Source organism: Staphylococcus sp. NAM3COL9, from assembly GCF_001431205.1.
Lineage (GTDB): Bacteria > Bacillota > Bacilli > Staphylococcales > Staphylococcaceae > Staphylococcus.
In genome coordinates this window covers 34767-92437 of sequence record NZ_LGPC01000015.1, presented here as the reverse complement: position 1 = coordinate 92437, position 57671 = coordinate 34767, and the positions used below count along the sequence as shown (strand labels likewise).

The 57671-nt window shown below is 32.5% G+C and carries 61 protein-coding genes (1 of these 61 only partly in view); 16 read left to right on the top strand and 45 right to left on the bottom strand.

The genetic code is table 11. The annotated features are described in order from the left end of the window. Positions 1 to 270, bottom strand: the 5' end (the start) of a protein-coding gene (locus ACA31_RS09535; RefSeq protein ID WP_057513101.1) for an aminopeptidase. Its footprint begins 969 nt before the window's first position; the window shows 270 of its 1239 coding nt (coding positions 1–270); the start codon lies at positions 268 to 270; its stop codon lies beyond the left edge, outside the window. Positions 271 to 285: 15 nt separating this feature from the next. Continuing rightward, positions 286 to 489, bottom strand: a complete 204-nt coding sequence (locus ACA31_RS09530; RefSeq protein ID WP_057513100.1) for a DUF1128 family protein — start codon at positions 487 to 489, stop codon at positions 286 to 288. 134 nt (positions 490 to 623) lie between these two features. Between ACA31_RS09530 and ACA31_RS09525 the strand changes: the two genes are divergently transcribed. From ACA31_RS09525 to ACA31_RS09515, 3 genes are all read left to right on the top strand, one after another. After that, a complete protein-coding gene (locus tag ACA31_RS09525) occupies positions 624 to 1088 on the top strand; it encodes a low molecular weight protein-tyrosine-phosphatase (RefSeq protein ID WP_057513099.1) in 465 nt (154 codons plus the stop codon). A gap of 6 nt (positions 1089 to 1094) precedes the next feature. Continuing rightward, positions 1095 to 1379, top strand: a complete 285-nt coding sequence (locus ACA31_RS09520; protein WP_057513098.1) for a hypothetical protein — start codon at positions 1095 to 1097, stop codon at positions 1377 to 1379. 230 nt (positions 1380 to 1609) lie between these two features. Next, positions 1610 to 2737: a YihY/virulence factor BrkB family protein gene (locus ACA31_RS09515; protein WP_057513097.1), complete on the top strand. Its 1128-nt coding sequence runs from the start codon at positions 1610 to 1612 to the stop codon at positions 2735 to 2737. 217 nt (positions 2738 to 2954) lie between these two features. Here ACA31_RS09515 and vraR read toward each other — a convergent pair whose 3' ends face one another. From vraR to map, 5 genes are all read right to left on the bottom strand, one after another. Then, positions 2955 to 3584, bottom strand: a complete 630-nt coding sequence (gene vraR, locus ACA31_RS09510; protein ID WP_057513096.1) for a response regulator transcription factor VraR — start codon at positions 3582 to 3584, stop codon at positions 2955 to 2957. Beyond that, a complete protein-coding gene (vraS, locus tag ACA31_RS09505) occupies positions 3574 to 4617 on the bottom strand; it encodes a sensor histidine kinase VraS (RefSeq protein WP_057513095.1) in 1044 nt (347 codons plus the stop codon). Before vraS ends, vraR begins: the two co-directional genes overlap by 11 nt. Continuing rightward, on the bottom strand, positions 4614 to 5315 hold the full coding sequence (gene vraT, locus ACA31_RS09500) for a cell wall-active antibiotics response protein VraT (RefSeq protein WP_057513094.1): 702 nt from the start codon (positions 5313 to 5315) through the stop codon (positions 4614 to 4616). The genes vraS and vraT overlap by 4 nt, the downstream gene beginning before the upstream one ends. 16 nt (positions 5316 to 5331) lie before the next feature. Beyond that, positions 5332 to 5718, bottom strand: a complete 387-nt coding sequence (locus ACA31_RS09495) for a hypothetical protein (RefSeq protein ID WP_057513093.1) — start codon at positions 5716 to 5718, stop codon at positions 5332 to 5334. A 104-nt stretch (positions 5719 to 5822) separates the two neighbouring features. Continuing rightward, positions 5823 to 6575: a type I methionyl aminopeptidase gene (gene map / locus ACA31_RS09490; protein WP_057513092.1), complete on the bottom strand. Its 753-nt coding sequence runs from the start codon at positions 6573 to 6575 to the stop codon at positions 5823 to 5825. A gap of 179 nt (positions 6576 to 6754) precedes the next feature. Here map and ACA31_RS09485 point away from each other — a divergent pair, with 179 nt between their 5' ends. Next, positions 6755 to 7741, top strand: a complete 987-nt coding sequence (locus tag ACA31_RS09485; protein ID WP_057513091.1) for an FUSC family protein — start codon at positions 6755 to 6757, stop codon at positions 7739 to 7741. 117 nt (positions 7742 to 7858) lie between these two features. Here ACA31_RS09485 and ACA31_RS09480 read toward each other — a convergent pair whose 3' ends face one another. Beyond that, positions 7859 to 8578, bottom strand: a complete 720-nt coding sequence (locus ACA31_RS09480) for a type 1 glutamine amidotransferase (protein ID WP_057513090.1) — start codon at positions 8576 to 8578, stop codon at positions 7859 to 7861. Then, the gene (locus ACA31_RS09475) at positions 8575 to 9894 is read right to left on the bottom strand and encodes a Mur ligase family protein (RefSeq protein ID WP_057513089.1); all 1320 of its coding nucleotides are present in this window, start codon (positions 9892 to 9894) and stop codon (positions 8575 to 8577) included. Before ACA31_RS09475 ends, ACA31_RS09480 begins: the two co-directional genes overlap by 4 nt. Before the next feature lie 168 nt (positions 9895 to 10062). Between ACA31_RS09475 and ftnA the strand changes: the two genes are divergently transcribed. Together ftnA and ACA31_RS09465 are read left to right on the top strand one after the other, a co-directional pair. Then, positions 10063 to 10563, top strand: coding sequence for an H-type ferritin FtnA (ftnA, locus tag ACA31_RS09470; RefSeq protein ID WP_057513088.1), 501 nt, complete (start codon positions 10063 to 10065; stop codon positions 10561 to 10563). 182 nt (positions 10564 to 10745) lie between these two features. Further along, positions 10746 to 11300 (top strand): 3'-5' exonuclease, encoded by a 555-nt coding sequence (locus tag ACA31_RS09465; protein WP_057513087.1) that lies wholly within the window; start codon positions 10746 to 10748, stop codon positions 11298 to 11300. Positions 11301 to 11330: 30 nt separating this feature from the next. Here ACA31_RS09465 and dinB read toward each other — a convergent pair whose 3' ends face one another. From dinB to ACA31_RS09375, 18 genes are all read right to left on the bottom strand, one after another. Beyond that, positions 11331 to 12401 carry a DNA polymerase IV gene (dinB, locus tag ACA31_RS09460; protein ID WP_057513086.1) on the bottom strand — a complete coding sequence of 357 codons (1071 nt, stop codon included), beginning with the start codon at positions 12399 to 12401 and terminating at the stop codon, positions 11331 to 11333. Between the two features lie 218 nt (positions 12402 to 12619). After that, positions 12620 to 13177, bottom strand: coding sequence for a DUF3267 domain-containing protein (locus ACA31_RS09455; protein WP_057513085.1), 558 nt, complete (start codon positions 13175 to 13177; stop codon positions 12620 to 12622). Positions 13178 to 13396: 219 nt separating this feature from the next. Further along, positions 13397 to 14758: a 23S rRNA (uracil(1939)-C(5))-methyltransferase RlmD gene (gene rlmD / locus ACA31_RS09450; protein ID WP_057513084.1), complete on the bottom strand. Its 1362-nt coding sequence runs from the start codon at positions 14756 to 14758 to the stop codon at positions 13397 to 13399. Between the two features lie 153 nt (positions 14759 to 14911). Next, the gene (locus tag ACA31_RS09445) at positions 14912 to 15829 is read right to left on the bottom strand and encodes a diacylglycerol kinase (RefSeq protein ID WP_057513083.1); all 918 of its coding nucleotides are present in this window, start codon (positions 15827 to 15829) and stop codon (positions 14912 to 14914) included. A 212-nt stretch (positions 15830 to 16041) separates the two neighbouring features. Continuing rightward, positions 16042 to 17469 (bottom strand): Asp-tRNA(Asn)/Glu-tRNA(Gln) amidotransferase subunit GatB, encoded by a 1428-nt coding sequence (gene gatB / locus ACA31_RS09440; protein ID WP_057513082.1) that lies wholly within the window; start codon positions 17467 to 17469, stop codon positions 16042 to 16044. A 12-nt stretch (positions 17470 to 17481) separates the two neighbouring features. Continuing rightward, positions 17482 to 18939, bottom strand: a complete 1458-nt coding sequence (gene gatA, locus ACA31_RS09435; RefSeq protein ID WP_057513081.1) for an Asp-tRNA(Asn)/Glu-tRNA(Gln) amidotransferase subunit GatA — start codon at positions 18937 to 18939, stop codon at positions 17482 to 17484. A 1-nt stretch (position 18940) separates the two neighbouring features. Beyond that, positions 18941 to 19243: an Asp-tRNA(Asn)/Glu-tRNA(Gln) amidotransferase subunit GatC gene (gene gatC, locus ACA31_RS09430; protein ID WP_057513080.1), complete on the bottom strand. Its 303-nt coding sequence runs from the start codon at positions 19241 to 19243 to the stop codon at positions 18941 to 18943. Positions 19244 to 19699: 456 nt separating this feature from the next. After that, a complete protein-coding gene (locus ACA31_RS09425) occupies positions 19700 to 20914 on the bottom strand; it encodes a CamS family sex pheromone protein (protein ID WP_057513079.1) in 1215 nt (404 codons plus the stop codon). A 12-nt stretch (positions 20915 to 20926) separates the two neighbouring features. Continuing rightward, on the bottom strand, positions 20927 to 22930 hold the full coding sequence (ligA, locus tag ACA31_RS09420; RefSeq protein ID WP_057513078.1) for an NAD-dependent DNA ligase LigA: 2004 nt from the start codon (positions 22928 to 22930) through the stop codon (positions 20927 to 20929). A gap of 3 nt (positions 22931 to 22933) precedes the next feature. Continuing rightward, positions 22934 to 25132: a DNA helicase PcrA gene (gene pcrA / locus ACA31_RS09415; protein WP_057513077.1), complete on the bottom strand. Its 2199-nt coding sequence runs from the start codon at positions 25130 to 25132 to the stop codon at positions 22934 to 22936. After that, positions 25129 to 25821 carry a heptaprenylglyceryl phosphate synthase gene (locus tag ACA31_RS09410; protein WP_057513076.1) on the bottom strand — a complete coding sequence of 231 codons (693 nt, stop codon included), beginning with the start codon at positions 25819 to 25821 and terminating at the stop codon, positions 25129 to 25131. Before ACA31_RS09410 ends, pcrA begins: the two co-directional genes overlap by 4 nt. 136 nt (positions 25822 to 25957) lie before the next feature. After that, positions 25958 to 26629, bottom strand: coding sequence for a M15 family metallopeptidase (locus ACA31_RS09405; RefSeq protein ID WP_057513075.1), 672 nt, complete (start codon positions 26627 to 26629; stop codon positions 25958 to 25960). A gap of 193 nt (positions 26630 to 26822) precedes the next feature. Continuing rightward, a complete protein-coding gene (locus tag ACA31_RS09400; RefSeq protein WP_057513074.1) occupies positions 26823 to 27125 on the bottom strand; it encodes a YerC/YecD family TrpR-related protein in 303 nt (100 codons plus the stop codon). 96 nt (positions 27126 to 27221) lie between these two features. Further along, positions 27222 to 28517, bottom strand: coding sequence for an adenylosuccinate lyase (gene purB / locus ACA31_RS09395; RefSeq protein WP_057513073.1), 1296 nt, complete (start codon positions 28515 to 28517; stop codon positions 27222 to 27224). Positions 28518 to 28741: 224 nt separating this feature from the next. After that, positions 28742 to 28927 carry an NETI motif-containing protein gene (locus ACA31_RS09390; RefSeq protein ID WP_057513072.1) on the bottom strand — a complete coding sequence of 62 codons (186 nt, stop codon included), beginning with the start codon at positions 28925 to 28927 and terminating at the stop codon, positions 28742 to 28744. Further along, complete coding sequence (locus tag ACA31_RS09385) at positions 28924 to 29502, bottom strand: DUF2179 domain-containing protein (protein WP_057513071.1); 579 nt, start codon at positions 29500 to 29502, stop codon at positions 28924 to 28926. Before ACA31_RS09385 ends, ACA31_RS09390 begins: the two co-directional genes overlap by 4 nt. 77 nt (positions 29503 to 29579) lie before the next feature. Next, positions 29580 to 30410, bottom strand: coding sequence for an ammonia-dependent NAD(+) synthetase (nadE, locus tag ACA31_RS09380; RefSeq protein WP_057513070.1), 831 nt, complete (start codon positions 30408 to 30410; stop codon positions 29580 to 29582). After that, positions 30403 to 31869, bottom strand: a complete 1467-nt coding sequence (locus tag ACA31_RS09375) for a nicotinate phosphoribosyltransferase (protein WP_057513069.1) — start codon at positions 31867 to 31869, stop codon at positions 30403 to 30405. The genes nadE and ACA31_RS09375 overlap by 8 nt, the downstream gene beginning before the upstream one ends. A gap of 229 nt (positions 31870 to 32098) precedes the next feature. Here ACA31_RS09375 and ACA31_RS09370 point away from each other — a divergent pair, with 229 nt between their 5' ends. Both ACA31_RS09370 and ACA31_RS09365 read left to right on the top strand, forming a co-directional pair. Further along, positions 32099 to 33163: a nitric oxide synthase oxygenase gene (locus ACA31_RS09370; RefSeq protein ID WP_057513068.1), complete on the top strand. Its 1065-nt coding sequence runs from the start codon at positions 32099 to 32101 to the stop codon at positions 33161 to 33163. Positions 33164 to 33204: 41 nt separating this feature from the next. After that, the gene (locus ACA31_RS09365) at positions 33205 to 34017 is read left to right on the top strand and encodes a prephenate dehydratase (RefSeq protein WP_057513067.1); all 813 of its coding nucleotides are present in this window, start codon (positions 33205 to 33207) and stop codon (positions 34015 to 34017) included. A gap of 79 nt (positions 34018 to 34096) precedes the next feature. Here ACA31_RS09365 and ACA31_RS09360 read toward each other — a convergent pair whose 3' ends face one another. Continuing rightward, complete coding sequence (locus tag ACA31_RS09360; RefSeq protein WP_057513066.1) at positions 34097 to 35656, bottom strand: SLC13 family permease; 1560 nt, start codon at positions 35654 to 35656, stop codon at positions 34097 to 34099. 162 nt (positions 35657 to 35818) lie between these two features. Then, entirely contained in the window at positions 35819 to 36877 is a 1059-nt protein-coding gene (locus ACA31_RS09355) for a glycosyl hydrolase family 28-related protein (protein ID WP_057513065.1), read from the bottom strand. Positions 36878 to 37012: 135 nt separating this feature from the next. Between ACA31_RS09355 and ACA31_RS09350 the strand changes: the two genes are divergently transcribed. From ACA31_RS09350 to ACA31_RS09340, 3 genes are all read left to right on the top strand, one after another. Beyond that, positions 37013 to 37564 carry a cysteine hydrolase family protein gene (locus ACA31_RS09350; RefSeq protein ID WP_057513064.1) on the top strand — a complete coding sequence of 184 codons (552 nt, stop codon included), beginning with the start codon at positions 37013 to 37015 and terminating at the stop codon, positions 37562 to 37564. A 55-nt stretch (positions 37565 to 37619) separates the two neighbouring features. Next, on the top strand, positions 37620 to 38555 hold the full coding sequence (locus ACA31_RS09345) for a manganese-dependent inorganic pyrophosphatase (protein WP_057513063.1): 936 nt from the start codon (positions 37620 to 37622) through the stop codon (positions 38553 to 38555). Positions 38556 to 38691: 136 nt separating this feature from the next. Beyond that, the gene (locus tag ACA31_RS09340; RefSeq protein WP_057513062.1) at positions 38692 to 40071 is read left to right on the top strand and encodes an aldehyde dehydrogenase; all 1380 of its coding nucleotides are present in this window, start codon (positions 38692 to 38694) and stop codon (positions 40069 to 40071) included. Positions 40072 to 40136: 65 nt separating this feature from the next. Here the strand turns inward: ACA31_RS09340 and pglS are convergent, their stop codons facing one another. Beyond that, entirely contained in the window at positions 40137 to 41174 is a 1038-nt protein-coding gene (gene pglS, locus ACA31_RS09335; protein WP_057513061.1) for a 6-phosphogluconolactonase, read from the bottom strand. A 178-nt stretch (positions 41175 to 41352) separates the two neighbouring features. Between pglS and ACA31_RS09330 the strand changes: the two genes are divergently transcribed. Next, on the top strand, positions 41353 to 41763 hold the full coding sequence (locus tag ACA31_RS09330; protein WP_057513060.1) for a YolD-like family protein: 411 nt from the start codon (positions 41353 to 41355) through the stop codon (positions 41761 to 41763). A gap of 164 nt (positions 41764 to 41927) precedes the next feature. Here ACA31_RS09330 and ACA31_RS13300 read toward each other — a convergent pair whose 3' ends face one another. Next, positions 41928 to 42098, bottom strand: coding sequence for a hypothetical protein (locus ACA31_RS13300; protein WP_107514816.1), 171 nt, complete (start codon positions 42096 to 42098; stop codon positions 41928 to 41930). 493 nt (positions 42099 to 42591) lie between these two features. Here ACA31_RS13300 and ACA31_RS09325 point away from each other — a divergent pair, with 493 nt between their 5' ends. Continuing rightward, entirely contained in the window at positions 42592 to 43632 is a 1041-nt protein-coding gene (locus tag ACA31_RS09325; RefSeq protein WP_057513059.1) for a C45 family autoproteolytic acyltransferase/hydolase, read from the top strand. Between the two features lie 345 nt (positions 43633 to 43977). Here ACA31_RS09325 and ACA31_RS09320 read toward each other — a convergent pair whose 3' ends face one another. The 3 genes from ACA31_RS09320 to ACA31_RS09310 form a co-directional block, all read right to left on the bottom strand. Next, entirely contained in the window at positions 43978 to 44829 is an 852-nt protein-coding gene (locus ACA31_RS09320) for a DUF4097 family beta strand repeat-containing protein (RefSeq protein ID WP_057513058.1), read from the bottom strand. Then, on the bottom strand, positions 44826 to 45401 hold the full coding sequence (locus tag ACA31_RS09315; RefSeq protein WP_082587066.1) for an HAAS signaling domain-containing protein: 576 nt from the start codon (positions 45399 to 45401) through the stop codon (positions 44826 to 44828). Before ACA31_RS09315 ends, ACA31_RS09320 begins: the two co-directional genes overlap by 4 nt. A 79-nt stretch (positions 45402 to 45480) precedes the next feature. Beyond that, the gene (locus ACA31_RS09310) at positions 45481 to 45933 is read right to left on the bottom strand and encodes a hypothetical protein (RefSeq protein WP_253721386.1); all 453 of its coding nucleotides are present in this window, start codon (positions 45931 to 45933) and stop codon (positions 45481 to 45483) included. A gap of 203 nt (positions 45934 to 46136) precedes the next feature. Here ACA31_RS09310 and ACA31_RS09305 point away from each other — a divergent pair, with 203 nt between their 5' ends. Continuing rightward, positions 46137 to 46697 (top strand): thioredoxin family protein, encoded by a 561-nt coding sequence (locus tag ACA31_RS09305; protein ID WP_057513056.1) that lies wholly within the window; start codon positions 46137 to 46139, stop codon positions 46695 to 46697. 79 nt (positions 46698 to 46776) lie between these two features. Here ACA31_RS09305 and pmtD read toward each other — a convergent pair whose 3' ends face one another. The 7 genes from pmtD to ACA31_RS13515 all read right to left on the bottom strand — a co-directional run bounded on the left by pmtD (position 46777) and on the right by ACA31_RS13515 (position 51013). After that, positions 46777 to 47505, bottom strand: coding sequence for a phenol-soluble modulin export ABC transporter permease subunit PmtD (gene pmtD / locus ACA31_RS09300; protein WP_057513055.1), 729 nt, complete (start codon positions 47503 to 47505; stop codon positions 46777 to 46779). Beyond that, positions 47505 to 48377 carry a phenol-soluble modulin export ABC transporter ATP-binding protein PmtC gene (gene pmtC, locus ACA31_RS09295; RefSeq protein WP_057513054.1) on the bottom strand — a complete coding sequence of 291 codons (873 nt, stop codon included), beginning with the start codon at positions 48375 to 48377 and terminating at the stop codon, positions 47505 to 47507. The genes pmtD and pmtC overlap by 1 nt, the downstream gene beginning before the upstream one ends. A gap of 20 nt (positions 48378 to 48397) precedes the next feature. Continuing rightward, positions 48398 to 49060, bottom strand: a complete 663-nt coding sequence (pmtB, locus tag ACA31_RS09290; protein ID WP_057513053.1) for a phenol-soluble modulin export ABC transporter permease subunit PmtB — start codon at positions 49058 to 49060, stop codon at positions 48398 to 48400. A gap of 16 nt (positions 49061 to 49076) precedes the next feature. Beyond that, positions 49077 to 49961 (bottom strand): phenol-soluble modulin export ABC transporter ATP-binding protein PmtA, encoded by an 885-nt coding sequence (gene pmtA, locus ACA31_RS09285; RefSeq protein WP_057513052.1) that lies wholly within the window; start codon positions 49959 to 49961, stop codon positions 49077 to 49079. Then, on the bottom strand, positions 49958 to 50338 hold the full coding sequence (pmtR, locus tag ACA31_RS09280; RefSeq protein WP_057513051.1) for a PSM export ABC transporter transcriptional regulator PmtR: 381 nt from the start codon (positions 50336 to 50338) through the stop codon (positions 49958 to 49960). Before pmtR ends, pmtA begins: the two co-directional genes overlap by 4 nt. Positions 50339 to 50502: 164 nt before the next feature. Beyond that, a complete protein-coding gene (locus ACA31_RS09275; protein WP_057513050.1) occupies positions 50503 to 50688 on the bottom strand; it encodes an SE1626 family protein in 186 nt (61 codons plus the stop codon). 229 nt (positions 50689 to 50917) lie between these two features. Further along, positions 50918 to 51013 carry a Trp-rich small protein gene (locus ACA31_RS13515; protein WP_253721387.1) on the bottom strand — a complete coding sequence of 32 codons (96 nt, stop codon included), beginning with the start codon at positions 51011 to 51013 and terminating at the stop codon, positions 50918 to 50920. Positions 51014 to 51216: 203 nt separating this feature from the next. On the opposite strand from ACA31_RS13515, the gene ACA31_RS09270 reads away from it, so the two are divergent. Then, positions 51217 to 52506 (top strand): aminotransferase class I/II-fold pyridoxal phosphate-dependent enzyme, encoded by a 1290-nt coding sequence (locus ACA31_RS09270; RefSeq protein WP_057513049.1) that lies wholly within the window; start codon positions 51217 to 51219, stop codon positions 52504 to 52506. Between the two features lie 58 nt (positions 52507 to 52564). Here ACA31_RS09270 and ACA31_RS09265 read toward each other — a convergent pair whose 3' ends face one another. From ACA31_RS09265 to groES, 3 genes are all read right to left on the bottom strand, one after another. After that, positions 52565 to 53032 (bottom strand): bacillithiol transferase BstA, encoded by a 468-nt coding sequence (locus ACA31_RS09265; protein WP_057513048.1) that lies wholly within the window; start codon positions 53030 to 53032, stop codon positions 52565 to 52567. A 464-nt stretch (positions 53033 to 53496) separates the two neighbouring features. Then, positions 53497 to 55119: a chaperonin GroEL gene (gene groL, locus ACA31_RS09260; protein WP_046466286.1), complete on the bottom strand. Its 1623-nt coding sequence runs from the start codon at positions 55117 to 55119 to the stop codon at positions 53497 to 53499. A 57-nt stretch (positions 55120 to 55176) separates the two neighbouring features. Further along, a complete protein-coding gene (gene groES / locus ACA31_RS09255) occupies positions 55177 to 55464 on the bottom strand; it encodes a co-chaperone GroES (protein ID WP_057513047.1) in 288 nt (95 codons plus the stop codon). Between the two features lie 177 nt (positions 55465 to 55641). Here groES and mroQ point away from each other — a divergent pair, with 177 nt between their 5' ends. Next, a complete protein-coding gene (gene mroQ, locus ACA31_RS09250; RefSeq protein WP_057513046.1) occupies positions 55642 to 56385 on the top strand; it encodes an intramembrane glutamic endopeptidase MroQ in 744 nt (247 codons plus the stop codon). A gap of 101 nt (positions 56386 to 56486) precedes the next feature. Here mroQ and ACA31_RS13295 read toward each other — a convergent pair. Next, the coding region (locus tag ACA31_RS13295) for an SdrH family protein (RefSeq protein ID WP_253721385.1) at positions 56487 to 57671 on the bottom strand (1185 nt) is incomplete at its 5' end.

The window sequence follows — 57671 nt, the reverse complement described above, 5'->3', positions numbered from 1 at the left end:
GCGTTTAGCTACTTCATAATCTTTCACTTCATTACTTTCAAAATGTTCTACTGTTTCATATTCAAATTTCAAACGAGAAAGTCGATCATCACTATAGTCAACTTTAACATCAGAAGCGCCTCGTTTATATGCAGCTTCTACTATGTAATGTGTTAATTCAATAGCATCAACACTTGAGCGAATAAATACTGGTTGACCTTCTTGTACATTCATTCCTACACCAACTAAAAGTTCGGCGTATTGTTTTAATTTTTCTTGTAATTGAGTCATATTTATACACTCCTTTTATTTGCGTATTTGCCCAAGTGCATCTGCAATTGCAGCTGCTTCACTTGGTGTAAATGACGCTTTTGATGTTACATATTCGTGAATTTCACTTATTTCTTGTTTATCTGCTTCTTCATATTTATCTGGATCAATCAAGCTTTGATTTACAAGATTTAAACGTTCTCTTATTTCTAATATCATTTGTTCATTATTATTTGTCACTTCGCTCACCCCTTTTATCAACTTATTTTATCAAATTTACGTTTCTTGTAAAACTTTTATAATAATAATGCTTTAGAAATGATTAAAAAAGCTTTAAAATGGGAATTAGCACTATATACTTTGGAGGTAGTCACATGATTTCAGTAGCATTCGTTTGTTTAGGCAATATTTGTCGCTCGCCAATGGCAGAAGCTATTATGCGACAAAGATTACTAGACCGAAAGATAACAGATTTAAACGTAACCTCTAGGGGTACAGGTGAATGGAACTTAGGTCAACCACCTCATGAGGGTACGCAAGATATTCTCATTAAAAATGATATACCGTTTGATAGCATGATCAGCGAACTATTTAAAGCTGATGATGACTTTGATTATATCATTGCAATGGATCAAAGTAATGTAGAGAATATTAAACAAATTAATTCAAACATTAAAGGACAGTTGTATAAGCTGTTGGACTTTAGTGATGTGGATGAGACTGACGTACCTGATCCTTATTATACAAATAATTTCGAAGGCGTTTATAAAATGGTACAATCATCTTGTGATAACTTAATTGATTTTATAGTTAAAGATGCAAATCTAAGAGAGGGGTAAAACATCATGCAAAATAAATTAATTCCGGGAATTCTATTAGGTGCCATAATCGGAGGCGCAGCAACATTAGCAGACAAATCAACACGCCAATCATTAAAACAATCAATCAAAGATAGAAAAGAAGGCAATCGTTCTCAAAAGCCTTCAGCTATCAACAACGTAAAAGACGAAGTATTATATTGGAAAGATGTGGTAGAAGAAATTCGCCGTAATAATCCAGAATTAGAACGTTCTTTAAAAGACGCGAAAAATACATTCGTTGAGCGTAAAAACAATCGCTTAAACAATTAATTTGTTTGTAGTATTGTATTTTTGACACCACATGTTTAAATAATTTAATTAAGGCAATACCTAATATTACATGTTTAGGTATTGTCTTTTGTATATAACTTGTAATGTGCGATATTTTAAAAACTAATAATCAATTTTAAAAAAAGAATATCAACAGTTATTTACCTTCTTTAACTTTTAAAGTATATTAAACAATATACTAAAAACATTAATACATAAGGAGATTTGATATGTCTAAAAAAGAGAAAACAACTTCAAAGTTTCTAAACTCAACTAAAAAGAATGAAGAGAAAGCGTCTAAGAAAACAAAAGATGAACAAATCGAGCGTGATCGTACGTATATCACACCTAATGAATTCAAATCAAAATCACCTAAGAAAGACAATCAAGAATTCTTTGTATCACGTATTAATAAACCAGCAAAATATACGAAAAATCCTAATTTTTTCTCTTATCTCATTTATAGAATCGGTAAAGATGATGCATCTGGTTTATCTGCCCAATTATCTTATTACTTCATGTTGTCACTATTTCCTATGCTCCTATTCTTATTATCAATAGTACCTGTAGTAGGTGTTCAACGGTCAACGATAAGAGATATGATTAAAGAGCACGTCCCACCAGATTATGCAGGACAAGTATCATCAATCATTGGTGATATTATGGGTAACGCTAGTGGTAGTATATTATCTGTAGGTTTGATTTTAGCACTTTGGTCTGCTTCAAACGGTATGACTGCAATTATGAACTCATTCAACGTCGCATATGACGTTGAAGATAGTAGAAACTTTGTTGTTTCTAAACTATTCAGTGTGTTATTCACACTTGCTATGATAATAGTCTTACCTATTGCACTGATATTACCGACCTTTGGTGAACAAATCGGTTCACTCTTATTTGGCCCACTTGGCTTAGGTGATCAAATCAAATGGATTTTTAATTTAGTGCGTGTTGTATTACCATTAATCATTATTTTTATAGCATTTATGGTTTTATATACGTTAGCGCCGAATGTTAAGATTAAAATGAAATCAGTAATACCAGGTGCAATATTCGCTACGATTGTATTTTTAGGTGGTTCATTCTTATTTGGTATTTACATTTCAAACTTTGCTAACTATTCTAAAACATACGGTAGTATCGCTGGTATCATTATTTTAATGCTATGGTTATACATCACAGGCTTTATTATTATTATCGGTGCTGAAATCAATGCGATTATCCACCAACGTAAAGTAGTCACGGGTAAAACCCCAGAGGAACATACAATGGCTGAGATTGAAGAAAACGAATCAACGCATGCTACTGACTCTGATTCCAATCATAATACTTCAGACTCAAACAACAAAAAAGTATAATTTAATATAAACTCAACTAAATAAATGTAATGTCTATTTTTAAAAGAAATAGCTGATATGTGTTTAAATCATGACACATATCAGCTATTTTTGATTTATAATTTAAATCTATCTTATTAAATGCTCTATAAGACGTAAAAAGGCTAAAACCGAAACGTAAATGGATCTAATCTACGTTTCGGTTTTAACCTTTTGGAAATACTTAAAATATAATTTATTACTGTATTAAATTATGCTGGAAAGCATAAATAACTGCTTGCGTTCTATCTTGTACTTCTAATTTACTTAAAATATTACTTACATGCGTTTTTACTGTTTTAATCGTTATGTGTGACGCACTCGCAATTTCTTGGTTTGAGTAACCTTTTGCGATAAGTAATAGAATTTCCATTTCTCGTTCCGTTAACATTTCATATAATTCGGCACGTTGTTTCATTCTATTCCTCATCTTCACAAGCACTTCAGCTTCAAACACAGATTCATTTTTATATGTTTTACGAATAGCCTCGGCTATATCGCTAGCACTAGTCGTTTTCAAAATATAGCTGTCTACGCCAGAATCTAAAGCGCGGTATACTTCATTGTCTTCAATGTAACTTGTTAACATCACAACTTTAATATGAGGTAAGTCTTTTTTAATTTGCTCAGTAGCATCGACACCATCCATATCGTCCATAAGCAAGTCCATTAAGATTAAATCTGGATTTAGTTGATGAGCCTTTTCAATCGCGTCTTTTCCTGACTCACCTTCCCCTACAATATCAATATCTGGTTGTGTAGATAAGTAACTAGAAATTCCAATTCGAACCATTTCATGATCATCAACAAATAAAACTTTAATCGTCATGTGAATCCTCCTTATTTAATGGTGCCTTTACTTCAATTCTAGTACCTGAATCTGGTAAAGAAACAATATGGAACGTAGCACCAATTTCAAGCGCACGTTCTCGCATGTTTTTCAAACCATAACTTTGTTCTACCTTATCATCAACATTGAATCCTTTACCATTGTCTTGAATGCGTAATAATAAGTAATCTGCCATATTAAACAATTCTATTGTTACTTTGGTACCTTTTGAATGTCTCAAAGTATTAGATAAGGCTTCTTGTGTAATTCTGAACAAATGATCTTCAATACCTTTAGGCACTTCAAATTCTTCAATATCATGTACAACTTTCATAGGTACTTTTTTCTTTAAATCAACGACTAAATCCTTAATACCTTCACCTAATGATTTGTCTTTTAATCCAATAGGTCTTAAATGTAATAGTAAGGCTCTCATCTCTAACTGAGAATCTTGTACCATTTTTTCTAATAATGGGATTTGTTGATCTAAAGGTGCCTCCAAGCGTGTTTCTTTAATAGCTGAAAGCATCATACTCGCTGCAAATAATTGCTGACTTACTGAATCATGTAACTCACGTGCAAGTCTTTGTCGTTCATCTTCTATAATCTTTTTAACTTTCACATCATTTATATTATATGATTCATTTGTTAGATTTTGTGTTTTCATACGTAATTTGTGTACTTCTTGATTTAACGGAACTAATGTTTGATATAATTCAATCGTTTCATTATATAATTCAATATTTTGGTCATTGATACCTACTGTTTGACCTTCAATAGAACGTTCAATTTGGTCTTGTAACCAGTGATTTTGTTGATTTGTTTTATATGCTAATACCGATCCTACAATAATACAAAGAAAAATAACTAATAAGTTTAAAAATAATAAAACTGGAATTCCAAAAATTTGTGTATAAAACATACCTTGAAAATACACTATGTTTACAAATACTTTATCGATAAAAAATAGAGCAAAAAATGTACTATAAACTAATATCAACATGGATCCTATTGCTCTTATGTAGTGATTCATTTATAAATCACCTCAATATCGCCAATTAGCGTCGAAACATAAATGTTTACAGCATAGTTTTCTTCTTTCGTTTCTTCCACGATTTTAATATTATTATTTTCAACTTTATAAGAGGATTCATTAACGTAAGCATTCCCGTACAAGGCAGTAAAGTTTAAAATAATATTATAATTTAAAGGTACAATAATTTGAACTTTTCCTATAATATGTCGTATCACTACAGTATTGTTTTCTTTAATATTAGCAGCTTTAGACATATCGATATGAATATCACCTATGCCATGTTGCACTTGTAAGTCTTCCCATTTGTATACATATACTGGTGTGCGTTGCTCACCAAACCATTTTTGTTTAATGAAGTTTGGAGACTCAACTTCTTCATCAGTAGCGACTACTTTTAATGGTTTAAATCTATAAATAATATATCTTATGATTAACATTATTAAAAAGATAAACAAAATGATAATTGTATATTTATTTGATAATAAAGTGAATGCAATCAGCAAAGCACCAATCCAAAATGATAAGAGACCTCGTATTTTATGGAAATACAAATAACCTACATAGACTAGAATACAGCCAAGTAATAATACGAGTAGGAAACCTATTTTTTCAAAGAATATATAGTAGAAATTGGCAATAATCAATATTGTTGTAAAAACAATTAACATCTCAGTCGATATATATTTATGAGTCATGTTTCGCCACCTTTCTTCAAGCGACTAAACTAATGCGTTCGATTAAATCACACTCAGTTTCAATATTAGCTCTCTCTGTTGCTTGTTGTGATAAATCTGCTTCAATACGAGCGTAGTCTGCTTCCATTTCATTTAATTCATACTTTATATGCTCAATATCTTTATGCTCTATTACTTCGGCACAATCAATGTACTCTTTATCCAATATATCAATATATTTATTTTCTAATGATAATGTCAGTCTATCAATTAAACTGCCTACATTGCCTTTTCTTTCAATTAAGTATTTAATATACATTTCAACACTTCTCAATTTTTTATCAAGAAATCTTTGGTACTCCACTATACTTATGCGAAATGTGTGTTTTGTCATTTTTTCTAAATAAGACGTAATATAATTCATAGAATCACCTCATGATCGATTAGACTCTATTATAAAAAATATCCGGAACCATTGGTATAGGCTCCGGAACCATCTTATATTAGGACTTTAGACCGAAACGCTATCTAATCTATTTTAGTAGTTAACACTGGTCCATCTTTGGTAACGATAACAGTATGCTCAATTTGAGCAACAAAACTTTTATCTTTTGTTTCAAACGCCCATTCATTTTTTCCTTCTGTCACAAATGTTGCTTTTGAAGAAATAAACGGTTCAACTGCAATCACTGTGCCCTCTTTAAGTAAAGTTTTATCTTTAGGGTCGTAATAGTTCATCACATGACTTGGTGCTTCATGAAGTGATTGTCCAACGCCGTGACCTGTTAAGTTTTTAATAACTGTTAAATCATTTTTTCGTGCAGTAGCATGTACTGCCTTACCAATTTGACTTAACTTTCCACCTACTTTAACTCTTGTCATAGCCGCATCAAATGCTTCTAACGCTACGTCACAGACTTTTTGTTTCAATGGGTTGTCCGATTCACCAACAACAAATGAAATGCCTGTATCGGCGTAATAGCCGTTCTTCAAAGCTGAAACATCGATATTAACTAAATCACCTTCAAGTATTTTACGTTTGCCTGGAATGCCATGTGCTACTTCTTCATTAACACTAATACACGTTTGTCCAGGAAATTTTTCATCATGGATTGGAGCAGAAAGTGCACCATTTTTTTCAAATAACTCTTTTGCAATATCATCTAACTCTTTTGTCGTGATACCTGGCTTTGTTTCTGCTTGCATAGTATCTCTAGTTAATGCACAAATATAACCAATTTCTTTTAAAGCTGTTAATTCTTCTTCTGTTTTTACGATCATATTATCCCGTTCCTTTTTGTAAATTATATTTCTTCTTATTATAGCAGACTTTTTTTGATATAATAAATTAGAATATTTGAACACATATAGTTTAACATTTTGAATATATGAATAACATGGCTACTTTTGTAATTCGTGTTAATTCTCTTCTTATACATAACATGACTAGGAGTTTTTTTATGAGCAACAATTGGTATAAAGGACTTATAGGTGCACGAACGATTAAAACTGGGTTAGCTACTTTTTTAACTGCGTTTTTTTGTTTAGCATTAGATTTAAATCCTATTTTCGCAATTTTAACTGCTATTGTCACAATTGAACCCACTGCAAAGGCATCATTAAAAAAAGGATATCGTAGACTTCCTGCTACGGTAATTGGCGCGCTCTTTGCAGTTGTTTTTACATTTTTTTTTGGCGATGAATCTGCTTTTGCATATGCTTTCAGTGCTACATTTACAATAATATTTTGTACTAAGTTAAAACTACAAGCTGGGACAACTGTTGCAACATTAACAGCAATGGCTATGATACCTGGTATACACGATGCCTATTTCTTCAATTTTTTCTCAAGACTATTAACTGCAATGATTGGTCTGGTCACTGCTGGTTTAGTCAACTTCGTTGTATTTCCACCCAAATATTATGATCAACTTGAATCTTCAATAAATAATGTAGAGTCTAAAATGTACGGGCTCTTTCATCACCGTATGCGTCAATTACTGTTAGGCAAATTTACTAAAGGTGCGCCTTACCAACAATTAAATGTATTGTTAGATTTAAATCAAAAGGTTGAAACCTTGCTTTCTTATCAAAAGGATGAGCTGAGTTATCACAAGCATCACGATTCAGAATGGATACGTTTAAAATCATTAACCACACGTACACATACAAATAGGTTATTCATCACGCATTTATCAAACTTAGTCTATTTACCTAAAGGCACGCATTTCCAATTTACGAATGAAGAAAAAATCGCTATCTTAAGTATTGCTCAAAGCATTAATGACATTTACACTACTGGATCTTTTGAGCGACAACAACAATCTGCTTCATTATTGAAATCTTCTGTCAAAGGGTTAGACGAATTTGATGACAACCAATTAAAAAGTCACCTTATTTATGAAATTCTATTAATCTATCGTATATTAGACCATCGTTTTGCTTAACACATTGTGTATATAAGTCTTTCGCATTGAAATTCAAAAGATTTTCAAAAATAAAAAAGTGGCTGTCAGATTTCCAATAGGTTTTCTAACAGTCACTTTACTTTATTAAGCTTAAATCTATTTTTGTGTTACACGATTAACGATTACTTGTTTGGCAGCCTCTTCTTCAGTATTATTTAACTGCTTGGGCGTAAATGGTATACCTTTACGTTCACATGCTTTTTCTAGTAAGTAATCAGTAATTTCATGGTTCTTAGGTAAAATAGGCCCATGTAAATAAGTTCCCAATAGGTTTTTATAATGTATACCTTCTTTAGCATCTTCATCATTATTACCATAACCATGTGTGACATTACCTAATGTGCCATACTGATGATACGTACGACCACCATGATTTTCAAAACCAACGATTGTACCGAACGTGTCGCTCTCGATTACTATATCCCCAGTTAGACGATCTTTCTGTGATTCAGTATAAAAATCTAAAATATTAAGTCCTTCAAGTTCGGTACCATTAGGTGTAATATATTTACTTCCTAAAAATTGATAACCACCACAAATTGTCAAACCAGGCATACCCTCTTCAATGACTTCTTTTAATGTTGCTTTGATTTTGCTTAATTCTTTAGTAGCTAATGCTTGTTCCCTATCACTACCGCCACCGATAAAGAAAATATCACATTGTTCAAAAGTAACGCCCTCTGTTTCATTTATATCTACAACATTCAATTTAATATAACGCAATTTTGCACGTTGTTTCAGCGCGATAATATTCCCAATATCACTGTATAAATTTAATTTATCAGGCATGAAATGATAAACAGTCAATTCATTCATCTAGCTTTGTCCTCCTCAAAAGAGTGATTTAATTGTTCTAACATAGGTGCTAGAGAAGTATAGTTAGGAATAGCTACTGTAAAGCTATCCCTATAGTCCATCGTTTTTGCTGTCGCTTTATATATGTCTCTTTCTAAAATGATTGGTGCTTCTACACCTGCTAATTTTAATCTTAACTGCAATTCTTCTGCACGTTGCCCTGTAACAATAATTGCTTCGATTTGTTGTTTTGCTAATTTTTCAAAATCAGCATCATAAATCCACGAAGTATCTCTACCATCAGCTGCATTATCATTCAATCCTAAAACATAGACTTTACTACCTTCTAGTTGTTCTCCTATAGAAAGGCTCGCATTCATCCCAGCAGGATTTTTAGCAAGGTTAATCATTGCTTCTTTACTGTCTTTTTTAAAGTACTGCATACGCCCGTTATTCGACGTATATGTTTCAAATCCACGTGCTATACCTTCATCATTGAGTCCTAATTCTTTTAGTACTGTATACGCTGCAATCGCATTATAAGCATTAAAATCTCCTGCGATTTTCATATTGAATGTAGCTGTATCTACATTTAAATTAATGAATGGATTTAAATTAAATTCAGACACTTCGTATTTAGTGTCCTCGCGTTTAAATCCACATTCACAATGATAATGCCCAATTTGATTATACTGAATATAATCATAATGTAATAAACGACCGCAGTTTGGACAATAGCGGCTCTCGTTCATTGTACTTTGTTCAAATTCATGTGCATGTGCTTTCATCCCATAATATACAACTGTATCACTAGCTATCTTCAATCTACTGACAAATGGATCATCTGCATTTAACAATAATTTAATCCCTTTATTATTAATCGCATCTGCAATATTATTTACCATAATATCTATTTCCCCAAAACGGTCCATCTGATCACGGAAGAAATTAGTAACCACCATCATTGTTGGTGTTACTTCATTGAGTACTCTTGGAATTGAGCCTTCATCAATTTCAATGACTGCAATTTTTGTACTTTGTTTAATTTGTAAAATAAATGCTGAAGTAATACCTGCAGCCATATTTGCGCCTTCATTATTATGTATGATATCAATATCATTTACTTTTAATGTATGGCCAATTAAATTTGAAGTGGTCGTTTTCCCATTTGTACCACTTATAAAGACAATTTCATCAACTTGTGATGCTAATTTTCTTAAAATATTTTTATCCACTTTTCTAGCAACTTGACCTGGCAAGTCTGTGCCCTTTTTCCCAGCAGCTTTACTTGCTTGCTTAGCCAATTTTGCTAAGTGGGTTGCAGTCCAATGTCTCATGTACTTCCTCCTTCACTCTTCACTCAAATATTATAACATGATTAAGTTGTATTCCAAACAATTCTCAATTGAAATAATCATGTCTTTTTTCTAGATTATAATTATTATTATTTACTAATGAGAATAGATTTGCTATACTGAAAAAAACATACATGGAGGCTATTACTTATGTTAAACAAAGAATTGTTAAATGCATTAAATGAACAAATGAACCATGAATATTTTGCAGCACATGCGTATATGGCAATGGCCGCTTTTTGTGACAAAGAATCATATGAAGGCTTTGCGAATTTCTATGTTCAACAAGCGAAAGAAGAAAGATTCCATGGCAAAAAAATATATGATTATATCAATGACCGTGGAGAACATGCTTTATTTGCATCGATTCCTGCACCGAAATCAGATTTTTCAAGTATTCTGGAAACGTTTCAAGATGGCTTAGCGCAAGAACAAGATGTTACACGTAGATTTTATAATTTATCAGATTTAGCTAATCAAGCGAAAGATTATGCCACTATTTCATTCTTAAATTGGTTCTTAGACGAACAAGTAGAAGAAGAGGCAATGTTCGATACACACCTTGATTATCTAAAACGTATCGGTGATGACAGCAATACACTTTATCTATACGAGAAAGAATTAGCTGCACGTTCATTTGACGAAGAGTAATCTTCATATTAAACTTAAGTTTATTGTCTCAATAAAAACTCATCCCAATTTAAATCTGGGATGAGTTTTTATGTTTAATATGCGCTTGTAATTCAGCTTATTAAAGTCTGATTAACTTGACTCTAAGCACATATTTATATAAAGTCATATCATATTCACACATGAGAAAGGAATCTTGCTTAATGAATTCTGATGCATTTATTGCCCTTGATTTTGAAACTGCTAATGGCAAACGTACAAGTATATGTTCAATTGGTATGGTTAAAGTTGTTGATCATCAAATCACTGAATCCTTTTACACATTAGTTAACCCAAACGATTACTTTTCACAACAAAATATTGCTGTACATGGTATACAACCAGATGAAGTCTATGATGCTCCAACATTTAAGAAAGTATACCCTTTTATGATGCAATTCATTGACGACTTACCAGTTGTCGCGCATAATGCTGCTTTTGATATGAGTGTCCTACATGAAAGTATTAAAGCTATAGGCAGTGATACGCCAAATATAAAATACTTCTGTTCATTACAACTATCTAGAAGAACGATAGAGAATCAGCGATACGGCTTGAATTATATGATGCAATATTATAATTTAGATTTTCATGGTCACCATGATGCGCTAAATGATGCGAAAGCTTGTGCAATGATTACATTTCGCCTTTTAAAACACTATGATGATTTAAATAGTATGCTTAATATTTATGGCAAAGATTTAAAGGATAAAAATTAAAGAAGTTAGCTTCAAATTTGAGCTAACTTTTTAAATATAATCATAAATTGTCATATTTTCATAAGATGCTTTTTCTAAATTACCTACCGTTACACCTACTAGTCTAATGGGGATATCTGGATTTTTTAATTCTGTATATAAAGTATAAGCTATATTATAAATATCCGTTTCATCTCTGACAGGATCTCTTAAACTTCGCTGTTTCGATAATGATTCAAATTTGTAAGTCTTTATTTTGACTGTAACTGTCTTACCGGATTTTTGTAACTTAGCTAAACGTTCAGCTGTTTTATGACTCAGTTCCCATATTTTTTGTAATATTTGATCATCATCATTCATATCCGTCGCAAAAGTACGCTCTGTACCAACTGATTTCCTTATTCTTGTTGATTTAACAGGATTATAATCTATACCCCTCGCTTTATTATACAACCCATGTCCTCGTTTACCAAAAAGTCTTATTAATTCTCTTTCTCTTTGTTCGTATAAATCTTTACCATTGTATATTGCGTTATCATGCATTTTCTGTTTGGAGGCTTTACCTACGCCAGGAAAATCGCCTATATCTAATCCCATTAATATATCGTGTACATTACGATAATCAATTACTGTTAACCCATTCGGCTTATTCATTCCGCTCGCTAATTTAGCTAAAAATTTATTATAAGATACCCCAGCAGAAGAAGTCAGTTGCGTAGCTTCAAAAATATCTTTACGTATATATTGAGCTACACTTGATGCAGGTAAATCTGCTCTAACTAAATGTGTAATGTCTAAATAAGCTTCATCTAATGACAAGGGTTCTACAACATCCGTATAACTCTTAAATATCTTCATAATCTTTTCTGAAGCTGTTTTATACGCTTCGAATCTTGGCGTAACATAAAAGCCATTTGGGCATAACTTATGTGCTTGTGCAGTGGGCATTGCAGAATGTACACCATATTTTCTAGCTTCGTATGAGGCTGTTGAAACTACGCCTCTGCCACTTGCTTTCCCACCTACAATCACAGGTTTCCCTTTTAACTTTGGATTATCTCTCATTTCTACTTGCGCAAAAAAATAGTCCATATCAATATGGATAATACGTCTTTCTGACAATGCACTCACCTCCTTCATCATCTGCATACAATGATTAATATTAGTTTAATCTTACCTTTTAAAATATGTATTTTCTTGAAATTTGCTCAAGTAACACGAAAAAGAGCCAGTTATCTCTTACCAGAACAAACGACTGCTGAACGCAATAATCAACATCTCTCTGTAAGTAAACAACTAACTCAGTTTAAAATTTACAAATTCAATTATTTCACTTATATTTATTTCACTTCAGTATGAGCCTTTATCTGTGCCACCGGACTCTCTGAATAAAATATAATACCTTCTTCTGTATCTTCAATATATTGCACTTTATTATTAAGTGCGCCTGTTAAGAAATACATGTCCATTACACAATATCCAATATGCAGACTCGCTATAAATATCATAGATGAATATGCAAAAAATGAGAATAATATAATCAACACAGTTGTAATAACGACTAAGGGAGCTAACATGATAGTGATGTATTGCCATTTTTTAAAATATACATTTGGCATATGGGTAGTAATTAAACCTTGGCGGATTTGGAAAGTAGGTTTATTACCTTTTGACAACAAGCGGAACATTATATTATGAATAAATTCATGTAAGAAATAAACAACTGCAAATCCTAATATACCGTATACTAAATTGAATATAATATTTTGTTCTATAATGTGTGTAAGTGAATAAGCAAATTTATAAGACAATAATATACTCACCATCACTATTGTAAATTGAAAAAGTATAAATCCTTCTAACATTCTCTTGCTAGAGAACAAATCAATCTTGAACATGTGTCAACCCTCCGTGTCATCGTCATCGTTATTACCTAGACTATACAACGATTGTAACCACTAATGATGGGCTTTTCAAGTAAGTTAGTTGCTTGTAATTGAATTTTAACAAACTTACTTATTTTGCAATATTTTGCAATAATTAGTAAACAACTTATTAATTAAATTCATACAAATCTTATATTCATGTTAAGTCACCTAAATATAAAACATTATAATTTAGCGTCTTTCAAACTGTGCCACTGTTTCAACATGTGTGGTATGTGGAAACATATCTACTGGCGTAATTTGTGTTAATTTATATTGTTGTGCTAATTGTTGCGCATCACGTTGTTGCGTTGATGGGTTGCAAGAAATATAGACAATCTTTCTTGGGTTCAATTCTAAAAGTGTTTCCAAGAAAGTTTCGTCACAGCCCTTTCGAGGTGGATCAACCATTACTACATCTGGTTCAATGCCTTGTGCTTTCCATTTTAGAACAACCTCTTCAGCTTTACCACAGACAAAAGTAGTATTTTCGAACTGGTTTAAGGTCGCATTTTGCTTTGCATCTGCAATCGCTTCTGGGACGATCTCAACGCCATAGACATGGTGCGCTTTTGGCGCCATGTATAATCCAATTGTACCTATACCACAATAAGTATCTAATATAGTTTCTTCACCTTTAATTTCTGCATATTCAATTGCACGTTGATATAATTTTTCAGTTTGAATAGAATTAATTTGATAAAAAGATTGATCACTGATTTTGAATGTTACATCTGAAAGTGTATCTTGAATTTCATCTTTACCATATAGCGTATGTGACGTTTCACCCATAATGACATTCGAATGTGTATCATTCACGTTATGTTTTACGCTCACTATTTCTGGAAATGCTGCTACTAATTTTTCTACAAGCACATCACTTTGTTTGAACTTCTTCCCATTTGTAACAAATACAACCATCAGTTGTCTAGAATGGTGCCCTGTTCTAATTACGACATGACGCATAAGACCTTGTTTTTTACGCTCATTATATATACTGATATTTAATTCATTGAACCATAATTTGAGTTGATTCAGCACATCTTGATGCATATTGTCTTGTATTAAACATTCATCCATATCTATAATGTCATGACTTCTTTGACGATAGAATCCTGTAATCACTTTGTTTTCATTGTTTTTACCAACAGGAACCTGAGATTTATTACGATAAAACCAAGGATTATCCATACCAATTGTATCGTGGATAGTTGTGTCCTTAAAATCTGCTTTACGGTGGAACAAATTGACAACTTGCTCTTTTTTCATATTCAATTGTGCTTGGTAAGTCATATGTTGTAGCTGGCAGCCACCACATTTATGGTAATACACGCATGGTGGTTCTACACGTTCTTCACTCTCTTTTTTAATTTCGAGAAGCTTACCTATTGCAAAATTTTTCTTAACTTTTATCACTTTGAATTCTATCGTTTCATTAATTAACGCATTTGGTACAAATATAGGATAGCGATTTAATTTAACAACACCATGTCCTTCATGTGTTAAATCTATAACTTTACCTTCTATGACCTCATTTTTTTGAATTGTATCCATGACTTCACCCCATACTAAAAGAGATTAGGATATTTGATGTCTTTACCTAACCTCTCAATTTATTCTGTATCTTTAATTTTTTCGACTATTTATTTTAACTTGAAATAGTTAAGTTCTTCAAGTTAAATTTGTAATATTATACGAAGCCTACTTTTATTGTTCAACTATTTCATCATTATTAATATCACTTGGCGTAAATACTTCGATATGTTGTTTTAAATTCAAGAAATTACCTGGTAATTTTCCACCATATTCACCGTCTACATTTAATTGCATATCTACAAATGATGATACGCTAATGGATTTGGCTTTCTTATAATGTATCTTAGGATGCTTTGTATGTTCTCCTCTAGAAGCCAGCGTCATTATATGTCCTAATTCAGCAAGGTTTGCTTTTTCAACGATAATCAATGTAAAATAACCATCATCTAATTTAGCATCTGGCACTAATTTTTCAAAACCAGCCATAGAATTCGTTAACCCTAACAAGAACAACAGCGCTTCGCCTTGAAAAACTTCGTTGTCATATTCTACACGAATATCCACAGCTTTCATTTGTGGTAACATTTCAAAACCTTTTATATAATAGGCAAACGGTCCAACAATGGATTTTAATTTACTTGGTGTCTCATAAGAAACCTGTGTTAATTGACCACCGGCAGCTAAATTTATGAAATAACGACTATTCATCTTGCCAATATCAACACGTGTTGTATGGCCTTCTATAATCACATCAATTGCACTCATAATGTCATTTGGTAATTGTAGCGCACGTCCAAAATCATTTACTGTCCCCATAGGTATAATGCCTATATTAGGTCTATTCGGCTGCTCTGCAATACCATTTATGACTTCATTAAGTGTACCATCACCACCGGCAGCAATTAATACATCATAGTTTTGTTCTAAGCTGCGTTCTGCTTCAGAAGTTGCATCTCCAACTTTTTCAGTTGCATACGCACTTGTCTCAAACCCTGCTTTTTCTAATTTAATTAAAACATCTGGCAAGGTACGTTTAAACAATTCTTTTCCAGATGTTGGATTATAAATGATTCTAGCTCGTTTTCTCATATTTTATCCCTCGACTTCTTATACTCAATGTCTATATTATATGATTTAGATAAATGATAAAAGCATTTAGGCCAAATTTTACAGAATATATATAACATCGTATAAATAGTAAAAAAACCTGTAGACAAAAACGTTCTACAGGTTCTGCTATATCTATTGTTGTAACGCGTTATCTAATCATCACATTACACTAAAATCCAACACATTTTTAATTATCTTTTATCTAATTCTTGTTTTAACAATTGATTTACTAATTGAGGATTGGCTTGACCTTTTGAAGCTTTCATAATTTGACCAACTAAGAAGCCCATTGCTTTGCCTTTACCATTTTTGTAATCTTCAACTGATTGTGCATTATTATCTAACGCTTCATTTACAAATTTTAAAAGTGTAGCTTCGTCAGAAATTTGAACTAGACCTTTATCTTCCATAATTTGTTTGGCATCCCCACCATTTTCAGCGAGTTCTGGGAATACTTTTTTAGCGATTTTACTGCTCATTGTGCCATCTTCAATTAACTTAATCATTCCAGCTAAGTTTTCAGGCGTTAATTTTGTATCTAATAAATCAATTTGGTTTTTATTAAGATACTCATTCACGCCGCCCATTAACCAGTTAGAAGTTAATTTAGCATCTGCACCTTCAGCAATAGTACTTTCAAAGAAATCAGACATCTCTTTAGTAAGTGTTAATACATGCGCATCATAAGCAGGTAAGCCGAAATTGTTCACATATTTTTCTTTTCTTTCATCTGGTAATTCTGGGATTGTTTGACGCACACGCTCTTTCCAAGCTTCATCCACATATAAAGGTACAATGTCTGGTTCTGGGAAGTAACGGTAGTCATCAGAGCCTTCTTTAACACGCATTAAAATTGTTTTACCAGTTGATTCATCATATCTACGCGTTTCTTGTAGGATTTCTCCACCATTTAATAGTTCTTCTTCTTGACGTTTTTCTTCATATTCAAGACCTTTACGTACAAAACTAAATGAGTTTAAGTTTTTTAACTCTGCCTTCGTACCAAACTCTTCTTGACCATATGGACGTAATGAGATGTTAGCATCACAACGTAGTGACCCTTCCTCCATCTTACAATCAGAAACGCCAGTATATTGAATAATAGAACGTAGTTTTTCTAAGTATGCATATGCTTCTTCTGGTGAACGAATGTCTGGTTCAGAAACAATTTCAATTAATGGTGTACCTTGTCTGTTTAAGTCTACTAAAGAGTAACCATCTTTATGCGTTGATTTACCAGCATCTTCTTCCATGTGAAGACGTGTAATACCGATACGTTTTGTCTTACCATCAACTTCAATATCAATATAACCATTTTCACCAATAGGTTGATCAAACTGTGAAATTTGATATGCCTTTGGATTATCTGGATAAAAATAGTTTTTACGGTCAAATTTAGATTCTGTTGCAATATCCATATTGATTGCCATTGAAGCTCTCATAGCCCAATCAACAGCGCGTCTATTCACAACTGGTAACACACCAGGATATGCAAGATCAATTACGCTTGTGTTTGAGTTAGGTTTTGCTCCAAAATGTGCTGGTGATGCAGAGAACATTTTAGATTCTGTCTTTAACTCAACATGGACTTCTAGTCCAATAACTGTTTCAAAATGCATGATTTCCACTCCTTATAATTTTTCGTATTCATTATGAAAATTAAATTTTGTTTCATATTGGTAAGCGACACGATATAACGTCTTCTCATCAAATGGTTTTCCAATAAATTGTAAACCAATTGGACGTCCGTTTGATTTACCACAAGGAACAGAAATACCTGGTAACCCAGCTAAGTTTACTGGTGTTGTTAATAAATCATTCGCATACATTGTAAGTGGATCATCAATTTCTTCACCTATATTAAACGCTGGTGTTGGTGTCGTTGGTCCTACAATAACATCATAGTTTTCAAATATGCGGTCAAAATCATTTTTAATCAATGTTCTTACTTTTTGTGATTTTTTATAAAATGCATCATAATAACCAGAACTCAATGCAAAAGTACCTAAGAAGATACGACGTTTCACTTCGTCACCAAAACCTTCACTTCTAGACATTTTGTATAATTCTTCCAATGAGTTAGCTTCAGGTGAATGGTAACCATATCTAATACCATCAAAACGAGATAAGTTTGATGAAGCTTCTGATGAAGCAATAACGTAATAAGAAGGGATACCGTATTTAGTGTTTGGTAATGATACTTCTTCAACTGTTGCACCTAATTCTTTTAGTGTTTCAACAGCTTGTTTAACAGATGCTTTTACGTCTTCTGATACACCTTCACCAAGGTATTCTGTTGGTAACGCAACTTTAAGACCTTGGATATCTTTACCGATATCAGCAGTGAAATCTGACTCTTCAACTGGTGCACTTGTAGAGTCATTTTCATCCAAACCAGTAACTGTTTCTAATACCAAGGCATTATCTTTAACGTTACGTGTAAGTGGTCCGATTTGGTCTAATGATGATGCAAACGCAACTAATCCAAATCGTGATACACGACCATATGTAGGTTTCATACCTACGATGCCACAGTAAGCTGCTGGTTGACGAATTGAACCACCAGTATCAGTACCTAAACTGAAAGGAACTAATCCTGCTGCTACAGCTGCTGCTGAGCCACCTGATGATCCTCCAGGTACTGCAGTATGATCAAATGGGTTTACAGTCTTTTTAAAGTACGAAGTTTCAGTTGAACCACCCATAGCGAATTCATCTAAGTTTAGTTTACCGATAAGTACTGCTTGTTCATTTCGTAATTTATTCATTACTGTTGACTCATAAATAGGCACAAATCCTTCTAACATTTTACTTGCACAAGTTGTTTCAACACCTTCAGTAATAATGTTGTCTTTAATACCCATAGGAATACCAAAAAGTTTACCTTCCATTTGGTCTTTAGCTTGTAATTCATCTAGTTCTTGCGCTTGTTTAACCGCATTTTCTTTATCTAATGCAAGAAATGATTTGATTGTTGGATCAGTTTCTTCAATTGCATCATAAATATCATTCACAATTTGCGAAGGCTTAATTTCTTTGTTTTTTATTAAATTGATCAAATTTTCCACAGATTCATAACGGATGGTCATCTTAAGCGTCCTCCTCATTCATGATAGATGGGACTTTAAATTGTCCATCTTCCGTCTCTTTAGCATTTTTTAATGCAAGCTCTTGAGGAATACCCTCGTCTGCTTTGTCTTCACGTAATACATTTTGTAAATCTAATACGTGATATGTTGGTTCTACTTCACTTGTATCTGCTGTATCTATTTGATTAGCAAAATTTAAAATACTTTCTAATGTTTCTTGCATTTCTGCAGTTGCATCTTCAGTAATCTCAAGTCTAGCTAAATTTGCTATATGCTCTACTTCTTCACGTGTAACTTTAGCCATTAAATAAAAGCCTCCTTTTTACTCATTCATTACAAAATTGTACCAAAATTCCGCCCAAAAATCTAAGCTTTTCGATAATAACAGTAAATTATAGTGATTTATTTTTATACTTTTCAAAAAACCATATGTTTTCACAACCCTTTTATAGCTAGGTTTTCAAGATATAGGTAATTATTCATCGTTTTTACAAGTGTGATAATCTATTATTTACACAAAGATAGTATATGCGCCAAAACTATTGTGAAAATTCAACAATTAATATCTATTGAGTTAAGTCACAAACCCACTTAATATTCATCTCTACGCTATTATGAATCACTTGTATAACCAATCATATTTAAAAAAACAGAAGCCTGCATTTTCAAAATCGAAATATTTTAAAATAAAAAAGAGCAGGACAGAAACCAAATTTTAAATTTGATTTCATTTTCCCACCCTCACAATGTTGACTAAATATTAGTTATTGTTTTTATAAATATGAACTCGCGGTTCTTTATCTTCTTTTGTTTTACTGATTAGCGCTTTAGGGTTATTACCGTCTTTAATGTGAATTTCATACTCGTCTATATCATCGAAATATTTTCTTGCTTGTTCAGTGACATATTGCGTAATACCTATGGTTTCAGCTTTACCATAATAATCAATTGGTACATCTACAGATAATTGCTTAGCTTCCTTATTATCGAATTTAACAGTACCGACTGCTTGAGTGAAATTATTAAAATATGTTTGGAGATTATCATTAAACTGTTTGAAATCAGAGTTTAAACTTTCATCTAATTCTGCAGCCTCTCCAGATGGTAATAAAGCAGTTTTCTGTTGAATATCTTTCCATTCATTAATACGTGTTTTATCACCTTCAACTGTTGTTCCAGCGATAAACTCACCTGGTATAATCGAGTTTTCTCCAGACTGTTTATAAACAGCAAAATGAATTGGAATATCTTTCAATTCTTTATTTTCGCGTAATCTAGTAAGTATTTCTTCAGACATTTTCTTACCTTGTTTTTTAATTTCTTTGTCATCCAATTTCTTACTATAGGTCTCCCCATCTTTTTCTTTTTGGTAATAATATGTACTGTTCATCGCTAAACCGATTGTCATACCTTTAATTTTTTTACCTTTTGTATCTCCACTATTATAAAAATCTTGTTCTAAAATATTAGAAAGATATGCTGGTGAATTTTCTGCAATTTTCTTAGGATTCGTCTCACTATTATGAGATGGATTTAATCCTAAATTCTCATTTGCTTTTTTCTCTTTACGTTCATCTTCATCCATATCATCGATTTCACCTTTAGTATATTTAGGTCCTAAATATGCGTTAATCATACCTTTATCTAGATATTGGCCATCTTGATACAAATAATCTTCAGTTGGAAATACTTCTTTACTTAAATCTAAAAGACCATTCTCGAAATCTTCACCATTATAACTATTTGCCATATTTTCTTGTAATACACCGCGTGCTTTACTTTCTTTAAATGGTAATATTGTTCTGTAATTATCACCTGCTACATTTTTATCCGTTGCAATCTCTTTTACAGAACCAGATTCTTGCTGCTGCTGTTGTTCATTTCCATTAGATTGTTCTTTGCTTTTCTCATCATCATTGCCACATGCTGATAATAAAAAAACTGCTGAGATGAATAGTATAACCTTTCGTTTCATGCATTATCTCCTCTATCCCTCGATTTCATTTTGCTTCTGAACAAAGTCTTCTTCTGACCATATTGCTGTACCAAATTTTTCAGCTTTTGTTAATTTGGAGCCTGCATCCTCGCCAGCGATAACTAAGTCTGTACTTTTAGTTACACTGCTCGTAACTTTTGCGCCTTGAAGTTCTAACCAATCTGAAGCTTCGTTTCTTGTCATTTGATACAACTTACCAGTAAGTACAATTGTCTTATCTTTAAAGTCTGGGTGACCTTCCAAATCACTTGTCTTTATGCCTTTATATGTCATATTAACATTTTTTTCTTTTAATTTATTAATAAGTGCACGAATATCTTCATTTTCTAAATACGTGACTACAGATTGAGCTACTTTGTGTCCAATGTCATGTATACCAACAAAGTCTTCTTCAGTTACTTCGAATAATCTATCCATTGTGCCATATTTTTCAGCTATGACTTGGCTTGCTTTTACGCCGAGATGTCTGATACCTAAACCAAACAATAACTGTTCTAAAGAATTATTTTTAGACACTTCAATGGCATTAATCAAATTATCTACTTTTTTCTCTCCCATGCGGTCAAGCGGTAACAAATCTTCTTTTGTTAAGTAGAAAATATCTGCAATGTCTTTTATCTTTTCATTATCGTAAAGTTGTTGAATGATTTTTGTACCTAAACCGTCGATATTCATTGCTTGTCTAGAAACAAAATGAATCATGCCTTCCACAAGTTGTGCTTGGCACTTAGGATTGATACAGCGTAAAGCTACTTCGCCCTCTATGCGTACTAATTCATGTTCACAACTTGGGCAATGTGTTGGCATATGATAAACTTCCGCGTTATCTGGACGTCTATCTAATACACTTTTAATGACTTCAGGTATAATGTCTCCTGCTTTTTTAATTACTACACTATCACCAATTCTAATATCTTTGTCATGAATCAAATCTTCGTTATGTAAGGAAGCGCGAGAAACAGTAGTTCCAGCAACTTTAACTGGTTCAAGGATAGCTGTGGGTGTGACTACACCTGTTCTACCTATACTTAATTCAATATCTAATAAATCTGTAATTACTTCTTCTGCCGGGAATTTATACGCAATCGCCCAACGCGGTGATTTTTGAGTGAAACCAAGTTCCTCTTGGTGCTCCACCATATTCACTTTAATTACAATACCATCAATATCATATGGCAGCGCTTCTCTTTTTTCAGTCCAGTGTTCAATATATGCAATCACATCATCAATTGTTTGTACACGTTGACGTTCTTGGTTGGTTTTAAAACCTAACTCATCTAATTCGTCTAATGCTTCACTTTGTGTATTCGCATTAAATTGAGTGAAGTCATTAACACTATATAGAAAAACACTTAGTTTACGTTTAGCTGCAAGCTTTGAATCTAATTGTCTAAGTGAACCTGCTGCAGCATTTCGTGGATTAGCAAACGCTTGTTCATCGTTCTTAGCTTTTGCTTCATTTAAATTAAAAAATGATTGTCTAGGCATATATGCTTCGCCACGAACTTCAAATGTTCTAGTTTCTTTGATTTTCAAAGGTATTGCATGAATCGTTTTTAAGTTTTCGGTAATATCCTCACCTGTAGTACCATCTCCACGTGTTAATCCTTGTATAAATCGGCCATTTTCATATTTCAAAGATACTGCTAAGCCGTCTATTTTCAATTCACACATGTATTCTATGTCACCTATACGTTCACGTATACGTTGATCGAATTTTCTTAAGTCTTCTTCATTAAATGCGTTGCCTAAACTGAGCATCGGGGTATTATGTCTTACCTTTGCGAAAGTTGATTGGGCAGAACCACCGACTCTTACTGTTGGAGAGTCAGACGTTCGATATTCTGGGTGAGTCGCTTCAATGTCTATTAACTCATGCAACAATTTATCATATTCACTGTCCGGCACTGATGGATTATCTTGAACATAGTACTCATAACTATAACGATTTAATAGTTGATGCAATTCGTCGACGCGTGATTGTAAATCAGCCACATTTTATTCCCCCTTTTTCTCAATTGGCGCAAATTGTGCAAGTAAGCGTTTCGGTCCTTCTGATTTAAAGATGATATCTAGTTCTACAGAACCATTTTTTTCTTTTACATTACTAACCATGCCTTCGCCCCATGATTTATGAACAACTTTGTCTCCAACTTTCCAATCGGAAGACACTTGTGTTTTCTTAGTAGACGCAGCACGTTGGCTATAACCTCTTTTGGCTGGTTCTTTTGTTGCTGAACGGAAGCTATTGCCTTGTGTTTTAGATTTAGTTTCATTTTCCAATAGATCTTCAGGTATTTCTCTTAAAAATCTAGAAGCCATATTGGATTGTGGTCGTCCAAATAACATTCTGGATGTTGCATGTGTTAAATATAATGTTTCTTCAGCACGTGTAATAGCTACATAACAAATACGTCGTTCTTCTTGCATTTCATGTTCGTCATCGCTCTTAATTGCTCTAATATGTGGGAATAAAGACTCTTCCATGCCCATGATAAATACAATCGGAAATTCTAGACCTTTGGCAGAGTGCATTGTCATCAACGTGATACCATCTTCAATTTGTGCTTCATTTATATCTGCAACTAACGATAAATCCGTTAAGAAGTTAATTAATGACTGCTCTTCTAATGGTGTATTCTCTTCATAATCTTTTGGAACAGACATAAACTCATCAATATTTTCAAGTCTACTTCTAGATTCTAACGTTTGTTCACGTTCTAACATATCGCGATAACCAGATTTAACTAGCACTTCTTCAACAATTTCAGTGATTTCAAGAAATTCTTGTTGTTTGATAAGATTTTGCATTACATCGTAAAAGTTAATACATTCTTGCGTTACTTTTTTAGATAATCCAATGAAGTCTACTTCAGCTAATGCATCAAACATGCTTAAATCATTTTGCATTGCATAAGCCTGAATTTTATCTATAGAAGTTGGTCCAATACCACGCTTTGGAATGTTAATTACACGACGCAAGCTAATGTCATCATTACTATTGGCAATGATACGTACATAACTTAATAAGTCTTTAATTTCTTTTCTATCATAGAATTTTTGACCGCCAACCATTGTATAAGGAATGTTTGATTTCATAAACGTTTCTTCAAGTACACGTGACTGTGCATTCGTACGATATAAAATTGCCATATCTTTATATTTCTTTCCATTACGCTGATGTTTCATAATTTCGCGTACAACATATTCCGCTTCATCTCGTTCAGTTGTTGCTTCATAATAATGGATTTTATCGCCGTCTGTATTGCCTGTCCATAATCCTTTAGGTTTACGCTCTGAATTATTTTTAATCACTTCATTAGCCGCATTTAAAATGTTTTTTGTAGAACGGTAATTTTGCTCTAGGAAAACCGTTTTTGCTTCTGGGTAATCTTCTTCAAAAGAAAGGATATTTTGTATATCTGCGCCACGCCATCCGTAAATAGATTGATCTGAGTCACCTACAACACAAAGATTTTTAAATTTATTTGCAAGAAGTTTAACTAATGTATATTGCGCTTTATTCGTATCTTGATACTCATCCACATGGATATACTGGAATTTATTTTGATAATAATCTAATACTTCTGGAACACGTTCAAATAGACGTATTGTAACCATAATCAAATCATCAAAATCTAGTGCTTCGTTTCTTGAAAGCTGACGTTGATAACCTTTATAAACAGTAGCAACCATTTGTGCATGATAATCATTTGCTTCTTTTTGTGCATCTTCCGGCGTTTTTAATTCGTTTTTTAAATTACTAATAGCGCCTATAAACATTCTAGGCTCAAACTTTTTGCTATCGATATTTTCATTTTTTAATACATCTTTAATTACAGATTTTTGATCAGTTGGATCAATAATTGTAAAATTACGTTCTATGCCAACTCTATCTGCATCTCTTCGAAGGATTCTCACACACATAGAGTGGAATGTAGACATCCATAGCACTTGAGCTTGCTCTCCAACTAATGTCTCAACACGTGCTTTCATTTCTTTAGCAGCTTTATTTGTAAATGTGATAGCTAAAACGTTATATGGAGACACATCTTTCTCATCAAGCAAGTAAGCTATGCGATGTGTTAAAACACGTGTTTTGCCTGAACCTGCACCTGCCATTATAAGCAATGGCCCCTCTGTTGTACGTACTGCTTGGCTTTGTTCCTCATTCATCTTATTAACTAATGCGTTCATTTATGTGACTCCTTTATCTCAACTGTTTTTAATGCTTTTTCTATATCTTTATATATAATGTCTCCAACTATAATAGTGTCTGCGATTGAAGCCATTTGTTTTGCCTCGTTATAATCACTAATACCACCACCATAAAATAGTTGTGTATCTGTTAATTGATCTGCTGCTGTTTTCACTATTTCTACTTCTCCATATGTACCACTATATTCTATATACATAACTGGTAATTTGTACATATCATTAATCATTAATGCATAAGCTTCAATATCTTCATCCGTTAAGTTTGTATTAGCTTGCGTCACCTTCGCGACCTTACTATCAGGATTAAGTACGACATAACCTTCAAATATGACTTCATCAAAATCAATTATTTGTCCGAATGCCTTGAGTGCATCTAATAATATGCCATTATGATATTTAACATCTGAACTGTTTAGCACAGTAGGTACGAAATAAAAGTCGAAACCGAGCATTACGCTATCTACATTTGAAATTTCCAATGCTATGGGTAATGAATATTGCTTTAAGCGTTGCTTCAAATGAAAAACATTTTCTTCAGTAACATCATCTGTTCCGCCTATGATAATTGCGTCCGTGTTAGATAAACAAATTACCTCTAATTCTTCGTCAGATATTAACTTTGCAGGGTCTAATTTAAAAATATGTTCCCACTTTTTAATGTCATGCATGATATGTTACTCCTTTTTTAAACATACATATGATTATATCATTTTTAGTCTATGAGTTCTAAAATGATGTTAAAAAAAACACCTCAATATTTTTGAGATGATTTTTACAATTGAGTTTCCTTTTTGCTGTAATTATTTAATTCAATTGATAATAACTTTCTAAATTTGTATCTTGATTGTCAATAATTTTAGCTAATTCAGGCCCTACATATCGCAAATGCCATGCCTCATATGCATAGCCTGTTTGAGTTGATTGTCCTTTAGGATATCTGATAATAAATCCATATTTAGAAGCGTTTTGAGCTAGCCAGTGCGCTTCCTTTGTATGTTCAAAATCATCGTGAAAATCTTCAAGTGGCCTTTGTGTACCTACATCAAATGCTAATCCTGTTTGATGTTCTGAATGTCCTGGTTTAGCAGTATATTGTTTCGCAACTTTTTTCCCATCATTTTCAATATATAATTTCACTACTTTTTGTTGATCTTTATAACTTCTATAGCCACTAATATATTTTAAATCTAGTTCTTTTTGTTCAGCTTCATCTAACATTTCATTTAATTTATGTCTAGCTTTTTTATTTTCACCAGGTTTATAGTGTTGCGGTAATTGATACGTTTTGTTGACAATGACATGCCCATTCACCTTCGTCACACCTTGCCTTTCAACAATAATAGGTAATGCATTTTTAGGTTCGACGATATCTGAATGTCCAGGTTGTTGATGATTAGTAGTTATAATAAAAGACATTCGTATGACAATAACGCTAAATAATAAAGTAGCAATTACAATTATCCACTTCTTTAACACAGTTATCTCTCCTCCAACATGTATACATATAATAATATTTTCACAGAATTCATATAACAAAGATGCAGTTGATACGTCTCAATCACCATTCTATCACTTTACAAAACATAAAGAAGCTGCCGACAAAGTATCATACTCTATCGACAGCTAGGGTTAACTTCATGCATTAACCTTACTTCTCATATTAAATTATCTAATCAGCCGTTTCAATATTCATGCGGTCTAGAATCATAGTATAAGCATCATTGCCCCATTGCAACGATCTTTTCACACGAGAAATTGTTGCAGTTGAAGCACCAGATTCTTGTTCAATTGTCGCATAAGTGAAGCCTTGTTTAATCATTTTTGCAACTTGCAATCGTTGTGACAATGACTGTAATTCATTAACAGTACATAAATCATCAAAGAATTCATAACATTCTTCTCTATTTTCAAGTGTCAAAATCGCATCGAACAATTCATCTAATGCTTTTCCTCTTAATTTTTCTATTTGCATTCAAAACAACCCCTGTATCCTTCAATTTAATCTCAGTTTAACGTACTAACACATTAAAGTGTAACGATTTCCCCTGAAAAATTCAATTATTCTTGGTTATTCTAAACCAGCTCTTTCAAAAATAGTGTCAACTTGATTTAAATGGTGTTTTGGATCGAAGCATTCATCTAAGTCTGCTTCAGATAATAATGCTGTAATTGAACTGTCTTGTTCAATTAATGTTCTGAATGGTGTTTTAGTTTCCCAAGACTCCATCGCCTTAGGTTGTACTTTATCGTATGCTTCTTCACGTGCTAAACCTTTATTAATTAAAGCTAATAATACACGTTGTGAATATATCAAACCAAACGTTTTATCAATATTTTCAAGCATATTATCTTCAAATACTGTAAGTTTATCAACAATATTTGTAAAACGGTTCAATCCGTAGTCTAATGCAATCGTAACATCTGGAAGCATAATTCGTTCAGCTGAAGAATGAGAAATATCTCTTTCATGCCATAATGGAACATTTTCATAAGCTGTAGTTACATAACCTCTTATCACACGTGCAATACCAGTAATGTTTTCAGAACCAATTGGGTTACGTTTGTGTGGCATTGCTGATGATCCTTTTTGTCCTTTCGCAAATGCTTCTTCTACTTCACGCGTCTCAGTTTTTTGTAAATTACGTATTTCCACGGCAAATTTTTCCATTGAAGTACTGATAAGCGCAAGTGTCGCAATATAATAAGCATGACGATCACGTTGTAGCGTTTGCGTTGATACTGGAGCTGCATCCAGACCTAAATTTTCACACACATGTGCTTCTATTTCAGGTGGTATGTTAGCAAAAGTACCTACTGCACCACTCATTTTCCCAACTTCGATTTCTTCTCTTACACGCTTAAAACGTTCTAAATTACGTTGCATTTCTGTATACCAAAGCGCCATTTTAACACCAAATGTTGTTGGCTCAGCATGCACACCATGTGTACGCCCCATCATTAATGTATATTTGTAATCTTTTGCTTTTTTCGCTAATACTTCAATAAATCTTTCTAAATCTTTTTCAATAATGTCGTTTGCCTGTTTAATCACATAACTTAATGCAGTGTCTACTACATCCGTTGAAGTTAAACCATAATGAACCCACTTACGTTCTTCACCAAGTGTTTCAGAAACTTGTCTTGTAAATGCGACTACATCATGACGTGTTTCTTGTTCAATTTCCTGTGCACGTCCAACATCAACCTTGGCATTTTCACGAATTTTTTTGACGTCTGCCTCAGGTATATCACCTAGTTTACTCCAAGCTTCACAAGCAAGTATCTCTACTTCCAACCAAGCTTCATAGCGATTTTGATCAGTCCAAATATTAGACATTTCTTCTCTAGAATAGCGTTCAATCATTGAAATTAGCTCCTATCTTACATAAGTTTTATTTCACAAACCTCAAAACATGTACATTTAAGTTCGTTTTAACTTTAAAGTTCGTGTTTATTCTTTTCAATACTAGTTTAACAGAATTACTTTGAAATGTATAAGTCTTTTAAGACTACTATAGAAATTATTTAGAATCAAAGTATTAAAAAAGAGCCCGAAACATAAATACATGTATCAGACTCCCCCACTTATCATTCTTGTAATTTACCTACGAACTCAATTTCTTGTTTAAGTACCTCTAGGCTGCCATCTTTATTTTCTTTGTAAACGGGCTTTTCAAAACGTTTAACTGGTGTATAGCCAGCTTCACGCATGCGACCCAAACAATCTTGAATTGACTCGCGTTCTTCAACTTTGAATTTTTGTTGTTTTTTCATATGCTTTCAACTTCATCCGTATCATATTGTTTAAGTTTTTTACTTTTAACACCTTTCGCCCAGAACCCACCATGAATTGTACGAGGTTCATATGCGACCATAAATGCTTTTTCATCTATTTGTTTAATCGTCTCAATTAATTTAGCTTCAAAACGTCTCGGTGTAAGAATTTGTAAAATTAAACGTTTGCCATCTCGGCCGTATGCAGTATTATGTGTCACTCCATATCCTAAATCTCTTAATTGTCTTGGTAAATCTAACTCATACTCAGATGAAGTTACATTGACTACTGTATATCCAAGTGCTAGTTTTTCTTCAATCTTCATACCTACAATAATACCTATTGAAAAGCCAAAGGCATATGCAAGCACATTTTGAATTTGATCCAAACTAGACATTACCATACCTAAACCAATAACATATACAAGGACTTCCAAGAAGCTCACGATTGCAGCTACATAGCGATAACCTTTAAGGGTTAGTATCGTTCTCATCGTTAGGCACGTTACATAAGCAACGTTGATTATAAAAATGGCTAAAACCATTAACCATGGTGTAGATGTTATCACTGACATGTCCAATTTCCTTTCTGTTACATTAAATTCAAATAATTCTATAAGTAAGTTTATGGTATGTCACTAAAAAATGCCTGTTATACCAGTTGATTTTTGGGCCACGTGTGTCTTGTATAAGCTAATTCTCTTTTGTGCGCACTCTTTACATAATGACGCTCAATAACTTTTTGTGCATCATCTGGTACCGATTTGCCCTCTAAATAATCATCTATGTGATTATAACTTACACCTAACGCATCTTCATCAGGTAACTGTGGTTTGTCTTCTTCTAAATCTGCAGTAGGTACTTTTTCATATAAATGCTTAGGTGCTTCTAAATACTTTAATAATTGCCTACCTTGGCGTTTATTCAAACCAAATAGTGGTGCAATATCAGCAGCACCATCACCATATTTCGTATAAAAACCAGTCACATTTTCAGCCGAATGATCGGTACCAATCACTATACCCTGTTTGTTTGCAGCAATTGAAAATTGTGCTTTCATACGTTCACGGGCTTTTTCATTTCCCTTTTGAAAATCAGTAAGTAAAATGCCAGCATCTTTTAGTGATTGCACACTCTGATCTACCGCTGATTTAATATTGACCGTTACTACTTCATCCGGTTGTATGAACTTCAAAGCATCTTCAACTTCTGTTGCATCTTTTTGTTCACCATATGGTAATTTAATAGCAATAAATTGGCAATGAATTTTTTCTTCTTTTAATTCATTAACCGCAATTTGACATAGTTTGCCGGCTAAAGTGGAATCTTGACCACCTGAAATACCTAGCACTAAAGATTGGATAAAAGAGTGAGATTGTACATAACTTTTAATAAATTGAATAATGCTACGCGCTTCTTGTTTACTATCAATCATTGGTTGGACATTCATTTCTTTAACAATGATTTTTTGTAAATTACTCATTTTCTTCCATCTCCTTTACATGTTCTGCGACTTCAAATATACGTTTATGTTTATTTTCCCAACATGCTGTACTTAGATCTACAGGGTATTCTTGTGGGTTAAGATGACGCTTATTTTCATCCCATAAATGGGTGAGATTTTCTTTCAAATAATTTTGTGCTTCTTGCTCACTTGGTAAATCATATATCAATTTACCATCTTTAAAAATATCATGATGTAAATCTTTCGCTATAAATGATTTTATAAATTTCATCTTGTAGGTATGGACAGGATGAAAAAGTTTAAGTGGTGTCGTTTCATATGGATTTTCATGATCCAATGTAATGTAGTCACCTTCAGCTTTATTCGTTTTTTTATTAATGATACGGTATACCTTTTTCTTGCCTGGTGTCGTTACTTTTTCAGCATTATTTGATAATTTAATACGATCAACGTATGCACCTGAGCTATCTTCAACAGCAACGAGCTTGTAAACTGCACCAAGTGCTGGTTGGTCATAGCCTGTAATTAATTTAGTACCTACACCCCAAGAATCAACTTTTGCGCCCTGTGATTTCAAACTGGTAATTGTTTGCTCATCTAAGTCGTTTGAGGCAATAATCTTTGCATCTGTAAATCCAGCTTTGTCTAACATACGTCGCGCTTCTTTTGAAAGATAAGCAATATCCCCAGAATCTAATCGAATACCTACGAAATTAATTTTGTCACCTAATTCTTTTGCAACTTTAATTGCTGTCGGAACACCAGATTTTAGCGTATGGAATGTATCTACTAAAAACACACAGTCCTTATGTCGCTCGGCGTATTTTTTAAAAGCAATATATTCATCACCATATGTTTGTACCATTGCATGTGCATGTGTACCAGATACTGGAATGCCAAATAACTTTCCTGCTCTTACATTACTTGTAGAATTGAAGCCACCAATGTACGATGCTCTAGCACCCCATAATGCTGCGTCCGCTTCTTGCGCACGGCGTGTACCAAATTCCATTAACATATCGTCCAAAGCAACTTGTCGAATACGACTCGCCTTTGTTGTAATCAAAGTATGGAAATTTACTATATTTAATAGCATCGTTTCTATTAATTGAGCTTGTATCAATGGCGCTTCTACTCGCATTAAGGGTTCATTACCAAAACAAAGCTCACCTTCATGCATTGAGCGAATATTACCTGTAAATTTCAGATCTTTTAAATAACCCAAGAAATCCTCTTGATAGCCAATAGATTTTAAATATTCTATATCTGATTCTGAAAAATGAAATTGATTTATATATTCAATCACACGCTTTAATCCATTAAAAACCGCATAGCCACTGTCGAATGGCATATTTCTAAAATACAAATCAAAGACTGCTAATCGTTCATGAATACCATCATCCCAATAACTTTCAGCCATGTTTATTTGATATAAATCATTATGCAATACTAATGTATCGTCTTCGTATTGGTACACAAAAATCTCTCCAATCAGCTTTTCTATTAGTTTAGCATAAAAGAAACGTTGTTAGCACCTGAAATATCATCCTATTTAATAGCATTCGTGCAACATTCTCAGATTGCTAATGTTCATTATTTTAAATTTTGATAAAAGTGTGACATTACTAACGACAAAGTAGTGACATTTTTAGTTTTGTAATTATAAATTAACTTTAATCACTTATAATACTAAGTGAGGTGTTTATATGTTAAATGAAGCTAAATCATTTATTAAAACAATGTATAAAGAATTAAGTTACGATGAACATGTTACATTAAATAGAATTAAAGAAATTGAAATTGCTATTCATAAAAATGGCACGTATGAACATACAGTTGAAGAACTTACTTATGGTGCTAAATTGGCTTGGAGGAATTCGAATCGTTGTATTGGCCGATTTTTCTGGAACTCATTAACTGTAGCTGATGCAAGAGATATTCAAACTGAAGATGAATTTATAGCTACAATCGAAAATCACATAGCAACTGCAACAAATAACGGGAAAATCAAACCTTATATCACTATCTTTTCACAACATCATCCACCACAAATTTATAATAATCAATTAATCAGATATGCTGGGTATTCAGATCAAGGTGACCCTTCCGAACGAAGTATAACGCAACTTGGTGAACATCTTGGATGGAAAGGAGCGCATACTCACTTTGATGTCTTACCTTTAATTTATAAGATGCCTGAAGGTAATTTAAAGTATCATGCTTATAATCCGGAATTAATTAAAGAAGTTCCTATAACTCATGACCGCTATCCAAAGTTAAAGCAACTCGGTTTAAAATGGTATGCTGTCCCTATTATATCAAGTATGGATTTGAAAATTGGCGGTGTTACATATCCAACAGCACCATTTAACGGTTGGTATATGGTAAATGAAATTGCTGTTCGTAATTTTACAGATAGTTATCGTTATAATTTGCTAGAAAGTGTTGCAGATGCATTTGAATTTGATACACTTAAGAATAATTCTTTCAATAAAGATCGTGCACTTGTCGAACTGAATGATGCAGTATATCATTCCTTTAAAAATGAAGGCGTCTCTATTGTTGATCATTTGACCGCTTCTAAGCAGTTCGAACGATTTGAAAAGAATGAAACAAAAGAAGGAAGAGATGTTACTGGTAAATGGTCATGGTTAGCACCTTCGTTATCTCCAACATTGGTGGCAAATTATCATCATGGTTATAAAAATGAAATTCGAGAGCCTAATTTCTTTTATAAGAAATCAACATCTACGGGTTGTCCATTCCATTAAAAAACTCTATCCTTACACATATGAACGAGGGGTAACGTCACATGAAACTTTATTATTTAGGCCCAAAAGGGACATTTTCATACTTAGCAGCAAAACAATATAAATCAGAATCTGAAATGGATTTTGAAGCCAAATCTAACCTGTACGAAGTAGTACAAGCTGTTTCTAACGACGATAATAGTATCGCCGTAGTGCCAATTGAGAATTCAATTGAAGGGACAATTAATATTGTCGCAGATGCATTGACGCAACAAAATATTTTTGCACAAGGTGAACTTCATTTAGACATTCAATTCGCATTGTATGGTTCACAGGATGCCACAGTAAATGATATTTCAAAAGTTTATTCTATTGCGCCTGCGATTAGTCAAACGAGCCAGTATATACAAAAGCAAGGCTTCACGTATGACTATGTAGATAGTACGATTAAAAGTTTGGAAAAAATAACTGATCATGTTGGTGCTATTGCACCTTTAGGTAGCGGTGAAGCATACGGCTATTCACCTATCGCTGAAAACATACAAGACTTTCCACATAATGTAACACGCTTTTTAGTAGTGAGTAACCAACCGAGTAGTATCGAGAATGTAGAAGATGCGAGTGATACAATATTACTCATCACCCCTCAATTTGATAAACCTGGTTTATTAGCAAGCATATTAAATACTTTTGTCTTATTTAATATTAACTTGTCTTGGATTGAATCTAGACCTTTAAAAACACAACTTGGAATGTATCACTTTTTTGTGCAAGCAGACACACCAATCAATGAAGATTTGGCTAAAGTTATTAAAATTTTAAACACGTTAGACTTCCAAGTTTCAATTATTGGTTCATTCAATAAATTAAGCTAATTTTATTTTTACGTAAATCCATCAGACAAACCGAAATCCCCCGTTTCTAAATAATGAAACGGGGGATTTATCTATATAATTATTTAAGTGGCAATGGTTTGGTTACATCTATACCTAATACTGGAGGTACTAAGAAGTATACAACGAGTACAATAACTACAATACTTATTATGTTGGCCCAAAAGCCGACAGAGGCCATCTTTTTAATACTAATGCGCCCTGTACCAAATACAATTGCATTCGGTGGTGTACCTACTGGAAGCATGTATGCACAGTTTGCCGCCATAGCTGCAGGCACCATAAGTAATAATGGATGAACGTTTACAGCAACAGATAACGTTGCAAGAATTGGTAAAATCATCGTTGCAGTTGCAGTATTTGATGTAATTTCAGTTAAAAACAGTACAAATACGGTAATGACTATTACAATGATTAAAGGACTCACACCTTCTATCAGTTTCAACTGATCGCCAAGCCATACTGCTAATCCACTTGATGCTATACCTTTCGCTAACGCAAGCCCTCCACCGAAGAGTATTAGTACGCCCCACGGTAAATCTTTAGCCACGTCCCAATCTATAATACGTTTATGTTGTGCTTTGTTCTTCGCAGGAATTAAAAATAGTAATACTGCGATAAACATGGCTATGGTTCCATCTGCTATTTCTGAGGTGTATATCCAATTTTTCAATAAAAATTCTCTACTTATCCATAGGAAACTGGCAAGCATGAACACAATTAAAACTACTTTCTCTTCGTATTTCATCTTACCTAATTCATTTAGTTTCCTTTTAATTAACGCTTTACCACCTGGTAATTCTTTCATATCATGTCTAAAAGCTATATATCGTATGTATGCCCAAATTATGAATAATAAGACAATAACCGTTGGTACACCGATAATCATCCATTTAGCAAAACTAATTTCTTCACCAAATGCAGATTGATACTGTCCCTTCAATATAATTAAAGGTGGCGTTCCAATTAATGTTCCAAGACCACCGACTGTACCAGCATATCCGATTGCTAATACTAAAGATTGTTCAAACTTGGTGATACTTGAATCTTTAGTATCTGTACTTTTTAATTCATTTGCTTCTTTAATAATTGCTAACCCAATCGGAATCATAATCATAACAGCGGCAGTGTTCGATACAAACATAGATAAAAAACCGGTCGCAATCATGAATCCTAGTAAAATCTTTCCTGTACTTGTACCTAATGTATTAATAATTGTTAAAGCAACTCGAGTATGTAAGTTCCACCTTTCCATAGCAATGGCTAAAATGAAGCCTCCTAGGAATAAGAAGATAATATCATTACCATATTGCGATGAAACTTCTTCTGGACTCAATACATGTCCGATTGGCATCAAAATTAATGGTAATAAACTCGTTGCTGCAATTGGAATGGCTTCAGTAATCCACCACGTCGCAATCCATAGTGTTGTTGCTAAAACAAATATACCTTTAGTAGATAAACCTTCAGGCTGTATAAATAGTAATGTTAAAACAAATAATAGTGGCCCCAATATTAAACCTATTAATTGTCCACTGTTATAAGCCTTTTTTCCTTTCTTGTTAGAAAAAAACATTAAATATTGCGATCTTCTCATATCCCCTTTGTTCAAATCGTTCATATTCGTCCCCCTCTAAAGATACTTTTCTGAATATTCATAACATTACTTAGCTTATAACATAATATAATGCTAAGGAAATATCAATGGTAAATCGCTTACACACGAAGTTTTTATGGCATTCATTTAGCATTATAATCATGTTTAAATAGACTTAACAATATTTTAAAATTCATCACCATAAGATACAAATAAATTCTTAATGTCTTTCAAATACATTTCGGTTGGCAATTCATCAAACTCATTTTGAGCAATAAGAATATTTTTATGTTTTATATTATTATAACTTTGAATCCGAATTGCATATTTCTCCATTGCTCCAATAAATTTATTTTGATAAATATTTAAATTACTCCCAGCTTGAGTTGACCTTTGCTTTCCTTTTAAATCTTTTGCATTTTTACCATCTTTAACTGCTAAAAAACGGATGCCACCAGCACAGTTTTTAAAAATATTATGATGAATATACGTATCTTTATATTTTAAAGGTGTTAGCGCATATTGCTTTATTCCTTCAAATGTATTAAAACGAATATGAATATTTTGATAAAATTGATTATAACGACTTGCATGAGAACCTATAGCTCTGTTCCATGACTGCATCCTAGGCGTATCTGAGTTGCCAAAATAACAATTTTCTATTATTACATTTTTTGTAATCGTTCCGTCTGTCGTCCCAAATTTAGGAAAAGCACCTGGTACTTGAATATCCAACTGAATTGCTTCTGAAAAAGTTCTTGACCCATCACTATCATTGAATCCTAAAAATTTACAATTATTTATATATAATCCATTTACCCCACATGCATCCAGTCCGTGGCCACCTATAATATCTTTAAAGGTCACATCGACGATTTGAATGTCTTGGGCATGTCCCATACATATTGCTGTATTATTATATGGAAAATCATAGCCATTCATATCAAACGTCCCTCCTGCAATATGAATATGGCTGTTGCCGTTATAACCATAATATGGTTTAAATCTCCTACCATTTTTTAGTAGTGCATCTTTCCCACATCTTTTAAGAACTGCGCCTTCATCTAGCAATAATATTGTAGATTCATAAATAACCAATGACTTGCGTATATGAAATTCACCTTTAGGTACATATATCGTTGTCGAAGGATGTTTTTTGGCATAATTCAATGCATGTTGCATTGCTCTTGTATCTGCTCTTTTACTTTCACCTTTTAATCCAAATTGCTTTGCATTAATTATCATAAGACAATCTCCCTTTCTCAATACTTTATAATAAACTTAATTAAGGATTTTCAAACGCACTTGTTGTAGCTTTATTGATTTATCTACTTAGTATATAATACTTATTATCTTTAATATTAGGAGTGTTCGCAAATTATGAAAAAAAGTGCACTGATTATAGTGGATTATTCAAATGATTTTGTTGCAGATAGTGGAAAAATGACTTGTGGCATTCCAGGCCAACAAATTGAACATTATATTGTCGAAAGAATTGAAGCATATAATAAAAAACAACAGAACATTTTCTTTATGATGGACTTACATTTTGAAGAAAATAGTTATCATCCTGAGAACAAGCTCTTTCCTCCTCACAATATTCTAGGAACATCTGGAAGAGAGCTTTATGGCAAAGTAAATGATATCTATCAAAATATATTATTTAATGATCACATACATTTTTTAGATAAAACACGGTATGATGCTTTTTGCGGTACTTCGTTAGATATTTTGCTACGAGAAAGAAATGTAACACATTTAGAAATTGTTGGTGTATGTACCGATATTTGTGTATTACATACAGCGATTACCGCCTATAACTTAGGTTATTCCATCAGCATCTCACATAAAGGCGTTGCTTCATTTAATCCAACAGGCCATGAGTGGGCTTTGGATCATTTTAAAAATTCCTTAGGTGCTGAAGTAGAATAACTATGCAAACTCATGATAAAATAATATTAACTATATAAATAAGGAGAATTTAGATATGGCAAAAACTTATATTTTCGGACATAAAAATCCAGATACAGATGCTATTGCATCTGCCATCATCATGGCAGATTTTGAACAACAAACAGGTAATTCGGAGGCTGCGTCTTATCGTTTAGGCGAAATAGGTCCAGAAACGCAATTTGCTTTAGATCATTTCAAAGTAGAAGCGCCAGAATTACTTAACGATAATCTAGCTGATCAAAATGTTATTTTAGTTGACCATAATGAATTCCAACAAAGCGCAGATTCAATTGCTGACGCTACAATTCGACATGTCGTAGATCACCACAGAATTTCTAATTTTGAAACTGCAGCCCCTTTATATTACCGTGCTGAACCGGTTGGTTGTACAGCAACAATTTTATATAAAATGTATAAAGAACGCGGCTTTGAAATTAAACCTGATATTGCCGGCTTAATGATTTCTGCAATTATCTCAGATAGTTTATTATTCAAATCACCTACATGTACTGAAGAAGATGTACAAGCTGCAGAAGCATTAAAAGCTATTGCTAATGTTGACTTAGAAGCTTACGGTTTAGATATGTTAAAAGCAGGTGCTTCTACAACAGACAAATCAATTTCAGATATATTATCTATGGATGCAAAATCTTTCAACATGGGAGATTATTCAACTCACATCGGACAAGTTAATACTGTGGATATTGAGGAAGTATTTGCACGTCAAGAAGAATTAACAAAAGCTATGTTAGAAGTAACTGCACATGAAAAATATGATTTATTTGTACTAGTCGTGACTGACATCATTAATAGCGATTCTAAAATTTTAGTGGTTGGTCCTGAAACAGACAAAGTAGGTAAAGCTTTCAATGTTGAACTTGAAAATAATACTGCATTCTTACCTGGCGTAGTTTCACGTAAAAAACAAGTTGTACCTCAAATTACAGAAGCTTTAAACGAAGTCGTTTAATATTATATGATAAGCACTGAATGGACAAAGAAACTAAACACCTGACCGATCAGTATTCTGGAACATAGTAAATATGTTCCAGTTTTTTATCCATTTGAATAAGCATAGCGACATCTCATACTAGGAGGAATATAATTTGAATTCAATAGAGCAAACTTTCCATAATAGTAAACAATATTTTAATACTCACGAAACCAAAGATCTTAAATTTAGAAAAAAACAACTCAAACTCTTGGGTAAAAGTATTAAAAATCATGAAAATGAATTACTCGACGCATTTCAAAAAGATTTAGGTAAAAACAAAGTGGAAGCTTATGCAACCGAGATTGGATTCACTTTAAAAAGCATTAAGTTAGCACGCAAAGAACTTAAAAATTGGGCGAAAAGAAAACAAGTTAACACGCCCCTTTATTTATTCCCTACTAAAAGTTATATCATGAAAGAACCTTATGGTACTGTCTTAATTATCGGACCTTTTAATTATCCTTTCCAATTACTTATTGAACCATTAATTGGCGCAATAGCAGCGGGAAATACAGCTATACTTAAACCATCAGAATTCACACCACACGTTGCAGATATAGTACAACAAATTATTGAAGATGTATTCAACACTGAATATATTAGTGTGTGTCAAGGTGACGCAGAGACTACACAATCACTTATACACCTACCTTTTGATTATGTCTTTTTCACTGGTAGCGAAAAAGTAGGACGTATTGTTTATCGTGCAGCTAGCGAAAACTTAACGCCTGTCACTTTAGAATTAGGGGGTAAATCTCCTGCGATTGTAGATGAGTCAGCAAATATCAAAGTAGCGAGTGAACGCATTTGTTTCGGAAAATTTACGAACGCTGGACAAACTTGTGTGTCACCAGACTATATTTTAGTTAACCGAAAAGTCAAAAACGAACTCATCGCGGCGCTCAAAAATACAATTACTGAATTTTATGGTAAATCTATACAAGATAGTCCAGATTTTGGTCGTATAATTAATCAAAAACATTTCGATCGTTTAGACCATTTATTAAATATTCATAAAACAGAAATTGCATTTGGTGGTCAATCTGATGCAGGTGATAAATACATCGCTCCAACTATTTTAGATGGTATTAGTTTCGATGCTAAAATAATGGAAGATGAGATTTTCGGCCCTATTTTACCAATCATTCCTTATGATGACTTTGATGAAGCAATTGATTTAATACGCACTAAACCTAAGCCACTCAGCTTATATTTATTTAGCGAAGATGAAAATGCAACAGAACGTGTACTTCATGAAATTTCATTTGGTGGCGGTGCGATTAATGATACGTTGATGTACCTCGCAAATCCAAACTTACCTTTTGGTGGCATTGGTGCATCAGGTATAGGACAATATCATGGTAAATATAGTTTTGATACGTTTAGTCATGATAAATCTTATGTATTTAAATCTACAAGGCTTGAATCAAGTCTCATATTCCCACCATACAAAGGGAAATTTAAATATATCAAAACATTTTTCAACAAATAAAAAAATCACCTAGTATGGCAATGTATTAACCATACTAGGTGATTTTTTATTTGTTTCAGTTGTCTTTATTTTAAAAATTGTAAACAAACGCCTTCTGGAGCTGATTTATGATGATCTACTTTTTCTAATTCTCCCGTAATTTTATCACGTTTGAAAACTGTCAATGTATAATCGCCTTCTTGGTGTGCACAAACTAAGAAATCATCTGAGTCAGTAATATTAAAATCACGTGGGAATTCGCCACCGCTTGATATAATATCAACGAATGAAATCGTTGCGCCATCGTCACTTATTTTAAAAATAGCGATACTATCGTGGCCTCTATTAGTAATATATAAGAATTTTTGATCATGCGACTGTCTTACTGCTGCTAATTTTGTATCGCCTTCAAAATTTTCTGGAATTGTTATATGTCGTTGGATTTCTGTAAATTTTCCATCCTCATATTTCACTGTACTTACGACATTTGATAACTCATGTACAACATAAGCAAACTTGCCGTTTTCATGAAAAGTAATATGTCTTGGTCCATCACCTGGTTCAAAATCAGTTACCGCATGTTCGCTAAAACCATGATCACCAAATTCATATGTTACTATTTTATCTGTACCTAAATCGATTGCAACTACATATTTTTCGTCTGGTGTTGTACTGATAAAATGCACATGTGGTTGATCTTGTCTTTCGTGTGGTCCAGTTGGATAATTGTGCTCTAACTCTTGAATCAAACGTATAATTTCACCTGTTTCAGGGTTTGCTTCATATAAGCGCGCTAATCCAGCACCGTAAACAGATTCAAAAACAAACTTGCCGTCTGGTGACACATCTACATAACAACCACTACCCTTTGTAGAAGCAAGACATTTATTAATTAAATTGAGTTTACCATCTTCTTCTATTTTGAGACTAGCAACACCACAATTATCTCCTTCACGTGTTACAGCATATAAAAATGAATTGTGTTGATTTACATAAGTTGATGCTTCTAATTCATATCCTGTTTCAACTTCTGTTACGCTTCCAATTTGTTCATCTAATTCAAAACGATAAACACCTTTACCCTCTTTTTTCGTATACGTACCAATATAACCTGTTGTCGTCATGTAAACCCCTCCATATTGTTATAGTTTCATTTTAATAAATATCTATACTAAATGACAATATAATGATTATTATCACTTTCTATTAAATTGCAATTAAACTTTTTATGGTTTATTAAATTAAGGAAAACTTCTTGCAATAATACGAACATATGTTCTATAATTGTATTGAGGTGATTTTATGATTCCGGAAAAATACCAAAATGAAAATGACTATAGAAATATACCAAGAGAATTTCTTAATGCCAATATTCCGCAAGGTCGTGGCATGGTTAAATGGGCGCCATTCGCTACTTTACCAGAACAATTCGAAACAATTCAAAAATATTTAGTGGATCAAAATAAAATTGACCGTCCAATATTATCAGATGATCAATTAAATGAATTAAATTTACAGCTTCATCAAGCGTTACATACAGATTCCTATATTCATATCGAATACTATCAAGCAGGTTGGTTGGAAACAATTCATATAAAAATTAAAAATATAGATATAACTCATATGTTTTTGGAAGGTTATCCAATCCATACACAAGAAACAATTAAACTTTCATTATTTGATATAACTAGAATAACTCCAGACAATGGTTAACTGCTTTTCTATACTTGAAGCGCGGAGTTACAGTTCGCAGTCTTTTCGACTGCATTAGCCACCGTAACAACTTCGTTGAACGGTGGCTAAAAAAAAAACTGTCAACGAAAGCCCTAAGACTTTGTCGACAGTATGAGAACACTCTAAAGTGCTCTATCAATAACTTAATTATTTGTTTCAATATCTGAAACAATTTCTTTTGTTTTACTTTCAATATCTTCGAAGTCTTTTTTAAAGATATACGCGAAAACTACTGCACCAACACCTGCTGCTAATGACACAGTAAGAATTGTACCTAATACAAATTTAAATAAACCTTTGATAAAATTACACATTCTGATTCACCTCAATAAATTATTAACATATCTATCAATAATGATAGCATACTTGAAAGCATCAATAAATATATACCCACTTTTCATTACTTTAATCTAAATATTAAAAAGTGAATTTATGATATTATTGAAGTAATGCAAAATCAATAAATTTTAGTCAATATGTCTTATTTATTTTAACATTTTCTTCTCATAATAATAAAGATAGATGTTATATTTATTATTAATATATGTAAAAAAGGGCTAATATCGTTAAATATTAGCCAATTCAATGTTAGTTATTCTCATTTTATTGACCCCACCAAGTGGAGACTGCATCTTTGAAAGCATCATAATAATTTGACATAATAATCACCTCATTGAATTTGTCTATCTGATCGTCCCTTGATGTTAACTTAAGGATAACTACTGGTCATATGTAATGCAATTAACAGCGCATTACAATAAAGTTACAATTTTGTAAGATTATACACATAAACAGGAGTTTTAAACTATGCAATCAGTAAAAACTGACATCTTAACACATCGAGGTTCACACTTTGATTTAGGTGTACAAACAGCACAGTGGATGCAGCAAACACCCTTGCTCAAAAACAGAGAGAAAGAATGGAAAAAGCGTATGCCCCGCTTTGATATCCATATCAAAGAAACATATGACATTTTTCAAACGTACGCTCCACAAATTTGGGAAGAAATTAGAGGCATGCAAGAAGTACTTAATCTGCCTACTCGCCAAATGATTCTTAACTTTGCTCACTATCGATTCACACCATTAAGAAACAGTGGCTGTACGGTCTTTTTAGGTCAGGACTATATGGTTCGAAATTATGATTATCACCCTGCAACTTATGATGGTCGTTACTTGTTGTTTCAACCTACTGATGGTGGCTTAGCACAAATAGGTCCTACATCACGCGTAACCGGAAGAATGGATGGTATGAATGAATCTGGTCTATCTATGGGCTACAATTTCATGCACAGAAAACACCCAGGTGATGGCTTTGTCTGCTATATGGTAGGCAGGCTCATATTACAATATTGTAAAGATGTACCTGAGGCCATACAATTACTAAAAGAACTTCCACATAGAAGCTCTTTTAGTTACATTGTCATGGACAAACATTTGAATCATGCAATTATCGAAGTTTCTCCTCGCTCCGTTGATGTTCGTTACGATCGCACTTGCACAAATCATTTCAAATTATTAACGCATGAGAATAGAAATTTTACAAAGGAATCTAAAGAACGTTTAAATCGACTTCTTAAAAAAGCACCTGCATCACTAGATAAAATGAGCGCATTTAATTTGTTCAATAACCCAGAATATGAAATTTATAGTAAGTTATTCAAAAGCTGGTCCGGGACAATTCATACAAGTATGTATGAACCTCAATCATTAACCGCGCATATCACTTTAGGTGAAAATAAAGCACCTACCATAATAGACTTTGGCAAATGGCTCGATGGCGAATCGTTAGATATTACTTCAATTAACGGTCATCTTGACACTGATTTAACCTTTGCTACTTATTAATATTTATGGTTTCAAATCATTTATACTATAAAATTATTTGGTATGTTTTTTTATAGATATTATTCTCTTGAGGCAATCTTTGTTCATTAATTTCATTGTTTAATTCTTATATGAATGCAATCAATGAATAATTGTGAATGATTGACTATACTATTTTTGTTTTGAAAATAGTTGTCCTTCTGACTAGTTAATAAAGCACTAGCCGAAGACTACAAGCTGAAACTGTACCCAAGGAAAACATACAAAAAAATGTCAACAACGTCAGAGACTTTGTCGACGCTCTAAAGCCAGAAAGTACTTAATTACATGTACTTTTTGGCTTTCTCTATTCATGACAACATAAATTTAATTTATATAAATATCACCATGATTTGTATAGAACTCTAAAATATGTTTTCCTGATCCTACTTTATTATTTTCAAAATTATTATTGATTACTTCAGAAGTCCCATCAGATGGATTCAATTTTAGCAACGTATCCTGAGGATCATCATCATATGACATAAAAATATCACCATATTGCGTAGAAGCTCTAAAGTATGATGCAATATCCATTTGACTCAAATCAATTTTGCCGTGGTCAGCTAACAATACTGACTTTTCAATTAATGATTTTTTGCTCGTTATACTCGCCTGTTTCGTTTTAATATTCGCATTAGTAATTTGACTGTGCTTAATATCAATGGGTGAGTTCACACCTCTATAATACATTTTGTCTAATGCTACATTCCTTAAAAATACACGTGCTGCACCAGTAGCCTTCATTGAAATATGTGAATCTTTTGCATTGATACTATCAATATTTATAACATTCGTCTCACTAGATACATTTAAATGATTTAGTTTTTTATCTGGCACAGTCACTACCATCTCATCGTCAAACTGTCTGAACGGATTAAAATTCAGTCCATAATGATCTTCTGTATTATCAGTCTCATGAACATTTAATGTCTTATTTTCATTCGTAATATTAATATTCTTTTTCCCTTTATAGGTCACTGAAAATTTGTCACCTTGCTTAACTTGAACCTTACTATTTTGACTATCTAAGTTTAAATTTTCTATATTTTTATCATTAACTTCTTTTTCAACAGAATTGAGTTGGTTGTTTTGTTTTTCAAATCCAAACCAAGTGACACAAGCTAAAAGAAAGCACACGATAAATAATGTTAAGCCGCTTAAAAATAACTTCTTCATTCGACTGCACTTCCTTTAATTGTTTTAATATTCCAACGTAAGTATTTTAAAATCACTCGATAAACAAATTGAGCGAATTTTGCAATAATGACAAATAATAAAAGACCTAATCCTGTATAAGAAATGGCAAATAAATAGTTACTTAAAGCAAAACTAAAATTATTATTAATTATACCGTTGATAATCAATAACAGCGGACTAAGAGAGAAAAATAATGCAACGAGTAATAGTACAAACATGAAAATGCCAACAAATATCATAGGGATCAAAATAATAATTAATGATAATATCCCCACACCCAGAGATGCCATAATTGCTCTCACTATCGTATTTATATTGGGGCGAAACTCCGCAGATACAATCGCATTTCTAGCCATAAGTTCTTTTCCTATCTTTTTAGGAGATTCAAGAGCTCCAATGATTTGATACTCATTTCTCCCTTCACTTTCTTGATCAAAAAAATATTCCTCATATTCATACATCACTTTATCGCGTTCACTTCTTGTTAATTTATCTAATTCTTGCTCTAATTCATTTAAAAACGTGATTTTATCCAAAATATCTACCGCCATTCAAACTTAAGATTCGAAGTAAAACGTATATGTAAAATCAAAAATGACATGCCCTATAGGAATGTCACTTTTAATTTTTTTATTTCTTGTATATTTCAATTTTCTTTATTTTATCATGTTTATAAATGATAAATAACTTTATTTGATTTTTCTTATCTTTATACATTATAGTATTAAAGCCTTTGCGCAACTTTTTTTGTTTATAACGTGTCCCTAGTGTCTGTGTAACTTTTTCAATATTATTATTGATAGTTCCATTAAAATTAGTTTGCACTGTAATATCGTTAGTTAAGGCTATACCTTTAAGTTGTGGATCCTTTTTACTCACTTTGAAAATTAAATTAGGATGCTCTCTTTTGGAATAAAGACGATATCTTTTTAAAATGACTTCGTCTTTTTCAACATATTCATAAATATTAATTTCAGACCCTATTTTGACACGATTAATAGATAGTTTTGATAAATCGGTCGTGTTTGCTTGCTTTGTATAGTTAACCAGTAACAATGTCCCTAAAGGCATTGTTATAAACATACAGAATATAAGGCCCTTAAGTAGTCTATGCATTTTCAATGTTGTTACCACACCCTACTTCACTTATTAAATATAGCATAGGTATTTGTTACTTTCATCCTTGAAGAAAACTTAAAACATATTACTTTTATATGTATTAATAATTTTCCTTCATATTAAAATATTGATATAATAATATCTAATCAATTAAAGGGGGAACTATTATGACAAGTTTAGAAACTTATTTCAAAAACAGTCAACCGCTTGATCAATATATTGAAGCTATGACTGAAAACAAAGAGAATTTACTATCAATATATAATTCATTCTCAACACCAGAGGATGATAGTCGTCTTGAAAAAATTAAAGCATCAAACTATAGTAAAGTCTTAGTTATCACTGAAGACTGGTGTGGAGATGCTATGATGAACCTCCCTATTCTTAAACATATTAGTGAAACATTAAATATAGAAGCTCGTGTCTTTCATCGTGATGAAAACACTGACTTAATCGATCAATACTTAACAAATGGTACTGCGAGATCTATACCTATATTTGTATTTTTAAATGATGATTTTGAACAGCAAACAGTTTGGGGACCTCGCGCAAGACAAGTTCAACATTTTGTAGAGGAAACACGTTCCAAACTTCCTGCAAAAGATGATCCTACATTTGAAGATAAATCGACTGAATCATATGCAATCATTTCTAATCGTTTTAAAACAGACTCACAAATGTGGAAATATGTTTATGATTCAATTCTAGATAAGCTAATTATAAATTAATAAAAGACGTATGAATTAAGGTGTTGTAACCGTTAATTCATACGTCTTTTTTTTGACTCAATCTTCGGTTATCTTTATTTTAAATATCTTTTTTAGATACATAGAATATATTAACTACGAATAGAACTACAATCGAGGCTGAAGTAATAAACCACTGCCAATTAGAGAAAGTGTAATCACCAGCTGTCGTTTTTGAAGTTAAGTAACTAAATGGAATATATTTCAAGGCATCTTGAATATTGTCACCAAATTTAGGAATCATAGGTATAAATGGTTCGGCAAAAGGAACAAGTAATATTAAGAATATACCTAAAGTAAAGATCAATGCTGTTTTTGGTACAATTAAAGAAAATAAATATAATAATAATCCAAAGAATAAATGGAATAGAATGAAGAACCAAAGTAACTCAAATATTTTATCAACGTTTATATTTTTACCGTCAACAATTTGTTGTACGATTAATACAAATCCAACAAGTATTGCCGTAATAATTATTGCAATCAGTATAATTGAAATCACTTTTGCAATAACATAACCTACACGACTTGATGTTTTATTCATATATAATTGAATGGTACCTTGTGAAATATCACGTGTGATTGTCTTAATTACAAATAGTAAGCCCATAATAGAAAAGAACCAACTACCTATAGAAAGCAACATATTGCCGTCTATTTTATCAGTTTGCTGAACAAATAAAACTGTAAATCCAATTAGTGGAAGTATTGTTAAAAGTAATGCTAAATATGTTAATGGACTTCTAATAATGCTATAAATATCATATTTTACGAGTTGTAAACTATTCATTATTGGCCACCTTTCTGATTAATATTGAAGTAAGTATCACGTAAAGAACTCTTACGTGTTTCAATAAATTTAGGGAAAATATCGATATCTGATAAACCTTTAAGCACTTTTTGATAACTTAATTGTGCTTTAATAATGATTTCTCCATTTTCTCTCTTAGATTGAATTACATCAAAATTTTCATTTAAATATTCTAAAGCACTATTGAAATTATTTTGTTCTACGATTAAAACTGTAGAATCTGTTGGTGTTCCTTCTTTCATATCAACATCTTGAACAAATTTACCATCACGTAAAAATACCGCTCTATCGCAAATTAATTCAATATCCTCAAGTTTATGACTAGAAATCAAAATTTTCATATCCAGTTCTTGCACAAGTGATTGAATTGTTTTCAATACATCAATTGAACCGTCAGGGTCCATACCATTTGTTGGTTCATCTAAAATGAGGTACTTGGGTTTGTTCATTAATGAAACAGCAATGGCTAACTTTTGTTTCATTCCCATTGAATACTTTTTAACTTTTTTCTTCGCATAAGGTCTCATACCAAAAGCATCAATAATTTGGTTTGCATATTTTTTATCAAACCCATTACCTAATACATTGGCAAATAATTTCAAATTATATAAACCTGATTTATTATCATACAACTTAGGATGTTCAATAAGGTAACCGATATTGTCTTTACTATCTATCTTTACCTCCCCTTTGTATTTGATAATATTTTCGTTCATGACTTTCATTAATGTTGTTTTACCGACACCATTTTTACCAATTAAACCTACGATTTGGCTTTGTCCAAAATCAAAATTGATGTGGTCTAAAACATTGTTACTACCATATGTTTTTGTTATATCTTTTAATTGCATAAATGCGCCTCCTTTTATTATTAAATTATTTTTTTATATTGAATCATATAGCTAGCTACAAAGCAAAAAATACTTAAAGTTAAAAACCCATAATTAAAAATAGTTTCAAAATAATTTAATATACCCAGACTATAATTAAATAATGTACATATTCCAACTACAAGTAGCACAATTATAACAGGTATTAAAATAACCATCGTGAGTAAATAAATTAAATAAGAAATGTAATCAGCTTTTTGTTCTGTATATTTTTTGAAAGCTATAGGTACTGCAAAGAAATTTACTGCAATGTATGAGAATGGCATTGAAATGTTAAAATTAATGTTACTTGTTGATATATTAGAATTCGGCATAGTATATAAAGATAAGACTGCTGCCCCAAGTAATGTAAAAATAATAACTGTTAAATAATTAGCATTCAATAATGACCTTTTAGAAACTGGTAAACTTCCAAAAAAGTCATAAGCCATTCTGTGCCCAAGCTTACTATTAAAACGAAAAACATGTCCAGAATCTAATATAGAAACAAAAAGTAATATCATCGCAACTGCAGAATATAACGCATTAGTTAAAATACTATTAGGTATTGTGATTAATTGCAGTGGAGAAAACAATAATAAGATTGCATATATTACGATTGTCCACTTACGTAATTTTAAATTTCTAATAAGTAAATTTTTCATCTAATGCCCCCAGTTGTTAAGTTTCATAATTTTTTTGTTCAGTCTTCTGGGTTCCTTTTTCAAGGTAAACCATTAATTCTTCAATCGTTGGCTTAGTTATTGCAACCTTGTTTCCTAAAATTTCATGAAATATATGAGCATACTCTGTAAGCGCGATATATCCTGTTCGGTTTTCTTCTATATAATATGTTAATTGAATCAATTCTTCGTCTAATTGTTGCATATCACCTTTAACTACTTTGAATCTATTTAAAATATCATCTAAAAATTGATTCAGTACAATTTCACTATCTTTTATATACACTAAATAATCAGCGATTTTTTCCAAATCAGAAATGATATGCGTGGAAATAAATACTGTTTTCTTTTCATCAATGAGTTCTTTTTGAATTACATCCAAAACTTCGTTTCGAACGATCGGATCTAACCCTGATGTTGGCTCATCTAAGATAAATAATTCAGCATGATGACTAAAAGCAATAGCAATAGACAACTTCATCTTCATACCAGTTGAGAATGTTTTGATTTTCTGCTTATCAGGTAAATCAAATTTTTCAAGATAATATGTAAATATTTGATGATCCCATGTACTATAAAATGGCGAAACATACTGTTCAATTTTTTGAATATTCCATTTATCATTGAGATACAGCTCGGAATAAACGAAACCAATTTTATTTTTTATAGCTTCAGGGTGTTCTTTCATTTTTTGATTAAAGATTAACACATCGCCACCATCAGGCTGAATTAAATCCATAATCATTCTAATAATGGTTGTTTTACCAACACCATTCGCACCAATAAATCCAGTTATAAATCCTTGAGGAACACGAAAACTAATATCATTTAACTTGAATTTTTTATACTGATAATCTACAGCATTTAATTCGATTGCGTTCATTCATCGTCCTCCTCAAAAATCATCACTAAAATTTCTTGTAATTCTGAAAGTGGCATGCCTATGGTTTTAGCTTCTTTGCTTATTGATTTAGCAAGTGTTTCAATCACCATGAACTGTTTTTCTTTTAAAATTGAACTATCTTGCTCTTTCACATATGTACCCTTACCTCTAATAGTAAATACAAAACCATCTTTTTCTAAATCTTCATATGCGCGTTTTGTTGTTATAACGCTAACGCTCAAATCATGTGCTAATTCTCTCATCGAAGGTAAGTGTTCACCAGGAGCAACGTATCCTTTCAAAATATTTTCTTTGATTTGTTGCTTAATCTGTTCATAGATTGGCTGTTCACCACTATTTTTCAAAAGTATTTTCATGGACGTCCTCCCTCACAACTGTGTATATACACTATACACAATGTATGTACAGTTGTAAAGTATAAATTTATTCAAACACCCATATAAGTAACCATTAACATAAAAAAAGCTATAAGTAAGATTTTGCATATCGCTTCATCTCTCTTATAGCATGTTCAACAATGTTATTTATTCTGTTTATCTTTTTTCTTACGCTTATTATTACGATCAATAAAAGCGCAAACCATAAACATAATTGCAGCAATTAATAATTTAACACCAGAATCTTCATGACCTATAGCCTGTAAATAATAGCCTACAACGAGTAATATCATTGCCATTATGACAAATATTTTAGTTAAATGTTTCACTCTCTTCACCTCAAACAATATCATTGTATCAAACTTTAGCGTTAATTTCTAAAAGCAATTCATTTCAGAAAAATTCTTGCTAATTATGTAACTACTTTTATGATTCACATTTAAATATATTGTTTGCAGTCTATTACCTATGATGATAAAATTGTAATTGTATCCACGGATTATACTACACAACCCCAAGTCTGCGTCATCAGACTTGGGGTTTTTTGTGCAAGGCCACCTATTTGTCCTTCCATTTACGCTCTAACCAAACACGGAATACAACAAGTAAGCTACCTGTTAATAAAGTTGTAATCATTTCTTGCCACCACGCTATCATACTACACCTCCCACAGAAAAAGTGCCATGTAGGATTTTTTTGATGGCCTATCCGTATTCTAACATAAAACGGAACGTATGTTCGTATAAATAACTAAATTTTGAAATTTTCTGTCTAAAACAGTCACAAGACTTTAATTTTATGCTATTTCGAGATAATATAAGGTTATCATTGAAAAAGTAAAGAGAGGTTGACCAACTATGAATCCTTTAGCTTTAGATTTAAACGAACAATTATCTAAATCAAATCCAGAAGTTGCAGACATGCTTTCCGACCTAGGAAAATTAATATATTACCCGAAAGGTATATTATCCCAATCCGCGGAAGCAAAATCCACACAATATAATGCCACGATAGGAATGGCAACATATAAAGATAGCAAGATGTACGCAAATACTTTAAATGACGTCTTCGATCATTTAGAGCCAGATGAAATCTTCCCTTATGCTCCACCACAAGGTTTAGAATCTCTTCGTGATTTATGGCAACAAAAAACATTAAAAGAAAATCCAGATTTAGATGCAAAAGACATGACAAGACCAATCCTTACTAATGCTTTAACACACGGCTTATCATTGGTCGGTGACATGTTCGTCGATAGTGGTGATACACTCTTACTTCCAACGCATAATTGGGGCAACTATAAACTCGTTTATAGTACAAGACATAGTGCTGAAATTGAAACCTATGATATTTTTGACGAAGCAGGACATTTTACAACAGAAAATTTAGTTAATACTCTAGAAAATTATAATAAAGACAAAGTCATCTTAATATTAAATTATCCAAATAACCCAACTGGTTATACACCAACAAAAGATGAAGTTCATACTATTGTTGCTGCAATAAAATCATTAGCAGAACGTGGTACAAACGTCATTGCTTTAGTTGACGATGCATACTATGGACTCTTTTATGAAGATGTTTATACACAGTCATTATTCACTGCATTAACGAATTTACATTTAGACAACTTATTACCAATTCGTTTAGATGGCGCCACAAAGGAATTCTTTGCATGGGGCTTACGTGTAGGTTTCATCAGTTTTGGTGTTGGAAACGATACAACAAAACAAGTTTTAGAAGCTAAAATCAAAGGATTAATTCGAAGTAACATTTCAAGTGGCCCATTACCTTCGCAAAGCGCAGTTAAATACGTGCTCGAAAATCACGAAACTTTTGATAAAGAAATTCAACATAATATCGACACGTTACAAGCTAGATATGAAGTAACAAAATCTGTTGTATATGATGAGAAATATGCATCATATTGGCAAGCTTATGATTTTAACTCAGGCTATTTTATGGCGTTACAAGTTAAAGACATTGACCCTGAAGAGTTACGTCAACACTTAATTAATAAATACTCTATTGGCATCATTGCCCTTAATACAACAGACATTCGTATTGCTTTCAGCTGTGTAGAAAAAGATGACATTCCACATGTATTTGATTCTATCGCTAAAGCAATTGAAGATCTAAAAAACTAAATCAAATAAAAAAAAGGATGAAATCGCTGTATACATGTGATTTCATCCTTTTTTTATATTAACGTTGCTGTTTCAATACACGTGCCATTTCTTCAATTTTACCGGCATGTAGTGGTACATGAATTGCATTTAAAACTAACAATTCATCTAACGTACTACAACCAGCAATCGTTTCGGTTAATTCAACTTCTAATTGTTGGTCAGTTAATTTTTTTGCACGTTCAGGTAACGTTTTTAAATTTTTGATAATTTCATCCACACTTGGGATATCTTCGTCGCCCCAATTAGCTGGATGAGAACCATAGCCAAATAAGCGTGTATATTTTTGGATGTCTACTTCATTTTGTTCACATAAAGATAATGCAGATTCAAAAATAGTTAACACGTGACCATATTGCCAATGTAACGTATTAGGGAAGAGTTCACTTTCATTATCTAATATACTTTCAATGTTCCATTTGTCATAGTCTGATATTAAATAATTAATACCTGTATCAATCACATCGTACACTGATTTTTTTGTCATAGTTAATCTCCCTTTCTTAAAAAACTTCACATAAATAATAATTATAAGTAGCAAATAATATTTATGCTTACTTTCTCTACCCTCAATAAGTTATTTTTACTCACTTAATACGTTTATATCAATAATTTTTTCATTATACATGTTAAATAATGCTATAAGTCACTTTCAAATTCAACTGTTTTATTTTAGTATTTAATGATTAAACCTTACTAAAGTACAGTGTATTTTTAATCATCCCATTTTGAACGTAGGACACAAGCTCAAAAATTTTTTTGAGGATATTCAAGCTCACAATATTTCACAACATCAGATTTAATATTGCCAAAAGTTGCTACAGGTTTATGCTTAAACCCTTCATAAAAAAGACGCCTTCCACTAAGTTTAATAACTTAATAAAAGACGTCTTATAAGTATTACTAAAATACTCTTTTTTTATAAACTTTATTTTAAAAGTTTATAATCTATTACATCATACCAGGCATGCCGCCCATACCTGCTTGAGCATCATTACTGCTTTCTTCAGGAATATGCGCAACAACCGCTTCAGTTGTTAAGAACATTGCTGCTACACTTGCTGCATGTTGTAAAGCTGAACGTGTAACTTTGGTTGGATCAACGATACCAGCATCCAGCATATTCACCCATTCATTTGTAGCGGCATTAAAACCAATACCTACATCAGCATTTTTAAGTCTTTCAACAATAATCGAACCTTCTAAACCAGCGTTTTCTGCAATTTGACGAACTGGAGATTCTAATGCTTTTAACACAATATTGATTCCTGTTGCAATATCGCCTTCAGCTTCAATTTTAGAAACTTTATCGTAAATATTCATAAATGCTGTACCGCCACCGGCTACAATACCTTCTTCAACAGCAGCTCTCGTAGAGTTTAAAGCATCTTCAATACGTAATTTACGTTCTTTTAATTCTGTTTCACTTGCAGCACCAACTTTAATTACAGCTACGCCTCCAGCTAATTTAGCTAAGCGTTCTTGTAATTTCTCTTTATCAAATTCAGAATCCGTTTCTTCAATTTGAGATTTGATTTGGCTTACACGTGCATCGATATTATTTTGGTCTCCATTACCATCAACCACTGTTGTATTATCTTTAGTGATTTCTGCTTTGCTTGAAGTACCTAACATATCAATTGTTGCATCTTTTAAATCCAAGCCTAAGTCATCAGTAATCACTTGTGCGCCTGTTAAGATAGCTAAATCTTCTAACATCGCTTTACGACGATCACCGAATCCAGGTGCTTTAACTGCCACTGCAGTGAATGTACCGCGCATACGGTTTAATACGATGTTTGTTAATGCATCACCCTCTACATCATCTGCTACGATTAGGATAGGTCTGTTAGATTGAACAACTTGTTCTAATAACGGCAGAATATCTTGGAAAGATGAAATCTTTTTATCTGTAATTAAAATATATGGTTTTTCAAGTTCTGCAACCATTTTATCTGAATCAGTTACCATATATGGAGATTGGTAACCACGATCAAATTGCATACCTTCAACGACTTCAAGTTCAGTATTAAAACCACTTGATTCTTCAATTGTAATTACACCATCGTTACCTACTTTTTCCATTGCTTCTGAAATATATTTACCAATTTCTTCATCAGCTGCAGAAATTGATCCAACTTGCGCAATTTCATTTTTATTATCTACGTTTTGAGAAATTTCTTGTAATGCGTCAATAGCTACGTCTACAGCTTTATCGATACCTTGACGTAAACCTACAGGATTTGCGCCACTTGTTACGTTTTTCAAGCCTTCTTGTATCATTGCTTGAGCTAATACTGTAGCTGTAGTTGTTCCGTCACCTGCGATTTCATTTGTTTTGTTGGCAACTTCTTGTACTAATTTCGCCCCCATATTTTCATATGGATCTTCTAATTCAATTTCTTTTGCAATCGTAACACCGTCATTTGTGATTAGTGGTGATGTATATTCTTTATCTAATACAACATTACGCCCTTTTGGTCCAATTGTAACTTTCACGGCGTTAGCTAATTTATCTACACCTCTCAACATAGATTGACGTGCGTCTTCAGAAAATTTTAAATCTTTCGCCATATTACTTTACCTCCATGATGTTCGTATTATTTGTATATTTTTTAGTTTTAATTTTGATTATTCTTCTATTACTGCTAATATATCGTCTTCGTTAACGATTAAGTATGTGTCGTCCCCACGCTTAACTTCAGTTCCAGCAAATTGTTGGAAAACAACATTGTCGCCTTCATTCACTTCAGGAGCAACTCGAGAACCATCTTTTAAAATACGTCCTGCACCTACTGCAATTATCGTACCTTCATTTGATTTCTCTTTAGCGCTATCAGTTAAAACGATACCGCTTTTAGTTGTTTGCTCTTGTTCTGTTTTTTGAATAATTACTCGGTTACCTAATGGCTTTAACATTGATTGTTCCTCCTTAAAATACTAAAATTTTTAGCACTTAAACATTGTGAGTGCTAATACACTTTCTATAATAATCAAAGTTGGTCAATATTTCAAGTTAAAACTATTATACTAAATTTTGTGTGAACAGCAATTTTACGATAAAATAGAGTATATTCTAATTTTTGGAGGTTTATTATGTCTCGTTTATGGGTGTCCATTTTGACATTAGTTATATATGGCCTTGCACAGTTTGGTCCGATTCTTCTACAAATGGCAGGCTTATTTAACAATTTAAGTGGCAAGGAAATACTCTTTGCTAATATTTATACACAAGTGATTTTGTTTATTATAGCTACTTTACTCATCATACTAATAAACTTTTTCATTACCAATCCTACACAACTAGAGCTACAGCCTAAGGAAAAGAAAAGATATGTTATCCTTTGGGCAATCGTAGGTTATATGATTGTTATGATTTATCAAGTTGTTGCAGGAATGATAAATATGCATGTATTCGGCGCACCTCAATCTAGCTCTAATACGGAAAGATTGATGAAAATAGCACAAGAAATCCCGACATTCATCATATTAATTTCAATTGTAGGTCCAATTCTAGAAGAATTCTTATTTAGAAAAGTGATATTTGGTGAGTTATACAATCTATTGAAAGGCAATAAAACTTTTAAATTTCTCATTGCTGGAATTGTAAGCTCCATCATTTTTAGTGCAGCACATGGAGATCCATCATTCTTTATCATCTATTTCGGTATGGGCTTTATTTTCTCAGCATTGTATGTATATACAAAACGTATATGGGTTCCTATCCTTGTACACATGATGCAAAATGGCTTTGTCGCCATTGTGCAAATTTACTTTGGTCCTGAAAAAATGAAAGAACTACAAGAATCTGCATCGTTTATATTTAACTTTATGTTTTAATTAAATTTTAAGTTATATAAAATAAATGGAAGAACTCAATGTTTATTACATGAGTCCTTCCATTTTTTATTTGTCTATGACAAGTTAAATGTCAAAAACTATTAATTTTCTTTTTTGTTTCTGCGATAAACAAAATAACCTACAACTATACCTATAAAAATCATCGTTATTGCAGTGATTAAAGCAAATAATGTCCGTTCGAATTTAATATCAATTGTGTCTTTTGATTTCTTGTTGTTTGTATGCGTCATTTCTTCATCACTACTTGAATGATATTCGTATTTTCCAGATGTGTCACTTTTGTTTTCTGGTGTTTTTAAGTCAGGCATAGAACCTATTTCGCCAGTAATTAATGCCAAAACTTGCTTATCTAAATTTTTATAGTAATTTCTTGATTTTAATGGGTTGAAATATTGAAATTTAAAATAATTTGTTCCCTTTTGTAACTCATTTAAAAATGAATTATCTGCAAAACTTTGACGTCTTATAATAGAAGAAATATCTTTATCAGATACACTATCTACATTATTATTAAGCTGTTTAACTTGGTTCAAAATAAAAGGATTGTATTTAAAAGAACCTGTAGACATTTGATTAAATCTATTAACTAATTTGCTGTCACCTCGATTTGAACTTTGACTTTTTTTCTCCGTCGTCAAATCTCCATAAGTCGTATCATTACTGTTATCCCCTGCAATATTTTCATTAGCTTGTGCATATTGCTTGTTTGTATTTTGATTCCTACCATTACTTAAGTTTGAAGATGTGTGTTCATTTTTAGAACTGACCGAGTTTGAATGATTCACTGAATTATCTGCTGAATTACTTTTACTGCCCTGATTTTGTTGGATAGATTCAGAAGGTATGTTAGGATTCGGTGATTTATTAGGCTTTGGAGATTCCGTTGCGTTATCTTCTCGTCCTTCACTCGGTTGCTCTGGTTTAGGTTTTTCTGTTGAACTTCCTTCACCATTTTGCGTTTTATCAGGGTTTGACGGTTCTGTTGAATTATCGTCTCCGTCTTCACTTGGTTGTTCTGGTTTAGGTTTTTCTTCTGAGTTACCTCCGCCACCTTGTGGGTTATTCGGATTTGATGGTTTCGTTGGATTATCGTCTCCGTCTTCACTTGGTTGTTCTGGTTTAGGTTTTTCTTCTGAGTTACCTCCGCCACCTTGTGGGTTATTCGGATTTGATGGTTTCGTTGGATTATCGTCTCCGTCTTCACTTGGTTGTTCTGGTTTAGGTTTTTCTTCTGAGTTACCTCCGCCACCTTGTGGGTTATTCGG

Excerpts from the sequence above, each read along its gene's own strand:
- ACA31_RS09445 (WP_057513083.1), bottom strand. The coding sequence starts at position 15,829 with ATGAGAAAACGAGCTAGAATCATTTATAATCCAACATCTGGAAAAGAA.
- groL (WP_046466286.1), bottom strand. The coding sequence starts at position 55,119 with ATGGCGAAAGATTTAAAATTTTCTGAAGACGCACGTCAATCTATGTTG.
- vraS (WP_057513095.1), bottom strand. The coding sequence starts at position 4,617 with ATGAATCACTACATAAGAGCAATAGGATCCATGTTGATATTAGTTTAT.
- pmtD (WP_057513055.1), bottom strand. The coding sequence starts at position 47,505 with ATGAATAGTTTACAACTCGTAAAATATGATATTTATAGCATTATTAGA.
- ACA31_RS09495 (WP_057513093.1), bottom strand. The coding sequence starts at position 5,718 with ATGAATTATATTACGTCTTATTTAGAAAAAATGACAAAACACACATTT.
- ACA31_RS09315 (WP_082587066.1), bottom strand. The coding sequence starts at position 45,401 with ATGGCGGTAGATATTTTGGATAAAATCACGTTTTTAAATGAATTAGAG.
- purB (WP_057513073.1), bottom strand. The coding sequence starts at position 28,517 with ATGATTGAACGCTATTCTAGAGAAGAAATGTCTAATATTTGGACTGAT.
- mroQ (WP_057513046.1), top strand. The coding sequence starts at position 55,642 with ATGTCTCGTTTATGGGTGTCCATTTTGACATTAGTTATATATGGCCTT.
- ACA31_RS09310 (WP_253721386.1), bottom strand. The coding sequence starts at position 45,933 with ATGTTTATAACAATGCCTTTAGGGACATTGTTACTGGTTAACTATACA.
- ACA31_RS09520 (WP_057513098.1), top strand. The coding sequence starts at position 1,095 with ATGCAAAATAAATTAATTCCGGGAATTCTATTAGGTGCCATAATCGGA.
- vraT (WP_057513094.1), bottom strand. The coding sequence starts at position 5,315 with ATGACTCATAAATATATATCGACTGAGATGTTAATTGTTTTTACAACA.
- pmtA (WP_057513052.1), bottom strand. The coding sequence starts at position 49,961 with ATGAACGCAATCGAATTAAATGCTGTAGATTATCAGTATAAAAAATTC.
- ACA31_RS09330 (WP_057513060.1), top strand. The coding sequence starts at position 41,353 with ATGATTCCGGAAAAATACCAAAATGAAAATGACTATAGAAATATACCA.
- nadE (WP_057513070.1), bottom strand. The coding sequence starts at position 30,410 with ATGAGTAATTTACAAAAAATCATTGTTAAAGAAATGAATGTCCAACCA.
- ACA31_RS09385 (WP_057513071.1), bottom strand. The coding sequence starts at position 29,502 with ATGTCAGTGATAACATCTACACCATGGTTAATGGTTTTAGCCATTTTT.
- rlmD (WP_057513084.1), bottom strand. The coding sequence starts at position 14,758 with ATGGATACAATTCAAAAAAATGAGGTCATAGAAGGTAAAGTTATAGAT.
- pcrA (WP_057513077.1), bottom strand. The coding sequence starts at position 25,132 with ATGAACGCATTAGTTAATAAGATGAATGAGGAACAAAGCCAAGCAGTA.
- ACA31_RS13300 (WP_107514816.1), bottom strand. The coding sequence starts at position 42,098 with ATGTGTAATTTTATCAAAGGTTTATTTAAATTTGTATTAGGTACAATT.
- pmtB (WP_057513053.1), bottom strand. The coding sequence starts at position 49,060 with ATGAAAAATTTACTTATTAGAAATTTAAAATTACGTAAGTGGACAATC.
- groES (WP_057513047.1), bottom strand. The coding sequence starts at position 55,464 with ATGTTAAAGCCATTAGGTAACCGAGTAATTATTCAAAAAACAGAACAA.
- map (WP_057513092.1), bottom strand. The coding sequence starts at position 6,575 with ATGATCGTAAAAACAGAAGAAGAATTAACAGCTTTAAAAGAAATTGGT.
- ACA31_RS09465 (WP_057513087.1), top strand. The coding sequence starts at position 10,746 with ATGAATTCTGATGCATTTATTGCCCTTGATTTTGAAACTGCTAATGGC.
- ACA31_RS09390 (WP_057513072.1), bottom strand. The coding sequence starts at position 28,927 with ATGAAAAAACAACAAAAATTCAAAGTTGAAGAACGCGAGTCAATTCAA.
- ACA31_RS09360 (WP_057513066.1), bottom strand. The coding sequence starts at position 35,656 with ATGAACGATTTGAACAAAGGGGATATGAGAAGATCGCAATATTTAATG.
- vraR (WP_057513096.1), bottom strand. The coding sequence starts at position 3,584 with ATGACGATTAAAGTTTTATTTGTTGATGATCATGAAATGGTTCGAATT.
- gatC (WP_057513080.1), bottom strand. The coding sequence starts at position 19,243 with ATGGCTAAAGTTACACGTGAAGAAGTAGAGCATATAGCAAATTTAGCT.
- ACA31_RS09365 (WP_057513067.1), top strand. The coding sequence starts at position 33,205 with ATGAAACTTTATTATTTAGGCCCAAAAGGGACATTTTCATACTTAGCA.
- pmtC (WP_057513054.1), bottom strand. The coding sequence starts at position 48,377 with ATGCAATTAAAAGATATAACAAAAACATATGGTAGTAACAATGTTTTA.
- ftnA (WP_057513088.1), top strand. The coding sequence starts at position 10,063 with ATGTTAAACAAAGAATTGTTAAATGCATTAAATGAACAAATGAACCAT.
- ACA31_RS09270 (WP_057513049.1), top strand. The coding sequence starts at position 51,217 with ATGAATCCTTTAGCTTTAGATTTAAACGAACAATTATCTAAATCAAAT.
- ACA31_RS09480 (WP_057513090.1), bottom strand. The coding sequence starts at position 8,578 with ATGAATGAATTGACTGTTTATCATTTCATGCCTGATAAATTAAATTTA.
- ACA31_RS09265 (WP_057513048.1), bottom strand. The coding sequence starts at position 53,032 with ATGACAAAAAAATCAGTGTACGATGTGATTGATACAGGTATTAATTAT.
- ACA31_RS09305 (WP_057513056.1), top strand. The coding sequence starts at position 46,137 with ATGACAAGTTTAGAAACTTATTTCAAAAACAGTCAACCGCTTGATCAA.
- ACA31_RS09350 (WP_057513064.1), top strand. The coding sequence starts at position 37,013 with ATGAAAAAAAGTGCACTGATTATAGTGGATTATTCAAATGATTTTGTT.
- ACA31_RS09325 (WP_057513059.1), top strand. The coding sequence starts at position 42,592 with ATGCAATCAGTAAAAACTGACATCTTAACACATCGAGGTTCACACTTT.
- ACA31_RS09320 (WP_057513058.1), bottom strand. The coding sequence starts at position 44,829 with ATGAAGAAGTTATTTTTAAGCGGCTTAACATTATTTATCGTGTGCTTT.
- ACA31_RS09345 (WP_057513063.1), top strand. The coding sequence starts at position 37,620 with ATGGCAAAAACTTATATTTTCGGACATAAAAATCCAGATACAGATGCT.
- gatA (WP_057513081.1), bottom strand. The coding sequence starts at position 18,939 with ATGACCATCCGTTATGAATCTGTGGAAAATTTGATCAATTTAATAAAA.
- ACA31_RS09355 (WP_057513065.1), bottom strand. The coding sequence starts at position 36,877 with ATGATAATTAATGCAAAGCAATTTGGATTAAAAGGTGAAAGTAAAAGA.
- ACA31_RS09425 (WP_057513079.1), bottom strand. The coding sequence starts at position 20,914 with ATGAAACGAAAGGTTATACTATTCATCTCAGCAGTTTTTTTATTATCA.
- pglS (WP_057513061.1), bottom strand. The coding sequence starts at position 41,174 with ATGACGACAACAGGTTATATTGGTACGTATACGAAAAAAGAGGGTAAA.
- ACA31_RS09515 (WP_057513097.1), top strand. The coding sequence starts at position 1,610 with ATGTCTAAAAAAGAGAAAACAACTTCAAAGTTTCTAAACTCAACTAAA.
- ACA31_RS09455 (WP_057513085.1), bottom strand. The coding sequence starts at position 13,177 with ATGTTCAAGATTGATTTGTTCTCTAGCAAGAGAATGTTAGAAGGATTT.
- ACA31_RS09370 (WP_057513068.1), top strand. The coding sequence starts at position 32,099 with ATGTTAAATGAAGCTAAATCATTTATTAAAACAATGTATAAAGAATTA.
- ACA31_RS09410 (WP_057513076.1), bottom strand. The coding sequence starts at position 25,821 with ATGCATGACATTAAAAAGTGGGAACATATTTTTAAATTAGACCCTGCA.
- ACA31_RS09485 (WP_057513091.1), top strand. The coding sequence starts at position 6,755 with ATGAGCAACAATTGGTATAAAGGACTTATAGGTGCACGAACGATTAAA.
- ACA31_RS09475 (WP_057513089.1), bottom strand. The coding sequence starts at position 9,894 with ATGAGACATTGGACTGCAACCCACTTAGCAAAATTGGCTAAGCAAGCA.
- ACA31_RS09525 (WP_057513099.1), top strand. The coding sequence starts at position 624 with ATGATTTCAGTAGCATTCGTTTGTTTAGGCAATATTTGTCGCTCGCCA.
- gatB (WP_057513082.1), bottom strand. The coding sequence starts at position 17,469 with ATGCATTTTGAAACAGTTATTGGACTAGAAGTCCATGTTGAGTTAAAG.
- pmtR (WP_057513051.1), bottom strand. The coding sequence starts at position 50,338 with ATGAAAATACTTTTGAAAAATAGTGGTGAACAGCCAATCTATGAACAG.
- ACA31_RS09400 (WP_057513074.1), bottom strand. The coding sequence starts at position 27,125 with ATGCAAATAGAAAAATTAAGAGGAAAAGCATTAGATGAATTGTTCGAT.